Origin of the sequence: Branchiibius sp. NY16-3462-2 (genome assembly GCF_001594145.1) — a bacterium.
GTDB lineage: Bacteria > Actinomycetota > Actinomycetes > Actinomycetales > Dermatophilaceae > Branchiibius.
Window position 1 is genome coordinate 115,344 of record NZ_LVCF01000035.1, and the last position, 57,671, is coordinate 173,014.

At 67.6% G+C, this 57,671-nt stretch carries 50 protein-coding genes and 1 pseudogene (2 of these 51 cut by a window edge); 37 read left to right on the forward strand and 14 right to left on the reverse strand.

The genetic code is table 11. From position 1 onward, the window contains the following. The 5 genes from AZH51_RS09970 to AZH51_RS09990 all read left to right on the forward strand — a co-directional run. Positions 1-2,752, forward strand: partial view of an alpha-(1->3)-arabinofuranosyltransferase family protein gene (locus AZH51_RS09970; protein WP_291523786.1) — the 3' portion only. It extends 1,406 nt beyond the left edge of the window; the window shows 2,752 of its 4,158 coding nt (coding positions 1,407-4,158); its start codon lies beyond the left edge, outside the window; the stop codon is at positions 2,750-2,752. Then, positions 2,745-3,563: a glycosyltransferase gene (locus AZH51_RS09975; protein ID WP_291523788.1), complete on the forward strand. Its 819-nt coding sequence runs from the start codon at positions 2,745-2,747 to the stop codon at positions 3,561-3,563. Before AZH51_RS09970 ends, AZH51_RS09975 begins: the two co-directional genes overlap by 8 nt. Beyond that, positions 3,560-4,636: a glycosyltransferase family 4 protein gene (locus AZH51_RS09980; protein ID WP_291523790.1), complete on the forward strand. Its 1,077-nt coding sequence runs from the start codon at positions 3,560-3,562 to the stop codon at positions 4,634-4,636. Before AZH51_RS09975 ends, AZH51_RS09980 begins: the two co-directional genes overlap by 4 nt. 24 nt (positions 4,637-4,660) lie before the next feature. Beyond that, on the forward strand, positions 4,661-6,445 hold the full coding sequence (locus AZH51_RS09985; protein WP_291523792.1) for a hypothetical protein: 1,785 nt from the start codon (positions 4,661-4,663) through the stop codon (positions 6,443-6,445). Positions 6,446-6,515: 70 nt separating this feature from the next. Continuing rightward, the gene (locus AZH51_RS09990; RefSeq protein WP_291523793.1) at positions 6,516-6,668 is read left to right on the forward strand and encodes a hypothetical protein; all 153 of its coding nucleotides are present in this window, start codon (positions 6,516-6,518) and stop codon (positions 6,666-6,668) included. Positions 6,669-6,763: 95 nt separating this feature from the next. On the opposite strand, the gene AZH51_RS09995 is transcribed toward AZH51_RS09990, so the two are convergent. Together AZH51_RS09995 and AZH51_RS10000 are read right to left on the reverse strand one after the other, a co-directional pair. Continuing rightward, on the reverse strand, positions 6,764-8,500 hold the full coding sequence (locus AZH51_RS09995; RefSeq protein WP_291523796.1) for a DUF222 domain-containing protein: 1,737 nt from the start codon (positions 8,498-8,500) through the stop codon (positions 6,764-6,766). 182 nt (positions 8,501-8,682) lie between these two features. After that, positions 8,683-9,924, reverse strand: a complete 1,242-nt coding sequence (locus AZH51_RS10000; protein WP_291523798.1) for a glycosyltransferase family 4 protein — start codon at positions 9,922-9,924, stop codon at positions 8,683-8,685. Positions 9,925-10,044: 120 nt separating this feature from the next. On the opposite strand from AZH51_RS10000, the gene AZH51_RS10005 reads away from it, so the two are divergent. From AZH51_RS10005 to AZH51_RS10015, 3 genes are read left to right on the forward strand one after another with little or no spacing between them, the layout of a single operon-like run. Continuing rightward, positions 10,045-10,893 carry a methyltransferase domain-containing protein gene (locus AZH51_RS10005; protein ID WP_291523800.1) on the forward strand — a complete coding sequence of 283 codons (849 nt, stop codon included), beginning with the start codon at positions 10,045-10,047 and terminating at the stop codon, positions 10,891-10,893. After that, on the forward strand, positions 10,890-11,603 hold the full coding sequence (locus AZH51_RS10010; protein WP_291523802.1) for a class I SAM-dependent methyltransferase: 714 nt from the start codon (positions 10,890-10,892) through the stop codon (positions 11,601-11,603). The genes AZH51_RS10005 and AZH51_RS10010 overlap by 4 nt, the downstream gene beginning before the upstream one ends. Beyond that, positions 11,600-15,013: an alpha-(1->3)-arabinofuranosyltransferase family protein gene (locus tag AZH51_RS10015; RefSeq protein WP_291523804.1), complete on the forward strand. Its 3,414-nt coding sequence runs from the start codon at positions 11,600-11,602 to the stop codon at positions 15,011-15,013. Before AZH51_RS10010 ends, AZH51_RS10015 begins: the two co-directional genes overlap by 4 nt. Positions 15,014-15,053: 40 nt before the next feature. Here AZH51_RS10015 and AZH51_RS10020 read toward each other — a convergent pair. Further along, positions 15,054-16,064 (reverse strand): annotated as a pseudogene (locus AZH51_RS10020) (acyltransferase family protein); the annotation flags it as partial. Between the two features lie 27 nt (positions 16,065-16,091). Here AZH51_RS10020 and AZH51_RS10025 point away from each other — a divergent pair. The 5 genes from AZH51_RS10025 (at position 16,092) to AZH51_RS10045 (ending at position 20,588) form a co-directional block, all read left to right on the forward strand. Next, complete coding sequence (locus AZH51_RS10025) at positions 16,092-17,177, forward strand: GHMP kinase (RefSeq protein ID WP_291523806.1); 1,086 nt, start codon at positions 16,092-16,094, stop codon at positions 17,175-17,177. Beyond that, positions 17,174-17,806: an SIS domain-containing protein gene (locus AZH51_RS10030; protein WP_291523808.1), complete on the forward strand. Its 633-nt coding sequence runs from the start codon at positions 17,174-17,176 to the stop codon at positions 17,804-17,806. The genes AZH51_RS10025 and AZH51_RS10030 overlap by 4 nt, the downstream gene beginning before the upstream one ends. Positions 17,807-17,820: 14 nt before the next feature. Further along, entirely contained in the window at positions 17,821-18,381 is a 561-nt protein-coding gene (locus tag AZH51_RS10035) for an HAD-IIIA family hydrolase (protein ID WP_291523810.1), read from the forward strand. 66 nt (positions 18,382-18,447) lie between these two features. After that, the gene (locus tag AZH51_RS10040) at positions 18,448-19,581 is read left to right on the forward strand and encodes a DUF3068 domain-containing protein (protein WP_291523812.1); all 1,134 of its coding nucleotides are present in this window, start codon (positions 18,448-18,450) and stop codon (positions 19,579-19,581) included. Further along, complete coding sequence (locus AZH51_RS10045; RefSeq protein ID WP_291523814.1) at positions 19,578-20,588, forward strand: UDP-glucuronic acid decarboxylase family protein; 1,011 nt, start codon at positions 19,578-19,580, stop codon at positions 20,586-20,588. Before AZH51_RS10040 ends, AZH51_RS10045 begins: the two co-directional genes overlap by 4 nt. 5 nt (positions 20,589-20,593) lie before the next feature. Here AZH51_RS10045 and AZH51_RS10050 read toward each other — a convergent pair whose 3' ends face one another. Then, a complete protein-coding gene (locus tag AZH51_RS10050; RefSeq protein WP_291523816.1) occupies positions 20,594-21,394 on the reverse strand; it encodes a class I SAM-dependent methyltransferase in 801 nt (266 codons plus the stop codon). A 93-nt stretch (positions 21,395-21,487) separates the two neighbouring features. Between AZH51_RS10050 and rpsA the strand changes: the two genes are divergently transcribed. From rpsA to AZH51_RS10085, 7 genes are all read left to right on the forward strand, one after another. Further along, positions 21,488-22,948 carry a 30S ribosomal protein S1 gene (gene rpsA / locus AZH51_RS10055; RefSeq protein ID WP_291523818.1) on the forward strand — a complete coding sequence of 487 codons (1,461 nt, stop codon included), beginning with the start codon at positions 21,488-21,490 and terminating at the stop codon, positions 22,946-22,948. A gap of 206 nt (positions 22,949-23,154) precedes the next feature. Next, the gene (locus AZH51_RS10060) at positions 23,155-23,589 is read left to right on the forward strand and encodes a hypothetical protein (protein ID WP_291523819.1); all 435 of its coding nucleotides are present in this window, start codon (positions 23,155-23,157) and stop codon (positions 23,587-23,589) included. Positions 23,590-23,622: 33 nt separating this feature from the next. Beyond that, positions 23,623-24,819 carry a dephospho-CoA kinase gene (gene coaE / locus AZH51_RS10065; protein ID WP_291523820.1) on the forward strand — a complete coding sequence of 399 codons (1,197 nt, stop codon included), beginning with the start codon at positions 23,623-23,625 and terminating at the stop codon, positions 24,817-24,819. A gap of 134 nt (positions 24,820-24,953) precedes the next feature. Beyond that, the gene (locus tag AZH51_RS10070; protein WP_291523822.1) at positions 24,954-25,886 is read left to right on the forward strand and encodes a carbohydrate ABC transporter permease; all 933 of its coding nucleotides are present in this window, start codon (positions 24,954-24,956) and stop codon (positions 25,884-25,886) included. Beyond that, complete coding sequence (locus AZH51_RS10075) at positions 25,879-26,778, forward strand: carbohydrate ABC transporter permease (protein WP_367188042.1); 900 nt, start codon at positions 25,879-25,881, stop codon at positions 26,776-26,778. Before AZH51_RS10070 ends, AZH51_RS10075 begins: the two co-directional genes overlap by 8 nt. Positions 26,779-26,803: 25 nt before the next feature. After that, a complete protein-coding gene (locus tag AZH51_RS10080) occupies positions 26,804-28,123 on the forward strand; it encodes an ABC transporter substrate-binding protein (protein ID WP_291523824.1) in 1,320 nt (439 codons plus the stop codon). Positions 28,124-28,127: 4 nt separating this feature from the next. Next, a complete protein-coding gene (locus tag AZH51_RS10085) occupies positions 28,128-29,198 on the forward strand; it encodes an ABC transporter ATP-binding protein (protein ID WP_291523825.1) in 1,071 nt (356 codons plus the stop codon). A 3-nt stretch (positions 29,199-29,201) separates the two neighbouring features. Here AZH51_RS10085 and AZH51_RS10090 read toward each other — a convergent pair whose 3' ends face one another. Then, positions 29,202-29,726 (reverse strand): GNAT family N-acetyltransferase, encoded by a 525-nt coding sequence (locus AZH51_RS10090; protein WP_291523828.1) that lies wholly within the window; start codon positions 29,724-29,726, stop codon positions 29,202-29,204. Positions 29,727-29,795: 69 nt separating this feature from the next. Between AZH51_RS10090 and AZH51_RS10095 the strand changes: the two genes are divergently transcribed. The 4 genes from AZH51_RS10095 to AZH51_RS10110 all read left to right on the forward strand — a co-directional run bounded on the left by AZH51_RS10095 (position 29,796) and on the right by AZH51_RS10110 (position 34,862). Beyond that, a complete protein-coding gene (locus tag AZH51_RS10095; RefSeq protein WP_291523829.1) occupies positions 29,796-31,235 on the forward strand; it encodes an MFS transporter in 1,440 nt (479 codons plus the stop codon). Positions 31,236-31,258: 23 nt separating this feature from the next. Then, complete coding sequence (locus tag AZH51_RS10100; RefSeq protein ID WP_291523831.1) at positions 31,259-32,308, forward strand: biotin/lipoate A/B protein ligase family protein; 1,050 nt, start codon at positions 31,259-31,261, stop codon at positions 32,306-32,308. A 50-nt stretch (positions 32,309-32,358) separates the two neighbouring features. Continuing rightward, positions 32,359-33,318, forward strand: a complete 960-nt coding sequence (locus AZH51_RS10105) for a siderophore-interacting protein (RefSeq protein WP_291523833.1) — start codon at positions 32,359-32,361, stop codon at positions 33,316-33,318. Between the two features lie 104 nt (positions 33,319-33,422). Next, positions 33,423-34,862, forward strand: coding sequence for an HNH endonuclease signature motif containing protein (locus AZH51_RS10110; protein WP_291523835.1), 1,440 nt, complete (start codon positions 33,423-33,425; stop codon positions 34,860-34,862). Between the two features lie 21 nt (positions 34,863-34,883). On the opposite strand, the gene AZH51_RS10115 is transcribed toward AZH51_RS10110, so the two are convergent. Continuing rightward, positions 34,884-35,681, reverse strand: a complete 798-nt coding sequence (locus tag AZH51_RS10115) for a trans-aconitate 2-methyltransferase (protein WP_291523837.1) — start codon at positions 35,679-35,681, stop codon at positions 34,884-34,886. Between the two features lie 72 nt (positions 35,682-35,753). On the opposite strand from AZH51_RS10115, the gene AZH51_RS10120 reads away from it, so the two are divergent. Beyond that, positions 35,754-36,209 carry a hypothetical protein gene (locus tag AZH51_RS10120; RefSeq protein WP_291523839.1) on the forward strand — a complete coding sequence of 152 codons (456 nt, stop codon included), beginning with the start codon at positions 35,754-35,756 and terminating at the stop codon, positions 36,207-36,209. 50 nt (positions 36,210-36,259) lie between these two features. Here AZH51_RS10120 and AZH51_RS10125 read toward each other — a convergent pair whose 3' ends face one another. From AZH51_RS10125 to AZH51_RS10135, 3 genes are read right to left on the reverse strand one after another with little or no spacing between them, the layout of a single operon-like run. After that, complete coding sequence (locus AZH51_RS10125; RefSeq protein WP_291523841.1) at positions 36,260-36,775, reverse strand: hypothetical protein; 516 nt, start codon at positions 36,773-36,775, stop codon at positions 36,260-36,262. A 47-nt stretch (positions 36,776-36,822) separates the two neighbouring features. Beyond that, the gene (locus tag AZH51_RS10130) at positions 36,823-37,644 is read right to left on the reverse strand and encodes a TrmH family RNA methyltransferase (RefSeq protein ID WP_291523843.1); all 822 of its coding nucleotides are present in this window, start codon (positions 37,642-37,644) and stop codon (positions 36,823-36,825) included. Between the two features lie 15 nt (positions 37,645-37,659). After that, positions 37,660-38,208 carry a CHAP domain-containing protein gene (locus tag AZH51_RS10135; protein ID WP_291523845.1) on the reverse strand — a complete coding sequence of 183 codons (549 nt, stop codon included), beginning with the start codon at positions 38,206-38,208 and terminating at the stop codon, positions 37,660-37,662. A 73-nt stretch (positions 38,209-38,281) separates the two neighbouring features. On the opposite strand from AZH51_RS10135, the gene uvrB reads away from it, so the two are divergent. After that, entirely contained in the window at positions 38,282-40,399 is a 2,118-nt protein-coding gene (gene uvrB, locus AZH51_RS10140) for an excinuclease ABC subunit UvrB (protein WP_291523847.1), read from the forward strand. An 11-nt stretch (positions 40,400-40,410) separates the two neighbouring features. On the opposite strand, the gene AZH51_RS10145 is transcribed toward uvrB, so the two are convergent. From AZH51_RS10145 to AZH51_RS10160, 4 genes are read right to left on the reverse strand one after another with little or no spacing between them, the layout of a single operon-like run. Further along, positions 40,411-41,307: an EamA family transporter gene (locus AZH51_RS10145; RefSeq protein WP_291523849.1), complete on the reverse strand. Its 897-nt coding sequence runs from the start codon at positions 41,305-41,307 to the stop codon at positions 40,411-40,413. After that, positions 41,304-42,050 (reverse strand): C40 family peptidase, encoded by a 747-nt coding sequence (locus tag AZH51_RS10150; RefSeq protein ID WP_291523850.1) that lies wholly within the window; start codon positions 42,048-42,050, stop codon positions 41,304-41,306. The genes AZH51_RS10145 and AZH51_RS10150 overlap by 4 nt, the downstream gene beginning before the upstream one ends. A gap of 12 nt (positions 42,051-42,062) precedes the next feature. Beyond that, positions 42,063-42,722: an MBL fold metallo-hydrolase gene (locus AZH51_RS10155; protein WP_291524273.1), complete on the reverse strand. Its 660-nt coding sequence runs from the start codon at positions 42,720-42,722 to the stop codon at positions 42,063-42,065. Continuing rightward, complete coding sequence (locus tag AZH51_RS10160; RefSeq protein WP_291523851.1) at positions 42,722-44,608, reverse strand: glycoside hydrolase family 15 protein; 1,887 nt, start codon at positions 44,606-44,608, stop codon at positions 42,722-42,724. The genes AZH51_RS10155 and AZH51_RS10160 overlap by 1 nt, the downstream gene beginning before the upstream one ends. 87 nt (positions 44,609-44,695) lie before the next feature. Between AZH51_RS10160 and uvrA the strand changes: the two genes are divergently transcribed. The 11 genes from uvrA (at position 44,696) to AZH51_RS10215 (ending at position 57,064) form a co-directional block, all read left to right on the forward strand. Further along, complete coding sequence (gene uvrA, locus AZH51_RS10165; RefSeq protein WP_291523853.1) at positions 44,696-47,686, forward strand: excinuclease ABC subunit UvrA; 2,991 nt, start codon at positions 44,696-44,698, stop codon at positions 47,684-47,686. Between the two features lie 84 nt (positions 47,687-47,770). Further along, on the forward strand, positions 47,771-48,292 hold the full coding sequence (locus AZH51_RS10170) for a Rieske (2Fe-2S) protein (RefSeq protein WP_291523855.1): 522 nt from the start codon (positions 47,771-47,773) through the stop codon (positions 48,290-48,292). A 35-nt stretch (positions 48,293-48,327) separates the two neighbouring features. After that, positions 48,328-50,331, forward strand: coding sequence for an excinuclease ABC subunit UvrC (gene uvrC / locus AZH51_RS10175; RefSeq protein ID WP_291523857.1), 2,004 nt, complete (start codon positions 48,328-48,330; stop codon positions 50,329-50,331). A gap of 13 nt (positions 50,332-50,344) precedes the next feature. Continuing rightward, a complete protein-coding gene (gene rapZ, locus AZH51_RS10180) occupies positions 50,345-51,211 on the forward strand; it encodes an RNase adapter RapZ (protein ID WP_291523860.1) in 867 nt (288 codons plus the stop codon). Then, positions 51,208-52,152, forward strand: coding sequence for a uridine diphosphate-N-acetylglucosamine-binding protein YvcK (gene yvcK, locus AZH51_RS10185; RefSeq protein WP_291523862.1), 945 nt, complete (start codon positions 51,208-51,210; stop codon positions 52,150-52,152). The genes rapZ and yvcK overlap by 4 nt, the downstream gene beginning before the upstream one ends. A 61-nt stretch (positions 52,153-52,213) precedes the next feature. After that, positions 52,214-53,194: a DNA-binding protein WhiA gene (whiA, locus tag AZH51_RS10190; protein ID WP_291523864.1), complete on the forward strand. Its 981-nt coding sequence runs from the start codon at positions 52,214-52,216 to the stop codon at positions 53,192-53,194. A gap of 177 nt (positions 53,195-53,371) precedes the next feature. Beyond that, positions 53,372-54,379 carry a type I glyceraldehyde-3-phosphate dehydrogenase gene (gene gap / locus AZH51_RS10195; protein ID WP_291523867.1) on the forward strand — a complete coding sequence of 336 codons (1,008 nt, stop codon included), beginning with the start codon at positions 53,372-53,374 and terminating at the stop codon, positions 54,377-54,379. Then, entirely contained in the window at positions 54,379-55,578 is a 1,200-nt protein-coding gene (gene pgk / locus AZH51_RS10200; RefSeq protein WP_291523869.1) for a phosphoglycerate kinase, read from the forward strand. Before gap ends, pgk begins: the two co-directional genes overlap by 1 nt. A 3-nt stretch (positions 55,579-55,581) precedes the next feature. Further along, positions 55,582-56,370 (forward strand): triose-phosphate isomerase, encoded by a 789-nt coding sequence (gene tpiA, locus AZH51_RS10205; protein ID WP_291523871.1) that lies wholly within the window; start codon positions 55,582-55,584, stop codon positions 56,368-56,370. A 23-nt stretch (positions 56,371-56,393) separates the two neighbouring features. Then, the gene (gene secG, locus AZH51_RS10210) at positions 56,394-56,636 is read left to right on the forward strand and encodes a preprotein translocase subunit SecG (protein ID WP_291523873.1); all 243 of its coding nucleotides are present in this window, start codon (positions 56,394-56,396) and stop codon (positions 56,634-56,636) included. Between the two features lie 77 nt (positions 56,637-56,713). Next, a complete protein-coding gene (locus AZH51_RS10215) occupies positions 56,714-57,064 on the forward strand; it encodes an RNA polymerase-binding protein RbpA (RefSeq protein WP_291523874.1) in 351 nt (116 codons plus the stop codon). 61 nt (positions 57,065-57,125) lie between these two features. Here the strand turns inward: AZH51_RS10215 and pgl are convergent, their stop codons facing one another. After that, positions 57,126-57,671, reverse strand: the 3' portion of a protein-coding gene (pgl, locus tag AZH51_RS10220; RefSeq protein ID WP_291523876.1) for a 6-phosphogluconolactonase. Its footprint extends 195 nt past the window's final position; the window shows 546 of its 741 coding nt (coding positions 196-741); the start codon falls outside the window, past its right edge — the gene reads right to left on this strand; the stop codon is at positions 57,126-57,128.

Genomic DNA, 57,671 nt, shown 5'->3' on the forward strand with positions numbered 1-57,671 from the left:
GTCGACCAACCGGCCGGACGATCTGGCCAACGCATTGTTCACCCGGAACGTGATCCTGCCCTACACCACCCCCAATGCATCGGCCCCTGCGGCGAACTTCTCGGCAGCTCTGGACGAGACCTTCCAGAGCGGCACGTCATCGGCCGACTTCATCTCCACGGCAGCGCGCTACCTCGGCGCGGACAAGGTCCTGCTCCGGCACGACATCAACTGGCAGACCGACGGTGGCGCCTCGCCGCTACAGACCGCGGCCGCGGTCGGAAATGATCCGGGTCTGATCGGTCTGGCCAACTACGGCACGGGCGGCGAGTACATCTTCGGTCCGGCCGAGACCCCGACCGGGGAAGGGGTCTATCTGTCGCCGCTGCAGTTGTACGGCGTGAAGAGCGCTACCACGACCCTGCGGGCCGAGAGCGCCGACGGGTCGCTGCTGGTCGCCGGTGACGGGTGGTCGGTGCCCGCGATGACGCGCGCCGACCTACTGGGCAGCACCCCGAGCTTCCAGTACGCCTCGGGTCTGAGCACTGCGCAGTTGGACGCTGCACTGCGTACTAGCGGACGTCTGGTGTTGACCGACACCAACGCCCGCCGTGACACCTACACCAACCGGCTGACCAACAACCAGGGCCCGCTACTGGCTGCGGACCAGCCGCTCACCATCACCCGCACGCTGGGAACCAACAGCGACGACCAGACCGTGTTGGTGCGCTCCGGAGCGATCGTGACGGCATCCGGGTATGGCGGAACGTTCTTCGGGATGCCGTACGCCGTGCCGGAGAACGCCCTGGACGGCAACCCCGATACCGCCTGGCTGGTGGGTGATTTCGGGACAGCACGCAACCAGTGGCTGAAGATCGAGCAGCCGGTAGCGCAGCCGCTGCACACCATCCGGATCGCGCAGGCGGCCACCGGTGGCGGCGTGCACATCGACCGCGTCCTGGTGCAGGCTGGCGACGTGAGCAAGACCGTCCGGCTACCGGACACCGGGTACGCCGATGTCGACCTGGGCGGCGTGAACGCCGCCACGGTGAAGATCACCATCGAGAGCACCCGCGGCGACGGCTACAACGTCGTCGGAATCTCCGACATCCAGATGCCCGGTCAGCTCGCCGAGCGCACGGCACGCACCCCCCTGACCTTCACCTCGGCGTACGGCGACCTGGACTCCGCGGGTAAGGCCCGTTTCGATGCCACACCGCTGGACGTCCTCCTGACCCGGGTCGTCGGCACGGCGTCCACCAGCGACGACGCGGAGCCGTCGCTGCGCCGGATCGTCACCCTGCCCGACGCGCGCACGTTCACCGCAACGGCCGCTGTGCGGGTGGACGGCGGCCCACAGGTGTTGCAGCGGCTCTACGACGACGTCGCCGGATTCTCGACCGCGGTGCGGGCCACCTCCTCGGGCTTCTACTTCGACAACCCCGGCGCGCGCGCTTCCATGGCCGCCGATGGTTCCAACGGCACCAGCTGGATCCCGGCGAGCACCGGGGGCCAGGGCACCCGCCTCGTCGGAGCCTGGTGGCAGATCGACAGCGCCGCCCGTGACATCACCTCGGTCAAGGTGACCCAACGACCCGGGCTCGGGGACGCCACGGGGGTCAGCACCCGATGGGCAGACCGGGTCGCCGTCCTGGTGGACGGCAAGCAGGTCGCCACGGCCACCCTCACCAAGAACGGCACGACGACCATCCCCATCCCGGCGGTGGACGGCCGACCGGTGCGCGGTACGTCGGTGCGTCTCAGTGTGCTCAGCGACTCCGGGTCGAACGCCGGGCCACCGGCCCAGTTCACCCAGATCGACACCGGCGTCCAGATGCGCAAAGCGGCGGCCGGCGCCGCCGATGCGCCCGATCCCTGCCGGGACGTCGCCACTGTCGATGGCCGCGCGTTGCGGATGCGCCCGACCGCGGCCACCATTGCGTCATTCAGCCAGGCGGGCACCGCGTGGGAGGCCTGCAGCAAAGTCACCGCCAGTGCCGGTCAGCACCAGATCAACCAGGCCGACGGCTTCACCATCGACTCGTTGACCCTGCGCGACACCATCGCCCAGCACACGACGCAGTCACCGGCCGTGCAGCAGAAGATCATCCGGAACGACGCCACACGAAAGACCCTGCAACTGAACGGAACCGGTCCGGTCGCCGTACTCATCGGGCAGAGTTACGACCCCCGCTGGCACGCCACCATCGATGGTAGGGATCTGGGTGCACCGCAGGTCATCGACGGCTACTCCACCGGTTGGCGGATCGATCTGACCGGGCCGGCAACCGTGGATTTCCACTACCAACCGCAGACCACGGCCAACATCGCATTGGCGGTTTCGGGCGGCTTCCTGCTGGCCTCGTTGGTGCTCGCCGGGCGCTGGCGCCGCTTGCGCACAGCCGTGCAGGTGCCGATCGACACGGTGCGTGCGGCGCCGGTGGGCGTTGCCGGCCGCATCGGACTGGAGATCGCGCTCGCGGCTACCGCATGGTTCTTCGTGGGTCTGCCGGGACTGTTGGCTGCCATCGTGGCCATTGCCGCGGTTCGTTCCGGGCGGGTCCGGGCGTGGCATCTTCAGGTCGCGGGCGCTGCGCTGGTCGCAGTCTCCATCGTTGTGTTCATCGTGCTGCTGGGCGATGGCCGCGGCACACTGTCGGCAACGTCGGTGCGAGCCCATCTGTGGCCGCACTATCTTGCCGGTTTCGGGCTCGTCCTGGCGCTGACGGGCACATTGTGGACTCTCTGGCGCGGTGGTGGGGACCATGACTGACGTCGCCGAGCGGGTGAGCGTCGTTGTCCCGACCCGCAACAACGAGCGGACCATCGCGGCGTGTCTGGCGTCCGTGCGCGCCCAGGACTACCCGGACGTCGAACTCATCGTCGTCGACAACCACAGCACGGACGCGACGCCCAGGATCGCGCAGGAGTACGCCGATCGTTTCGAGGTGGCCGGGCCGGAGCGTTCCGCGCAACGCAACACCGGCATCGGGCTCGCAACAGGACCGTGGATCATCTGGCTGGACAGCGACATGATCCTGCCGCCGGACGCGGTTTCATCAGCGGTCGCCACGGCCGAGGAGACCGGTGCTGCCGGGGTCGCTTTGCCGGAACGTACTGTTGGACAAGGCTTTTGGACCGCCTGCCGCGCTCTGGAGAGAGAGTGTTACCTGGACCAGCCGGGTTTGCACAACCCCCGGCTGCTGCGGCGTGACTACCTGCTGAACGACGGCGGGTTCGACCTGGCGATGTCCGGTCCGGAGGATGCCGACCTGCGCCTGCGGATGCGCGAACGCGGCGACCGTATCGCGCTGGCACCGGTCATCATCGACCACGACGAGGGTCGCCTGACCCTGCGGGATATCTGGACCAAGCGCTTCTACTACGGCCTCAGCATCCCGGCCCTGGAGAACGAACACGACGGCGCGGTCACTGGTCAGGGCCGGGCGTTGCTCGCCGCGTACGTCGACAACCGCGGTCGGCTGCTACGCCGACCCGTGCACGCCGTCGGCATGGTGGCGATGCGCGGTATGGAAGCGGCCGGTTACCTCGCCGGGGCGCGCGCAGGTCGGCGCCGGCGATGAACCGCCGTCTGCTGTGGGTGTCGTTGCCGGACCAGCGCGCCCGCCGCGAGCTGTACTGGATGTCGAAGATGCCCGGGACGAAGGTCACGGCACTGGCCCGGCAGGAGCCGGTGGGTGACATCGATTGGGTGCCCACGACGTACCGGCGGCCGATCAAACGGTTCATCGAGGCGGGCGCCTTCGCCTGGGCGCGCGGACTGGACCGACAGGATCCAGGCGCCTACGACTGGGTCGCCTCGCTGGAGTTGTGCTCGCTGGTCACGGGTCAGGCCAGCCGCTGGCGCCGCGCCGGCAAGCCGCTGCAAGCGGTGATCACCTGGGAGAACCTGCCGGACCAGCCGCTCTACAAGATCCCGCCCTACCGTCAGGCGGTGCAGTCCTGCCGGGATGCTGACCTGCTGCTCTGCATGGTCGACGCGGCCCGGGATCACTTGCTGGCCAACGGTTTTGACGATGAGCGGATCCGCGTGGTCAAGCCGGGGGTCGATACGCAACTCTTCACTCCGGCCGCAGCGCCATCGGTTGATCCGCAGGTGGTGTTCATCTCTCCGCTGGAGCCGAACAAGGGCATCGACCGGGTACTTCAGGCGATGACCATCGTGCGCCGCACCATTCCCGAGGCCTCCTTGGTGGTAGCCGGAAGCGGCTCCCTGCAGCACCTGGTCGAGGCGGCTGCCGCTGACCCCGCGCAGAATGTTCGCCTCAGTGGCTATCTAGACGCCGCTGGCGTGGCCGATCTACTGCGATCTTCCGCCGTCTTCACCACCGCGCCGCGACCGACCTGGAAATGGACCGAGCAGCTGGGGCTGGCCTATCTGGAAGCCCAGGCGTGCGGACTGCCGGTCGTGACGACCCGGTGCGGTACCAACGACGAGGCCGTCCATGCACCCAACCTCCTGGTCGACGATGATGCCGAAGCGCTCGCCGAGGGGCTCCTGAGCTTCCTTTCGGATCGTGACCGTCGCGCTGAGGTGGGTGCCGCGAACCGGGCACGAATGGTCGCCGAGCATGACATGAGCACCCAATGTGCCCGGATGGGAGAGGCATTCGCGGATATCGAGGCGCGGCAGTGAAGCGCCGGTCCTGAGGGTGTCATCGTGAGACAGCGGCGCTGGATCGGTGCGCTCGTCGGACTGCTGACGGCGATAGTGACCCTCGGCCCGGCGCTGAAGCCGGGATACCTGTTGTTCTACGACATGGTGTTCGTGCCGAAACTCGGGCTGAGCGAACGGACGCTGGGCATCGACGGTTCGGTGCCACGCGCCGTACCCAATGACCTGGTCGTTGCCCTCGCCTCCCAGATCGTCCCCGGCTGGGTGGTCCAGCATGTGCTGCTCCTGTTGGTGTTCGTCGGCGCGGGCGCAGGGACTGCGGCTCTGGCCCGTACGCCGTGGGGTGCGGCCGCGGCCGCCCTTGCGGCGACGTGGAATCCCTGGGTCGCGCAGCGTCTGGCGATCGGCCACTGGGGGTTTCTGCTCGGTTATGCGTGCCTGCCCTTCGTCGCGTACGCCGCCCGGCATCTTCGTGTCGCGCCGGACCGGACCGCTCGGATCCGGTTGGGGACCTGGATCGTGCTTGCCGCACTCACCGGGTCGACCGGGGCGATCATGGCTGCGCTGGTGTTGGTGGCGGTGCTCCTGGTGCCGGCGGCCGCGCGGCCCGCGTGGCGGGAGCTGCGCTGGATCGTTCCGGCGGTCGTGGTGGCGAACGCCGCGTGGTGGTGGCCGTTCCTGACCCTGGCACCGACGGGAGATGCGGACCCGGCGGGTGCGCAGGCGTTCATGGCGCGGCCGGACACGCCGCTGGGCGTATGGGGTTCGCTGCTGAGCGGGGGCGGCATCTGGGGCCAGGCGTGGTGGTTCGGGACCCGGCAGGTGCTGGTCGTCGCGGTACTGACCCTGGTGGTGATTGCTGCGTGCATATTCGCGTTGCTGCGTCGCCCCGACAATCGGTCTGATGTGCTGGTGCGGGGGCTGCTCGTTGCGGCGGTCATCGGTTTGGTGATCGCCGGCGCCAGCGCTGTCCCGGGCGGGGAGCAGGCGGTCAGCTGGGTGATCACCCATGTGCCCGGCGGTGGCTTGATCCGTGACGCGCAGAAGTTCGCGGCCATGTGGGTGATCGTGGTCGCGCTCGGTGCCGGCGCATTGGTCGAATGGCTTGTCGCCAGCGGCCGTCGGGCAGGTGTGCCGACGGCCGCGGTGGCCCTGGTGGCGACGGCCGTGGCCCTGTGGCCCGTCGCAACACTGCCGGGAATGGCGTGGGGCGGCGGTCGGATCTGCACCGTGTGGTCATCCACTTCGCCGCCAGGATGCGCCGAGACCGCGCGGCGTTGGGCGGCCGTCGAGTATCCGCAGTCGTTCCTCACCATGGCCGACCGGCTCAACACAGCCGACCCTGGCGCGGTAGCGGTGTTCCCGTGGACGTTGTACCGCAAGTACGGCTGGAACGCGGATCGCACCGTCCTCGATCCGTGGCAGCGTTTGGTGTCGCGACAGGTGATCGTCAACGACGATCTGCCGTTGTCCGATCGGGTGGTGCGGGGCGAGAGTGCTGCGGCCGCAGCGATCGGTGCCGCGCTGCGCGACGGCGACCTCGTGCCGGTGTTGCGGGCTCAGGGGGTGCGTTGGGTGTTGGTGCAGACCGACCAACCGACCGTCGGCTCGCTGCCCGATCTGGGTACGCCGGTCCTCACCGAAGGCGACCTACGTCTTTACGATCTCGGGGCGGCCGCCCACGTCGCCAGTGCGACCGGATGGTGGCGTTGGACGGGGCTCGTCGGCCTGGGCTTGGCGGTCGCCATGGCCCTCGTCGCGTCGGGTATGCGCGTGACGTTGGGTTATCGCCGCGGTGGCAAACAACCGGTCAATGACGCGAAAATGTGATGTGTATGACTATGATGACGGTTAAGTAACTTCTGCGGCGGTGTCGCGGATCGAGAGATGGAGACCAGTAGTGGGTAGTGGGGGCAGCCGTGCGTTGTGGACCATTGGCGGCACACTCGGCGGAATCGTCATCGCCGCTGGTTCCGTTTTCGGCATCGTGGCGCAGCAGAGTTCGATCCAGCAGCCGCAGAAGTACAGCAAGGTCATCAGCTACGACCAGTAGGTCGCCATCTGCATAGGATCCGGGCGGCTTCCCCAATGGCGGGGGAGCCGCCCTTTTCCGTGTTTGTCCGTGTTTGCGGGACAGTCGCTGGTTGATCAGTCTCCGGGACTCGTGATGTAGGTGCGGCCGGTGGGGCTGGTCCAGGTGCACACGCCGGTGGGGGACATGACCACTTTCCAGCCGCCTTCGTGTTTGGCGCGGTGGTGGTGTCGGCACAGGCATTGCAGGTTGTGTGCTGCGGTCTCTCCGTCGGGGTAGCGGATGACGTGGTCGATGTCGGACAGTTTGGCGGGCCTGGTGCAGCCGGGGAAGCGGCAGTGTCGATCCCGGGCTTGGACGAATCGGGCCAGGCGGGCACCGGGCCGGTAGGACCGGTCACCGGTTTCCACCACGACACCTGTTGCTGCGTCGGTGAGGGCTCGGGACAGTTTCACCCCGAGGAGGTGGGTCATTTCGGTGATGGTCCGTGCGGGGATCACCCCCACCTTGGGTAGCAGCAGGTCACTGATCGCACGGGATTCGGCGGTGATGGTGTCGGTGACGGTCGCTGTGGCGCGGTACCTCGTGAGGTGACCGCAACTGGTGTTGTCCGGCTCGGGCACATGCCCACACCCCGGTGGTCTAGCGCTTGGCGGATCCGGTGGACCGGTTCGTGCCTGGTGTTTGGTGGATCTACTGGCGATGGCGTTGAGTTCGGCGAGTTCGGCATCGAACAACGCCCGGAGTTCTTCATCCATCAGGTCCCGGCCGTTGATCGGGACCAGGCCTTCGGCGCGCAGGTCCTGTTCGATCAGCGCTTCGTGGGCTAACAGGGATGCCTCGATGAAATCCAGGCCATCGAACAGGTCCTCGCCGGGGTCACCGGCGAACGGGTCATCCCCGCCAGATCCGGCCGGGTCGTGGGGTGCGGCCGCCGCTGCCGGGTCGGCGCCTGCTGGGGCAGCGGTATCGATCGGGATCAGGAACGTCAGCTGGGTGTCGATCTCGACCCCTGTGAGGGTAAGGTCGGTGAGGGCGTCCACCCGGCACTCGGCCAGGGTCTTGTCGGTTGTGGTCACCGAATGCAGGTCCCGAGCTAATTGGTCGATCGCGGCCATCAGTTTCGCCGCCTCCAACGTCGGTAGCACCGCGGTCAGCTCAGACAGGCCCGGTTCGTGATGCTCACGGACGAACACCCCCACCGCCGAACGGCGCCGTGCTTGGGCTGCGGCATCTGCCCCGATGGGGTCCAGGCGCACCCGCAACCGGCGAGCCTTCGCCCGCAGTTTCGCGGCCGTGGTGGTTTCGGGGTCACCCGCCAGGACCCGGTCCTCCACCGCGGCGGTGACGTGCTCGGGGGCTCCGTGGGTGACCTCCGCGACGACGGTGGCTTTGAACGGGTCCAACCCGCCGGCACCAACCCGGTCCAACAACCGAGGACAGCGATCGAGGGTGTCGATGGCGGCGCTGATCCGGTTGCCGGCTTGCCGGTCCGACCAGCCCAATCGGGTGGCCACTTCCAGCTGGAACCATTCATCGACGTACGACCCCGGCTCATGCCGCACCTCCCGCGACACCAACCGCGGCAACGCGTCCTCGACCGGGTTGGGGTCCTCGCGGTGTTCGATCGCCGCCGCCTGCGCGATCCGATGGGTCTGTAACGCCCAGGCACTGTTCTGCACCCGTTGGGCGAGCTGGACGTCGGCGAGCAACGCATCCTCAGACAAGTCCGAAAAGTCTCTATCGACGCGGTGATACGCGACCCGCAACAACTGCTCCGCAGCCGCCAACAAGTCCGCAACCGAGGCCTCTGACAGCGCCTTCTGGCGGATCACAGAGCGGGTGGAGGACATACCCATAGTGTACTGGTGTTCGACACCTCAAAGCCGTTATGCACAGCCCGAATTCCGCGGAAATCAGGCCCTCAGCGAGGTCAACCACCGGTCGTCAGACAGATGCGCGACTTATCGACAAACGCGCGGTCTACAAACCGCGCAGCTGTCGACAAACCGCGCAGATGGGAGCGTCCGAGCGCTCAGGCGACGGACGATTGCCGATCCGCTGTGACGTGGTCGGGCGTCGCAGTCGGCGCGTCTTTGCGCGCCACGCGGAACGACGTCGCTGCGCTGACCGGTCGAGGCGCGTGGCCAAGCACCGACAACAGGGTCTGCTCCAAAGCGGTCCCCGTGTCGAGCCAGTCGAAACTCATCGCAAACTCCCGCGCGTTGGCACCGAGGGTCTCGCGCAGGGTCGGGTCAGCGAGCAGCTGCTGCACGCGATCGGTCATCTCATCGACGTCATCGACCAGGTAGCCGGTCACGCCGTCGACGATGGACTCGCGCGGTCCACCCGCGTAGTGGAAGGCGATGGTCGGCGTGGCGTGCAGCCCGGCCTCGACGATGGTCAGGCCCCAGCCTTCCTTGCCCGAGGGCATCAGGACCAGCCAGGCGGAGGCCAGCAGAGAGTGCTTCACGTCTTCGTCGACGAAGCCATGCATGGTCACCAGGTCGGTGACGCCCCGCACGGCCGCGTGCTGCTCCAATGCGTCCTGCCAATAGCCGCCGCCGACGATGTGCAGGTCGACGTCCTGCTCCGCAGCCCGCAATGCCGCGATGACGTCGATCGCGACCTCGACCTGCTTGTGCGGCACCAGCCGGCCAAGGACCACGATGCTCGGTCGCGGGCTGCGCGGGAGCACGGCGTACCGCTCCAGCTCCTCGGGCTGGTCGTTGCCGGAGTAGATCAGATCGACGCGGTCAGAAGTGATGCCCAGCTCGGCCAGTTCCTCACGGGTGGCCTCAGAGACGGTGACGTAGCGGCTTTTGCGGTAGACGCGGGGAGCGACCCGCGACTCCAGCCACCAGCCCAGCCCCGCGATCGGCCCGGGGAAGAAGGTGTGCCACTGATCCCGGTGCACGTGATGCACCACGTTGACCACGGGAACCTTCGCTGCCAACGGCGACCAGAACGGCACTCCGTTCTGCACGTCGATCACGATGTCGTAGTCGTGACGGTGCCGCGCAGCGTGCAGGAGCCCGGACAGATAGGTGGTGAAACGATTGCCGCGGCGCAGCACCCGCACCCGGTCGTGCCGGGTCTCCCGGTCCGCACCGGGGAAGCGGCTGGTGAACAGCGTGACGTCGTGACCCTGGTTGGTCAGGACTTCAGCCGTACGTTCGACGAACGTCTCCGACCCACCGGCCTCGGGATTCTCCCGATCCCGCCACGACAGGTAGAGCACCCGCAGGTGCGGCGCTCGCGCCACCGGTTCCCCCACCGTTCACTCCATATGCTCACGCACTTGCTCACGCATGTGATTCACGACACTACTGGCCAGTAGAGTACGCCAGATGAGCCCGGCATCCCGCATCCGACGCGGCGGGCCAAGATGGTGACCATGTGTGAGATCTGCGGTGGCCCGACCGCCCCGTGGATTCTGGACCCGGACAACCGCCTGATCCGGTGTACGGCGTGTGGCCACCTCACGCGCAACCTCACCGACGCCCCGGCCCACCACCGCGCTGCGGCGTACGGCGGTGAACCCCACCTGGACCGGTTGCGGCTCCTGCTGACCCACCGACTGCTGCAGCAGGCCTGCCCGGACGCGCCGACCTCCGTCTTCGAGATCGGCTATGGCAGTGGCCAGTTGCTGCGGTCCTTTGCCGACGTGGGTGCGAAGGTCGGCGGCGCGGATCCCGATCAACTCGACGTGGCCGTGGATCCCGTGGTCGCGGCAGGCGGTGGTCTGCACCCGGTCGCCGTCGAAGACCTCGGCCAGCAGGTCGTCGAGCAGACCGCTGCCGACCTGGTCTTCGGGATTCACGTCGTCGAACACGTCCGCGATCCTGCACGCACCATGCAGGTCGCGGCGCAGCTGGCCCGGCCCGGTGGCACCCTCGCCTTCCTCACCCCGGCCGGTGACAGCGACGGTCTGACCCGATGGGGGAGCAACTGGTGGATGCTCGAAGACCCGACGCACGTGCGGTTCTTCACCGCCAACAGCCTCACCCACCTCGCGCAGGACGCCGGGTTGGAGCAGGTCCAGGTGCATCGCCCGAGGTTGGACTCCCTGGTCACCGACGCCGCCAGTGCGGCGCGGCGCCGGGGGACCGGACCGGACGGTGCCCTCGCATCGCGCGCTGTCCTCGCCCGGGCAGCGCTGTCCGCGCCGTGGGTCCTCGCGCGGCGTACCGTGCAACCGCTCTCCCGCCCGTCCCTCCTGCTCGTGGCCCGGCGACCGGTATGACCCGCCCCCGTGACGTACGCCGATCGGTGCACCTGTTCCGCTCCTTCCTGGTCGAACAAACCCAGCCGGAGGTCTTCTACGGTGCGTTGGCGCAGGACTCCGTGGCCGACGTACGCGAATGGATCGACCCGAAGGGGCAGACGGTCCTGGACGTCGGCGCAGGCCCGGCGGAGTTCGCGCAGGCGTTCCGCGCGGCCGGGGCGCACTACATCCCGCTGGACCACGACCCCGGGGTTGCCTCGGTCCAGGGCGGCGGGATCGTGGCGGAGGCCGGGCAGTTGCCGTTGGCGGACAACAGCGTCGACATCGTCTTCAGCAGCAACCTGTGGGAGCACGTCGCCGACCCGCGCGCCGTGGCCGATGAGTTCCTGCGCGTCGTGCGCCCCGGCGGCCTGCTATTGCTGTCCTACACCAACTGGCTCTCGCCCTGGGGCGGGCACGAGACCTCACCCTGGCACTGGCTGGGTGGGGAGTTCGCCGTACGTCGATACGAACGGCGCGAGGGTCACGCACCCAAGAACCGGGTCGGGTCGACGCTCTTCAAAGTCAGTGTCGCGACCGGACTCGATTGGGCCCGCACCCAGCAGGCAGCGGATCTGCTCGCGGCCCGGCCGCGGTATCTGCCCGACACCCTCCGCTGGGTCCTGACCGTGCCCGGCCTGCGCGAGATCGTGACGTGGAACCTGCTGCTGGTGCTGCGGAAAAGATGACTGCGCGACTGGACCGAGTGGGGGAGGGGGCGCGCCGCGGCTGGGTGCTGGTGGCGGTGGCGGTGCTGCCCTGGCTGGTGGCGCCGCGGCTGATCCAACCCGACACCAAGACCGACCTGACCATCTCGCCGGTCCGCTACCTCGCCCGGGCGCTCACCGCCTGGAACGACCATGCCGGCCTCGGCGAACTGCAGAACCAGGCCTACGGCTATCTCTTCCCGATGGGCCCGGTCTTCGCGCTCGGCCAGTGGCTGCACGTGCCCGCGTGGATGACCCAGCGGGTGTGGTGGTCGTTGCTGCTGGTGGTCGCCTGCGCCGGGGTGATGCGGCTGACCGCGCGGCTCGGGCTCGGCACGCCACAAGCGGGTGCTGTCGCCGGCCTCGCCTACGCACTCAGTGCCCGGATCCTCACCGTGCTGGCCAACAACTCCGTCGAGGCGTGGCCGATGGCTGTCGCGCCGTGGCTGGTCGTGGCTGCCGTCGGGCTCACCGATCCCGGGTCCACCCGGCGACAAAAGCTGCATGCCGCGGCAGCCACCGGGCTGCTGACAACCGCCCTCGGTGGGGTCAACGCAGTCGCGTCAGCAACGGTCCTGGTGCTGCCCGCCCTCTTCCTGCTGACCCACCCGACCGGCCGCCGTCGCCTGGGTTGGTGGGCCGGTGGCGCACTGCTCGGCGGCCTGTGGTGGCTGATCCCGCTGCTGGTGCTCGGCCGCTACGGCTATCCGTTCCTGGACTTCATCGAGACCTCCTCGCTGACGACCGCCGTGACCTCCGTGCCGAATACGCTGCGCGGCGCGAACGACTGGGTCGCGTTCATCCTCGACGCCGAGAACCACCCGGTGTGGCAGAGCAGCTGGGTCCTGGCGCAGACCGTGGTCGCGATCCTGGCCACCTGTGCCGTCGCCGCGGTGGGCATCGTCGGCACCTTCCGGTTGCGCGGCCACCTGGCGCGGTGGGCGTTGCTCAGCGTGCTCGTGGGTGCGCTCGCGATGGTGATCGGCCACGACGGCGTGGTCGGCTCGCCGATCGCGGATCCCGTGCGTGCTCTCCTGGACGGCGCACTCGCCCCGTTGCGCAACGTGCACAAGGCCGACCCGCTGATCCGGCTGCCGCTCTGCCTCGGGGTCGCCGTCGTGTGGACCGCGTGGCAGCGATCCGGGCAACGGCGAATTGCGCTGCGCCGCTTCGCAATCGGCGTACTGGTCCTCGTGGCGGCAACTCCCGTCTGGGTCGGTCGCCTCGGTGACGCGGCCGCCTACGAGGCGATCCCGAAGTCGTGGGAGCAGGTCGCCGGGTCAGTCGATGCCGCTGCGGATGAGGGCGGTGGTTCGACACTGGTGCTGCCTGCCGCACGCACCGCGCAGTTCGTGTGGGGCAAGACCACTGACGAACCGCTGAGCGCGCTCGCGGAGTCGCCGATCGTGACGCGGGCGGCCGCGCCTCTGGGCGACCCGGGCGCGACCCGGCTGCTGGACCGCATCGACCAACTGGCGGCCAGCGGCATCAGCCAACCGGAGCTGGCCCAGACCCTCGCCCGGATGGGGATCAGCCGGGTCGTGGTCCGCCACGACGTCGCCACCGCGGCGCGGGCGTTGTCCGCGAGCCGGGTCGAGACCACGCTCGGTCGGTCCGCCGGCTTCCGGCAGATCGGCACCTACGGCTCGGGGGACGAGCGGATCGACCTGTGGACCGTGACGGTCCCGACTCCGACGAGCTACACCGGCGCAGTCCGGGTCGCCGGTAGCCCGGAATCGGTCACCGACCTGCTGGGCACCGAGCTGTTGAGCGCCGACCAGGCGCTGCTGCTCACCGATGCCAACGCCCAGGTCGTCACCGATACCTCGCGCTGGCGGGCCTACAACAACGGCGTACCGGCACAGCTGGCGTTCACGCCCACGTTGCCCGGCAGCGATACCAGCCCCACCCGGGTCGGCGCGCTCGACCTGGCCTCTTCGAATAACCCCGCCGACCACACGACCCGCATCTTCGAGGGCTTCACCGACCCCACCGCGACCTCGGACGCCTCCGACCCGTTCGCCGACGGCTACGCCGGCCCGACGTACGCCCCCTGGGCGGCCCTGGACGGCGACCCCGCCACCTCGTGGCGCACGACCGGGCAGTCGGGTACGGCGACCCTTGCCTTCCGCGTGGATCCTTCCGTGAGCGTGCGGCAGGTGACGATCCTGTTGGCCCGGGGCAGCGGCCTCGCCCTCCCCAAGGACGTGACGCTGCACGTCGGCAATTGGTCGCAGTCCGTCGCGGTCGACGACCGGGACACCGTGATGTTCCAGGTGCCGACCGTCGCTGCGGGCCCGGTCTCGATCACGCTGGACAGCGGCCGTGCAGATGGCGACCAGGCCCCGATGGGGATCCGAGAGGTCAGCATTCCGGGCGCGCACTTCGGCACCGCCCTCCGGCTACCGGGGAAGGTCGACATCGGTCGGCAGTCGGTGTTGCTCACGAGGAGCGCCGAGGACCCGGGCACCCTCCAACGGCAGATGGAGGTCGACGCTGGCGGACCGGCGAAGGTGCGTGCCTGGGTAACCCCCACCGCTGCGGAGCCAGGCGAACTAGCCTGCGGCGCAGCCGGATCCGTCACTGTCGGCAGCACCCGGATCCCGCTCGCGGCGACGTTCATCGCGCAGCAGATCGCCGACGGTACGACCGTCGAAGCGACGCCGTGTGGCGACAGCGACACCGAAATCCCCACGGGCACAGTCAATGTCGAGGCGGCGCCCGGCACCGGAGCCACGGTGCAAGCCGTCGTCCTCGGTGGCACGCCTACGGCGAGCGCGGGGCACTATCTGGCCACCCACCAGGGCGCGAACGCCGGCTGGCAGGCACAGGCCGGTGGGCGTTCGCTCACCCCGGTGACGTTGGACGGCTGGCAACAGGGTTTCGTCCTCCCGTCGGATGTTGCGCCGAAGGACGTCACCGTGACGTTCGCCCCGAACACGCCACACCGGATCGGCCTGGTGATCGGTGCCCTCGCAGTACTTGCCCTATTGGTGGTGTGGGGTGCCACCCGCGGACCCGGACCGGTCTACGTGCCTGGTCCCATCCGGGCGCTCCCCACCGACCGGCGACGCAAGGCGGGCATCGCAGCGGCCGCGCTGGCGGTCGCGGTCCTGGCCAGTGGGCTCTGGGGAGTGGCGGCCGCGGCAGTCGCCCTCGCCGTACCCGCTCGGTATCGCGGTCAGGCGGCCGCCGCAGCACTGGTTCTGTCCGGGGGGCTGCTCTCGGCGTTCGGGGTGGTGGACCGTTACTCGTTCGGCGCGATCAGCGGGCAACTGGTGTCGACGGTGACGTTGGCGCTGTTGGCCGCCCGGTGGGCCAGCGGCGATGCGCCCAGCGCAGCAACGGTTGCTCCACGAGATACACCGACGCCGACGCAACCAACAGCGTGACCGCGCTGACCGCGATCAGGACCAGCCAGAACGACCCGGTCAGCAACGGCTGCCCGGTCACGATGTAGAGCACCTGCAGCGCAAGGACCTGCCACAAGAAGACGGCGTAGGACATGTCTCCTGCCCACCGGGCCACGCCGGTGTCCACGACGGCGGTGGTCACATCGCCTCTGGGTCGCCCCATCGCGGCCAGCACCAGCAGTCCCGCGAAGACGGCGTACGCGGCCTCCTTGAACGCCGCCTGCGCCGGGGTCGGCAGGTGCAGGTCCACCGGTCCGGCGAGGGGCGTCGCGGCGAGCAGGAAGATGCACGCCGCCACCGCCGCGCAGGCCGCGGGTCGCGCCGACACGCGCTCCCACCGGTCCCGGGGACCGGTGACGAGCAGGGCGATCGCGGCCCCCGCTGCGTACCACGCCAGGTGGCCAAGGATACTGCGGCCGAGAACGCCTGCGGCCCAGGTGTTTCCGGACCGGGACCACACTGTGGAGAGGGTCTGGAGCACTACCCCGAGTACGCCGATGCCGGCCAGAGTGCCGAAGACCACCCGGTCGCTGTGCTGGGCCAGCCAGCCGAGCGCCGTACCGATCACCGGTACCAGTAGGTAGAAGGTGATCTCCGTGGTGAGGCTCCAGGTCTGGGTGAAGGCCTGGTACTGGTCGTCGGTGTAGCCCTGCAGGAAGAACAGGTGGCCGAGCACTTTGCCCCACCCGCCCACGCCACCGGTCTGCGTCGGGAGCAGCGCCGCGACGATGAGCACCCCGGCCAGGCCGAGCAGATACGCGGGGTAGATCCGGATCAGGCGGTGCGCCCAGTAGGTGCGGGCGGCGGTCCGACCGGTGATCCACGGACGCAGCAGCAACATCGCGGACAGGACGAAGAAGATGGCGACTCCGCTGTCACCGCGAGCCAGGATGGCGCCCGGCACGTCCAGCCCGCTCGTACCCGTCCAGAACGATACGTGCGCCACCAGGACGAAGACCGCCGCCAGACCACGGACCGCGTCCACCAACGGGAAACGCCCGCCGCCTCCGGTACCGTCGTGCCCAGCCATCAACTGGAAGGTACCGGAAGCCGCGTGATGACCGATGTCGAAGTGACGGCCGCGACGCCTGCCGGAGCCCAGCACCCGACCCGGCCGGTGCTGCGGGCACGGGCGCCCCTACGGTTGTCGTTCGCCGGTGGCGGGACGGACGTCGCCCCGTTCCCGCAGCGCGAGGGCGGCGCCGTGCTGTCGGGCACGATCTCGGCGTTCGCGTTCTGCACGCTGCGGCCGCGGATCGACGGCCGGATCTCGGTGCATTCGGTGGACTTCGGCACGGCGGTCGGTTTCGGTGTCGATGAGGACGTCGAGTTCGACGGCAACCTGGACCTCCCGAAGGCCGCCATCGCCCGGCTGCGCGACTTCGAGGGTGCGATCCCGACCTCCGGTTTCGACCTGTTCATCCACACCCAGGCTCCGCCCGGCTCCGGTCTCGGATCCTCCAGTGCGGTCATGGTCTCGGTGATCGGGGTCGTGGCGGCGCACTGCGGAGTCGACCTCACGCCGTACGAGATCGCCGACCTGGCCTACCGGCTCGAACGGGAGGACCTCGGGGTCCCCGGCGGATCCCAGGACCAGTACGCCGCCGCGTTCGGCGGTTTCAACTTCATCGAGTTCACCGGCGACCAGGTGCTGGTCAACCCGCTGCGGGTGCGCCCCGGCACCGTCCACGAACTCGAGCACAACATGCTGCTGGCCTTCACCGGCGCTACCCGGGTCAGCGATCACATCATCGACGACCAGGTGCACCGGTATGAGACCGGGAACGCCGAGGCACTGGAGGGGCTACGCGCCCAGAAGCAGCTCGCGGTGGCGATGAAGGAAGAACTGGTCCGGGGCAATGTCGATGAGCTCGGCCGGCTGCTGGGCCAGGCGTGGTCGGAGAAGCGCAAGATGTCCGCGCGGATCGCCACCCCGCTGATCGACGAGGCGATCGGCCGTGCGCTCGCCCACGGGGCATTGGGTGGCAAGGTCACCGGCGCCGGCGGTGGCGGTTATCTGCTCTTCATCTGCGAATTCGAGCGCCGGCACATCGTTGCCGCACAATTGCTGGAGCTCGGCCTGCGCCTGGAGGAAGTCACCTTCAGCGGCGACGGCGTCACCACCTGGCGAGGACAACGATGACCCACCCCTCAACCCACCCGTTGACCCGGCGGACCAGTGACGATGTCGACGCTGCTGTGGCTACCGCATCGGCCGACAGCGTCCGGTCCTGGCAGGAACTGGCAACAGCACTGAGCGCACCCGACCTGACCGAACTGGTGGACGCGGCCGGCTCGGCGCTGGTCGCGGCACTTGTCGGTGGGGGAGCACTCCTGGTCGCCGGCAACGGGGGCAGTGCCGCGATCGCCAGCCATGTCGCCGCGGAGTTCATCGGCAAGTGCGTCCAGGACCGGGCGCCTCTGCCGGCGATCAACCTCGCGGAGTCGTTGTCGTCGATCACCGCAGTGGCCAACGACTACGGCTACGACCAGGTGTTCGCGCGCGGCATCCTCGCGCACGGTCGCCCGGGAGACGTGTTCCTGGCCATGACGACCAGTGGGACCAGTCCCAATGTGCTGGCCGCCCTCGACGTCGCCGCGCAGCGCGGACTGGTCACGATCGTCCTGACCGGGGCCAAGGGCGAAGGGCTGCACGGCCGGGCCGACCACGTCCTGATCGTGCCGAGTGACCAGACCCCCAGGATCCAAGAGGTCCACATGCTGTGGGCGCACGCCTGGTGCGAGGCAGTGGACGCCCTCAGCCAGCCGTGACGAGCGGCGGCCCGGTGCCCCTGGGCGACGACGAGCTCCTGGGTCGCAGCACCGCCCCGATTGCTCCCGCCGGCACTCACGCGCCGTACGACCTGGTCTTCCTCGATCGCGACGGCACCCTGAACGAGCACCGCCCGGGGTACGTCGATCGGCCGGCCGACCTGATCCTGTTGCCGGACGCCGTGGCCGCCGTCCGGGCCCTGAACGACAGCGGCGCCCGGGTCGTGCTGGTGACCAACCAGCGCGGAATCGCGACCGGTGCCTTGCGCGAGGCCGACCTGCTGGGCGTGCAGCGCGATCTAGTGCGGCAACTGGCGGTCGGTGGCGCGCACCTGGACGCGGTGCAGCTGTGCCCGCACGAGGCAGGTACCTGCCGATGCCGCAAGCCAGAACCCGGCCTCATCACTGCGGCTCTGGCCCGCGCCGGGTGGGCCGACCCCGCGCGGTGCGTGCTCTTCGGCGACCAGGATTCGGATCTCGTGGCCGCCCGGTCCGCCGGCGTGCGTGGCGTGCGGGTCGGTGCGGCCGGACTGACCCGGGCCGACCTGGGTTGTCCACGTTCGCGCGCCGTGTGACATGGATCGCATTGTTACTGCTACTGTCCGGTAGGTAATTCCGTTCGGCGTTGGAGGTTCCGCAGCATGCTGCGCAAGTTGGCGCTCCCCTTCCTCATCGGCCTGGGAGCCTTTCTGGTTGTGATGGCTCTCGGCCTGAAGTTCTGGGCCCCCGACAAGTTGGCGATCATCCCGCTGGACCAGAACACCCGGCAGGAACTGACCGACCCCAACGCCAAGTTCTTCGACGCGGACACGCTGTCCTACAAGGAGGGGCCGGTCAACACCACGTTGGTCGTGGCCGCCGACAAGTCCGGCAGCGAGAAACTCGGCGACAACAAGGTGATCCTGAACAAGTGGCAGGTCACCGACAACAACAACACCCCGCCGCCGATGGCCGCCAACTCCGCCACCTACGCCGTTGATCGCAACTCCGGCCTTCCCGTGAAGTGGTCGGGCACCACCCTTAACGACGGCGTGAACGGCGACCAGCCGGCGACCGTCGAGGGTTACACGATCAAGTTCCCGTTCGGCACGCAGAAGACGACGTACAAGTACTGGGACGACACTCTCAAGAAGACGATGGACATGAAGTACGTGTCCACCGAGAGCATCAACGGCTTGCAGGTCTACAAGTTCGAGGGCACGGTTCCCGAGACCACGTTCCGCATGCAGGAGGTGCCCGGTGCGATCTTCGGTCTCGGCGCATCCAGCGCCGGTCAGAACGCGGAGCGCACCTACGCCAACACCCGCATCCTGTGGGTCGAGCCGCAGACGGGCGTGTTCATCAAGGCCTCCGAGCACCAGCTGCAGCGCTTCAAGATCCCCGGACACGACCCTGCCCTGGCCGTCGACACCACCCAGGTGATGACCCCGGCCACCGTCAAGGAGAACACCGACTACTGGGGCCAGAAGGCGTTCCTCCTGAAGGTCCTGCACATCATGCCGTGGATCCTCGGTCCGCTGGGTGTCCTGACCCTGCTCGGTGCGCCGTTCCTGGCGCGACTGCTCGAGCGCCGCAACGAGGAGGATTACTCCGAGTGGCAGGACCACGACGACGATGACGATCGATCCGGCCGTCACGTCGCAGCCACTGAGCCGGAGGCTCGCGAGAACCACGAGTACGTGCACGCTGATCAGATCTGGGACGACGAGTACTCCAGCCGCGCCGAGCGCCGCAGTGGAACCGGCGACGACACCATCGAGTTGCGTAAGAAATGACGTCTCGCGTCGTCGTCACGGGTGGGGCTGGTTTCCTCGGCTCGCACCTGTGTGAATCGCTGCTCGCCAGGGGGGACACCGTTGTCGCCGTCGACAACCTGTGCACCGGCAGGGCGGCCAATGTCGCTGCGCTGCAGAGCAATCCGCGCTTCACGCTGGTCCACGCCGACGTAGTGGATGGTCTGGCGATCGAGGGCCCGGTCGACCTGGTGCTGCATTTCGCGAGCCCAGCCTCGCCGGTCGACTACCTGCGGTTGCCGATCGAGACGTTGCGGGTGGGATCCCAGGGCACGATGCACGCCCTGGATCTCGCACGCGACAAGGACGCCCGGTTCCTGCTCGCCTCCACGTCGGAGGTGTACGGCGACCCGGAGGTGCACCCGCAGCGCGAGGACTACTGGGGCAACGTCAATCCGGTCGGACCGCGCGGCGTCTACGACGAGGCCAAACGGTTCGGTGAGGCCATGACGATGGCCTACCGCTCGACGTACGGCGTGAATACCGCCATCGTCCGTATCTTCAACACCTTCGGTCCGCGGATGCGACCCAACGACGGGCGGGCGATCCCGAACTTCATCCGGCAGGCCTTGGCCGGTGACCCGGTCACGGTCAGCGGTGATGGTCTGCAGACCCGGTCGATCTGCTACGTCGATGACCTGGTCGCCGGCATCCTGGCCCTGGCCGACAGCACCGAGCCCGGCCCGATGAACATCGGTAACCCGCACGAGATCTCCATGCTCGACCTGGCCGGCTGGGTCGTGAAACTCACCAACTCGACGTCCCCGGTCGTCCACATCGAGCGGCCGGTCGACGATCCGACCGTCCGTCAACCAGACACGACGCAGGCCCAGGAGGCGCTCGGCTGGGCGCCGCAGGTGGATATCGAGGACGGGCTGGAGCGCACCATCGCGTGGTTCCGTGCGCATGAGGTGGAGGACCAGGTCCTCAGCCCGGAGCAGACCGCTGCGATCCTCACCCGCGGCGAGCCCGGTCAGCCCGCCGAGTAGAACCGCTAGCCCGCACGGTGCGCGACGAAGATCGCCGTACCCGGAATCACGGTGCCCCGTAACGGGCTCCAGCCGCCCCAGATCTGATCGTTGCGGGCCGGCCATTCCGGCTCGACGACGTCGTCGATCACGAAGCCGGCCGCCGCGAGTTCCCGGATCCGATCGCCCATGGTGCGGTGATGTTCGACGTACGTCGCCCGGCCGCTACCGTCCTGTTCGACGTAGGGGGTCCGGTCGAAATAGCTCGTGCGGACGGTGAGTCCCTCCGGGCCCGGCGCATCCGGGAACGCCCACCGGATCGGGTGGGTCGTGGAAAAGACCCACCGGCCGCCGGCGTCGAGTACGCGGTACACCTCCCGCATGACCGCGGCGGTGTCGGCGATGAACGGGATCGCGCCGTACGCCGTGAACACGACGTCGAAACTGCGGTCGGCGAAGGGCAGGACGGTGGCGTCGCACTGCAGCAGCGGTAGGTGGATGTCGTGGGAATCGTCGATCAGCCGGGCCTGCGCCAGCATGCCCGCCGACAGATCGGTGGCGACCACGCGGCGTACGCCGATGTCGTGTAGGTAGCGGCTGCCCTGCGCGGCGCCGGCACCCACCTCGAGGATCCGGTCATCCGGACGGGCGCCCAGCAGATCCAGCTCCCGCTCGCTCCAGCCCTCCGGCCCCCAGACCAGCTCGGCGTCGCCGAGGAAGTCACCGTGTTCGGCGACGTACTCGGCGGCCTCACGATCCCACCACCCGCGATTGGCATACGCGGTTTCCGCGGGCCCGGCCGAGCGGCGGGATACCGTATCACTCATTTTGACCCGGTACTCCCAACATCAGTAGGCTGAGTAAGCGCGCCGTGTGTGCACACCCAACTCCATTCCATATATCTAAAGGTTTCCTACTACATGACTGCCACTACTACCTCTCCGATCGCGATCAACGACATCGGGTCGGAGGAAGAGCTGCTCGCCGCGATTGACGCGACGATCAAGCACTTCAACGACGGCGACATCGTCGAAGGTGTCATCGTCAAGGTCGACCGGGACGAGGTCCTGCTCGACATCGGTTACAAGACCGAGGGTGTCATTCCCTCCCGCGAACTCTCCATCAAGCACGACGTCGACCCCGGTGAGGTCGTTTCCGTGGGCGATGAGGTCGAGGCCCTGGTCCTCCAGAAGGAGGACAAGGAAGGTCGACTGATCCTGTCCAAGAAGCGCGCTCAGTACGAGCGGGCCTGGGGCGCGATCGAGAAGGTCAAGGAAGAGGACGGTGTCGTCACCGGTACCGTCATCGAGGTCGTCAAGGGCGGCCTGATCCTGGACATCGGCCTGCGTGGCTTCCTGCCGGCCTCCCTGGTCGAGATGCGTCGGGTCCGCGATCTGCAGCCGTACGTCGGCAAGGAGATCGAGGCCAAGATCATCGAGCTGGACAAGAACCGCAACAACGTGGTCCTGTCCCGCCGCGCCTGGCTCGAGCAGACCCAGTCCGAGGTCCGCACGACCTTCCTCAAGGAACTGCAGAAGGGCCAAATCCGCGACGGTGTCGTGTCCTCGATCGTCAACTTCGGTGCGTTCGTGGACCTCGGCGGTGTCGACGGTCTGGTGCACGTGTCCGAGTTGTCCTGGAAGCACATCGACCACCCGAGCGAGGTCGTCGAGGTCGGTCAGCCGGTCACCGTCGAGGTGCTCGACGTGGACATGGACCGCGAGCGGGTTTCGTTGTCGCTCAAGGCGACCCAGGAAGACCCCTGGCAGCACTTCGCCCGCACCCACGCCATCGGCCAGGTCGTGCCGGGCAAGGTCACCAAGCTGGTGCCGTTCGGTGCGTTCGTGCGCGTCGAGGACGGTATCGAGGGCCTGGTGCACATCTCCGAGCTGGCCGAGCGTCACGTGGAGCTGCCGGAGCAGGTCGTCACCGTCGGCCAGGACATCTTCGTCAAGGTCATCGACATCGACCTGGAGCGTCGCCGCATCTCGCTGTCCCTGAAGCAGGCCAACGAGGCCGCTGACGGTGCCACCGAGTTCGACCCGACGCTCTACGGCATGGCCGCCGAGTACGACGAGCAGGGCAACTACAAGTACCCCGAGGGCTTCGACCCGGAGACCAACGAGTGGCTCGAAGGCTTCGATGCCCAGCGCGAGAAGTGGGAGAAGGAGTACGCCGAGGCGCACGCCCGCTACGAATCGCACCAGGCGCAGATCGAGGCGGCCCGCAAGGCCGACGCCGAGGCCGCGGACGCCCCGGCAGCCGCGAGCTCGTTCTCCTCGGAGTCCGGTTCCGACGCTGGCGCTGCGGCGCCGGTCGAGGGCACCCTGGCCTCCGACGAGGCGCTGGCCGCCCTGCGCGAGAAGCTCACCGGCAACTGACGATTCCTCGTCAGACGTCACGCGACGCCCGTTCCTGCTTCGGCAGGGACGGGCGTTGTCGTCTGTCGGCCGTGCCCGACTTCGCTGGTTCGTGGCCCGACCGCGCGTCGCAGGTGTTCACCTACCGCCCAGTAAGGCTAGGTTTGTCCCAACGTTAACTGGGTCACACCGCCGTTCCTGGGCGGTGTTCTTGCGAAGGGTGCGACATGAGTGATGTAACACGGGCCAACCGACCAGCGTCGGTGGGGATAGTGGCGATCTTCCTCGCCGTCGCCGGCATCTTGGAGATCATCGCCGGCATCCTGTTGATCGTGCACCACAACGACGCGGACGCTCAGGCGCATCTGGGAACCGCGAGCCCGGACGTTCCGCACGCCACGACCCTGTTGCTGCTCGGCATCGCCGCGATCATCATCGGTCTGATGTACCTGGCCGCGTCCCGGGGATTGTGGCTCGGGGGAGACACCTGGCGGGTCATCGTGATCTTCGTGTCGGTCCTGAACATCATCGGGCTGATCATGGCCACGATCTTCGTCATCGACACCACCAGCCGGATCGTCACGATCATCACGGCCATCGTGGCGGCCCTGGTCATCGCAGCGCTCGTCTCGCCCAAGTCCAAGGAGTTCTTCGGCGCGTAAAGCCTGACGAGTCCCCTGCACTACGGTCGGTCCATGCTTCGGATCGGACTGACCGGCGGGATCGGCTCAGGCAAGTCAACGGTCGCCGCACGCCTCGTGGCGCGCGGCGCCGTCGTCGTCGACGCGGATCGTCTGGCGCGTGAGGTGGTGGAGCCCGGCACACCCGGACTAGCCCGCATCGCCGAGGAATTCGGTCCCTCGGTCATCGCATCGGACGGGTCGCTCGAGCGGGCCGCGCTGGGGGCGGTGGTCTTCGGCGACCCGGCCGCGCGCCGTACGTTGGAGGCGATCACCCACCCGCTCATCCAGTCCCGGACCCGGGAGCTGTTCGCGGCGGCACCGGCGGAGGCGATCGTCGTGCACGACGTACCGCTCCTGGTGGAGTTGGGGATGGCACCGGGCTACCACCTGGTGCTGATGGTGCACGCCGACGAGCAGGTCCGGCAGGGCCGCCTGGTCACCGACCGGGGGATGGACCCGCAGGCGGCGCGCAGCCGCATCGCCGCCCAGGCGGCCGTGGCACAACGGCGCGCAGTCGCCGACGTGTGGCTGGAGAACCACGGCTCGCGTGAGCAGCTGGCCACCAAGGTCGACGAGGTGTGGGACCGCCGTCTCGCCCCGTACAACGAGAACCTGCTGACGGGTACTCGCGCTGCCCAGTCGGGTCCGGCCCGTCTGGTGCCACCGGACCCGACCTGGCCCGCCCAGGCGGCGCGATTGATCGCCCGGCTGCAGCACGTACTCGGCGATCGTGCCGCGCGGATCGAGCACATCGGCTCGACCGCGGTGCCGGGCCTGGCCGCCAAGGACGTCATCGATCTGCAGATCGGGGTCGAGCGCCTCGCTGATGCCGATGATCCGGCGTTCATCGCCGACCTGGCGACTGCAGGCTTCCCCCGGATGGCCGGCAACACCTGGGACTCACCGAAATCGTGGGATCCGGATATTGCCCACTGGCAGAAGCGCTTTCACGGCGGAAGCGATCCGGGCAGGATCGTGCACGTCCACGTGCGCCAGATCGGGTCAGCTGGCTGGACGGCGGCGCTGCTCTTCCGGGACTGGCTGCGCGCCGTGCCCGCCGAGCGGGACAGCTACCAGGACACCAAACGGTCGCTGGCTGGTCAGTCGTCGTCGACGAGCGGGTACGCCGAGGCGAAGGAGCCATGGTTCGACGACGCCTTCCAGCTGGCCCGGGTCTGGGCGGCTGCGACGGGTTGGCAGTCACTTTGACCATCTATTGACCGTTCGTTCACCGACTGCTTGCCTCGGCGAACTCCACCGGCTACGTCGGCACACCAGGCTCGGCGAACGTGCCGGACGCTAACCCCCCAATCGTGCGGAGGGGGCAGCTACAGTCGGCGACTGTGAGCCAGATCACGACGGTGCCGGAACCGGTCGGACCCCCGCCGCGCCGACGGGGACGGCCGATAGGGGAGTGGCTGCTCGCGATCGGTCTGCTGCTGCCGAACCTGGTGCTGCTGATCGTCTTCACCTACCGGCCGCTGATCGACAACATCCGGTTGTCCTTCACCGACTGGAACATCGCCGCACCACTGGCCAACTACATCGGCCTGGAGAACTACCGCACCTGGCTGTCGGACCCGAATTCCCACCTGGTGCTGCGCAATACGCTGATCTTCACGGTCGCGACGGTCGGCCTGTCGCTGATCATCGGCCTCGCGCTGGCCATGCTGCTCGACCAGAAGTTGCGCGGTCGCAACCTGGTGCGCTCTGCCATCTTCGCGCCGTTCGTCATCTCCGGTGCAGCGATCGGTATTGCCTTCCAGTTCGTCTTCGACCCCAACTTCGGCATGGTGCACGACCTGCTGTCGCGGGTCGGTATCGGTACGCCGGACTTCTACCAGCAGCCGGGCTGGGCGCTGGTGATGGTGACTGCGACCTACGTGTGGAAGAACATCGGCTACACCTTCGTGATCTACCTGGCGGCCCTGCAGGGCCGGCGCACGGATCTGGACGAGGCCGCAGAGATCGACGGGGCGTCGGCCTGGCAGCACTTCCGGCGGGTGCTGTTACCCCAGCTGCGCCCCACGACGTACTTCCTGTCGATCACCGTGCTGCTGAGTTCGGTGCAGGTCTTCGACATCATCAACGTGATGACCAAGGGCGGTCCGCAGGGCTACGGCACCACCACGATGGTCTACCAGGTGTATCGGGAGACGTTCGTCAACAACAAGGCCGGGTACGGCGCGACGGTGGCCACCATCATGTTCCTGATCCTGCTGGTCATCACCGTGGTGCAGGTCCGCGTCATGGATCGGGGGCAGCGCCGTGACTGACTCCACCTTCGCCACCACCGAACTGCGCGATATCGAGGAGAGCCTCGTTGACGACGGCCCGGAGCTGAACGTCTCCCGAGCGCGCAAGATCGTGGGGTACGTCGGAATGCTGGTGGCTTTCCTGATCGTGGCGGTGCCGCTGTACTGGATCGTGGTCACCTCGTTCAAGGAACGGCCGGACATCTACACGCAACCGGCGCAGTGGTGGCCCGCGCACTTCACGACCAAGAACTATCCGGCGGCGACGACCGAGATCGACTTCTGGTCCTACCTGCGCAACTCGGTCTTCATCACCGCGGTGCTGTCGGTGGCCAAGATAATTCTGGGCGTGCTCTCGGCGTACGCGTTGTCGTTGTTGAGGTTTCCCGGGCGGTCGTTGGTCTTCATCGTGGTGATCGCGGCGCTGATGGTGCCCAATCAGATCACGGTGATCTCCAACTACGCACTGGTCAGTCAACTCGGCTGGCGGGACACCTATCAGGGCATCATCATCCCGCTGGCCGGCGTGGCCTTCGGTACCTTCCTGATGCGTAACGCCTTCCTCGCCGTGCCCCACGAGATCGTCGAGGCCGCGCGGATGGACGGGGCCGGCCCGCTCAAGCTGTTGTGGCGCGTGGTGTTGCCGATGACCTGGCCCACGCTGATCGCCTTCGGTCTGATCACCGTGGTCAACGAATGGAACGAATACCTCTGGCCCTACCTGATGGCCAGTGACAGCCGGGTCGGCACGTTGCCGATCGGTCTGACGCAGTTGCAGAACACCGACGGCATCAGTAACTGGGGACCGGTCATGGCAGCGACCGTCCTGGCGATGCTGCCGGTGCTCGCCCTCTTCCTTGTCCTCCAACGTCACATGATCAAAGGCCTGACCGCGGGTGCGGTCAAAGGCTGACAACCTCGAAAGGACTGTCTCCGTGATGGATTCAACTGTTTCCCGACGAAACCTCCTGGGTCTGGGCGGAGGTGCCCTGGTCGCCGCCGGCCTCTCAGCGTGCGCCGGCACCGGCTCGTCGACTTCCGGGAACGGCGGTGGCGGTACGGCGGGGTCGGGCACGATCGACTTCTGGAGCAACCACCCCGGCAAGTCCAAGGCCACCGAACAGAAGATCATCGCCGCCTTCGAGAAGGCCAACCCCGGCTTGAAGGTGAAGCTCACCGACGCCGGCAAGAACTACGAGGAGGTCGCCCAGAAGTTCAACGCGGCCCTGTCGGGTGGTTCGCTGCCCGACGTCGTGGTCGTCTCCGACGTGACGTGGTTCAACTTCGCGATCAACGACCGGCTGGCCGACATCGCGACCCTGGCATCCGCCAACGGCGTGGACACCGCCGACTACGTCGAGGGTCTCTATAACGACTACCAGTACGACGGCAAGCATTACGCCGCGCCGTACGCCCGGTCGACGGTTGTCTTCTACTGGAACAAGGACATGTTCAAGAAGGCCGGCCTACCCGACCGCGCCCCGACCTCGTGGGACGAATTCACCCAGTGGGCGCCGAAGCTGCAGTCGGCGATCGGCAGCGGCAAGTCACCGATCATCCTGGATGACGGTTCGGATTACCTCGATTGGACCTTCCAGAACATCGTGTGGAACTACGGCGGCGCGTACTCCAAGGAGTGGACTCCTACCTTCACAGACCCCGGCACTGTGAAAGCGGCGACGCTGCTGCAGTCGTGGGCGAAGAACAAGTACCTCAAGACGTCGGCGGACTCAGCCGCGGACTTCAGCGCCGGTCTCGGCGCGACGCTGATGGAATCGACCGGTGACCTGGGCGGCTTCAAGGACCTGCCGTTCGAGTTGGGCGTGGGCTTCGTGCCGGCTCCTGAAGGGGTCAAGACCTGCCCCACCGGCGGGGCGGGAGTCGCTGTGCCGCAGGGAATTTCAGATGCGCGCAAGGTGAATGCGATCAAGTTCATCGACTTTCTGACCAACACCGCCAACACCGCCACCTTCACCCAGGCCACGGGCTACATGCCGGTGCGTAAGTCGGCCACGTCCGACCCGTCCGAGGCGGCGTACCTCAAGGCCAACCCGAATTATGAGGTCGCGGTCAAGCAGTTGCCCAAGACCCGGCCGCAGGACTGGGCGCGCGTTTTCGTCCCCGGTGGCGGCACGATGATCGGTGAGGCGCTGGACAAGATCGTCGCCGGCTCGGACGTCAACAGCACCTTCAGCGCGCTCAACCAGCAGATCCAGTCGGCCTACGACAGCCAGCTGAAGTCGAAGGTTCAGAAGTAGCGGAATGGCATCAGTCTTCTTCGACAAGACCACACGGCGGTACCGCGGCAACGACCGATCGGCGGTCGACGCGCTCACCCTGGACATACCGGACGGCGAATTCCTTGTCCTGGTGGGGCCGTCCGGTTGTGGCAAGTCGACAACGTTGCGCATGCTGGCGGGTCTCGAACCGGTCAACGGCGGTCGGGTGCTCATCGACGGTCACGACCAGGACGGCGTACGGGCCAGGGATCGGGACGTGGCGATGGTCTTCCAGAGCTACGCCCTCTATCCCAATATGACGGCGCAGGAGAACATGGCCTTCGCCCTGCGCAACGCGGGGGTGCCCAAGGCGGACGCGCGCGCCCGGGTCGCGGACGCCGCCAAGATCCTCGAACTCGAGCCACTGCTGGATCGCAAGCCGGGTCAACTGTCCGGTGGTCAGCGGCAGCGGGTCGCGATGGGCCGGGCGATCGTGCGCCAGCCCAAGGTGTTCTGCATGGACGAACCGCTGTCCAACCTGGACGCCAAACTGCGGGTGTCCACCCGGGCCCAGATCGCGCAGTTGCAGCGTCGGCTGGGTGTCACCACGGTCTACGTCACCCACGACCAGGTCGAGGCCATGACGATGGGTGATCGGGTCGCGGTGCTGAACGAGGGTGTCCTGCAACAGGTTGCGCCACCGCAGGAGCTGTACGACAACCCGGCGAACACGTTCGTCGCGTCGTTCATCGGCTCGCCGGCGATCACGTTGTTCGACTCCGCGGTGACCGACGGGCAGGTGGACATCTTCGGGTTGACGGTGCCGCTGCCCCGGTCCCGGACGGACGCCGACGCAGTGACGCTCGGCGTGCGCACCGAAGGGTGGCATCTGGTCGGTGAGGCTGACGACGGCATTGCGATCACTGTCGAGCTGGTCGAGGCGCTCGGGGCGGAGTCCTTCGTCTACGGACGGCCAGGTGGCGATCCCGCTGCGCCGCGGATCGCCGTACGGGTGGACAAACGCCTTGCGCCCGAGGTCGGTTCGCAGGTCCGGGTCGCCATCGACCCGCAGGAGATCCACGTCTTCGACGCAGAAACGGGGGCCCGGATCTGACGGTCAGGGCACGTACGCCGGGTACTCGACCCGACCGGCCGGAACCGTCGCGCCTGGATCCAGTACGGCGATCTGCGCCGCCTCGGGCGGCGCCCAGTCCGGGATGGGCAGGACGATCCCGACGGCCGCGGCCGGGGTGAACCCGAACCGCCTGTAGTAGGCCGGCGAACCCTCCAACACCACGAAGGGCACTGCGTTGTCGGCGGCGGTCTGCAGCACCTGGCGGACCAGCGCGGAGCCGATGCCGCCGCCCTGCCGACCGGGCTCGACTGACAACGGGGAGAGCATCGTGATGATCTGCGTGGATCCATCCGCGCCGTGCAATGTAGTTCCGGTCAGGCACACATGGCCGATGACCTGGCCGTCTTCCTCGGCGACGAATTCGTAGGCGGGTAGGGCGAATTCGCCGTGGCGGATCTCCCGCACCATCGTTGCGACGGCCGCTCCTTCGTCGCCGAACGCGCGGCGGACGGTCGCGTCGATGGCCTCGTGGTCGGTAGGCCTGGCGGGGCGGATCACAGTCGTCACGGGATGTGATGTTCGTCAACGGGATGGTGAGCAGTCAAGCCGATTCCGGGCACGTCGTACTGTCGGGGCGTGACGCAGTCGACGAGCAGTGAGCAGGTGGACCAGGCGATCGGGCACGACCGGCGCTATCTGATCCTGGCCATCTGTGCGCTCAGTCTCTTCATCGTCGGCATCGACGCGACAGGGGTGAACCTCGCCCTGCCCGACATCTCCCGCGAGTTGGGCGCCACTGACTCCCAACTGCAGTGGGTGGTCGACGCCTACACGCTCGTACTGGCCAGCGGACTCATGCTCGGCGGTTCGATGGGGGACCGGTTCGGTCGGCGGAAGGTCTTCCAGATCGGTCTGCTGATGTTCGGACTGGGGTCTTTGTTGTGCTCCCTGGCACCCAATCCAGAGTTGCTCATCGCGTCCCGTGCCGCGCAGGCCGTCGGCGGCTGCATGCTGAACCCGGTGGCCATGGCGATCATCACCAACACCTTCCGCGAGCCGGGGGAGCGGGCCAAGGCGATCGGTATCTGGGGTGCGGTCTACGGTCTGAGTATGGCGTCGGGGCCGGTGGTCGGTGGTGCGCTGATCGCCGCGATCGACTGGCGAGCCATCTTCTGGCTGAACCTCCCGATCGTGCTGATCGCGATCCTGCTGACCATGAAGTTCGTGCCGGAGTCGCGGGCCGACCGGGTGCGCCGGTTCGACCCGGTTGGGCAACTGCTCGTCATCGTGTTCCTCGCCACCCTGGTCTTCGGGATCATCGAGGGTCGCCGGTTGGGGTGGTCGTCGGCAGCGATTGTCAGCTGTTTCGCGGTGGCTGTGCTGTCGCTGGTGAGCCTGGTCATCGTCGAGTCGCGCGTGCGGGAGCCGCTGATCGACCCGCGCTTCTTCCGCAGCGTGACGTTCAGCGGTGCCGTCGTGAGCGCGGTGCTGGCGTTCTGCGCGATGGGCGGTTTCCTCTTCCTGACCAGCGTCTACCTGCAGAACAGTCGGGGGTTGTCCGCGCTGCACGCGGGACTGATGACCCTGCCGATGGCACTGGTCATGGCCGCGTGCGCGCCGATCTCGGGGCGGCTGGTCGCCGCTCGGGGCGCCCGGTTGCCGACGCTGATCGGTGGCCTGGCGACGATGGTCGCCGGGCTGCTGCTGACGCGGATCGCTGCGGACAGCGCCTGGTCCTATCTGATCGCGGCGTACATGGTCTTCGGATTGGGCGCGGGGGTGCTCAACGCACCGATCACCAACTCGGCGGTCGCGGGGATGCCGCGCTCCCAGGCCGGGGTTGCGGCCGCCATCGCTTCCACCAGTCGACAGGTAGGTACGTCGCTCGGCGTCGCCATTCTGCCGGCGGTGACGTACGCCGGGTTGGACGCTGCGCATGGTGACTTCGCTGTCGCGTCGAGGCCGGCGTGGGCGATCACCGCGGGCCTGGGGGCCGCGCTCGTGATCGTGGCTGTGGTGATCGGTTCTTCCTGGGCTATCCGGAGCCAGCGCCACGTGGCGGTGCTGTTCGAGTAATCGCCCCGGCTTACGGTGGTCGTATGCGCGGTGAGTACAAGGTCGTCGGTGGCAAACTCGTAGCGGTCGAGCTGGAGGTCGAAAACGACCGGCTGGCAAACGTTTCCGTGTCCGGAGACTTCTTTCTCGAACCCGATGACGCGTTGGAGGACATCGACGCAGCGCTGGACGGCATGCCCGCGGACGCATCCGTCGAGCAGTTGGCCCACGCCATCGAAGGAGCGCTCGACCCAGCCGTGCGGCTGATCGGGTTCAGCCCCGAGGCGGTGGGGATCGCCGTACGCCGAGCATTGGGCAAAGCGACCGGGTGGGACGACCACACGTTCGACGTGATCCCGCCGGCGGTGCTCCCGCCGGTCATGCACGTCGCGCTCGACGAGGTCATCGCCCGCGAGGTCGCGGACGGGACGAGGAACCCGACGTTCCGCTTCTGGGACTGGGACTCTCCGCTGGTCGTCATCGGCTCGTTCCAGTCGTACAAGAACGAGATCGACCCCTCGGGGGCGGCGAAATACGACATCGGCGTGGTCCGGCGGATCTCCGGCGGCGGCGCGATGTTCATGGAGCCGGGCAACTGCATCACCTACTCGCTGGTGGTGCCGACCTCGCTGGTCGAGGGACTGTCCTTCGAACGGTCCTACTCCTTCCTCGATGAGTGGGTCATCGCCGCGCTGGCGGAGGTGGGCGTCAACGCGCACTTCGTGCCGCTCAACGACATTGCGTCCGATCAGGGCAAGATCGGCGGGGCCGCGCAGAAGCGATTCGCCGCCGGAGCCGTGCTGCACCACGTGACGATGTCCTACGACATCGACGCGGACAAGATGCTGCAGGTGCTGCGGATCGGCCGGGAGAAGATGTCCGACAAGGGCACCAAGAGCGCCAACAAGCGGGTCGATCCGATGCGGTCGCAGACCGGTCTGCCGCGGTCGGAGATCCTGGACTCCTTCCAGCGGTCGTTCATGGCGCGCTACGCCAGCCAGCTGTCGGCGTACACGCCCGCGGAACTGTCCGAAGCGGAACGGTTAGTCCAGGAGAAGTTCGGCACGGAGGAGTGGACGCACCGGGTTCCGTGACTCTGGCGCCGTGACTTAGGTAAGCCTAACCAATCTGCTACGGTCGGGTCATGACCACGACGGACCCATCAGTCCTCTCCGAAGTCCGCCCGTTCGAGTTGTACGACGTGCGCGTGCTGCGCCGCGAACGGCTCTCGCCGCACCTGGTGCGGGTGACGTTCGGCGAGGGCGGCCTGGCAGAGGGGCAACCATGGATCGCGGATGCCGGCTTCGACCAGCGGATCAAGCTGATCTTCCCGGCGCCCGGGCGCAGTTTGGACGATTTCCCCCGCGGGGACGACTGGTTCACGCTGTGGCGGGCGCTGCCCGACGACGAACGCCCGGCGATCCGGACCTACACGTTGCGACAGGTCCGCCGCTCGCTGGCCGAATTCGATGTGGACATGGTCGACCACGGTGACAGCGGTCCGGGGTCCCGATTCGCCGGGACGGCCGCAGTGGGGGATCAGGTGTTGGTGCTGGGGCCGAACGATGCGTTCGACGGCGACGCCGGCGGGGTGGAGTTCCACCGGGAGGCGGCGACCGGCACGCATCTGTTGGTGGGTGACGAGACGGCGATCCCGGCGATCTGGGGGATCTGCGAGCGGTTGCCGCAGGCGGCCCGCGGTCTGGTGTGTGTAGAGACCGCCGACGCGGCTGACGTGGTGGATCTGCCGTGTCCGCCCGGTGTCGAGCTCAGTTGGGTGCGTTCTGCCCCTGATCGCGGCGGGCTGCAGACCGAGGTCGTACGCCGATGGCTCACCGCGCACCCGGAGCTCACCCATGGCGGTGGCTCGGGTCCGGACTCGACGTCGTCCTCGTCCTCGGGGGAGACGACGATCTTCTTCGACGGCTCTGACGACGCGTACTGGGAGACGGCGGTGGAGCAGGACCCACGCTTCTCCGTGTGGATCGCGGGGGAGTCCTCGGTGGTGAAGTCGCTGCGGCGGGTGCTGGTGAACGAGTTCGAGGTGCCGAAGTCGGCGGTGGCGTTCATGGGGTACTGGCGTGAGGGACGTGCCGAGAACTAGCCGCTTGAGGTCCCAGCCTGTGGATTGCGGGACGGGACCCGGAGTTGTCCACACCGGCCGACTTTGCCCTGGATGGCGCGGTCGGTGGCACGTACGTTTGAGGGGTGACCAGCCTCGTTGCCCGACCGCCGGAGGATTCGTCGTCCGACGAAAACCTCTGTGCTGCCTCAGGTTTGGGTCTGCCCTCGACCGACGCGGACGCGGTGATGGCGCCCTTCGTCGGTATGGGCGCTGCGGCGTTCGATGCAGTGCGCGGCGGTGCAGCTGTCATGGCGGCCTGGCAGCCAGGGCAGGAGCTGGATCCGGTGCTGGGTGCCGCGGCCCGGTGGAGCGAGACGGCGCTGATCGGGGCATTGGATGCCGTGGGGCTGTCACGCGCGGCGTTGGACCGTCTTGAAGTGGAGCTGGTCCGGGAGGGCCTGGCGCGCGGTTTGCATACGGCGCGGGGTCATTCGGCTGCGGACTGGATGCGTGTCGTTGAGGGTGTGCACGCGTCGCCGCCGGATCGCACGCACGCGGGCCGAGTGGTCGCCATGGCCACCGCGGCGAATACCGCTGCAGCATCGGACGATTCGTCGCTGGCGCGCACAGTCGTGTCCGCGGTGAGCGAGGGCCGGCTGTCCGTGGTCAAGGGAGCGCAGATCGTGCGATTCGTCGACGACGTCGCGCCGGTGGCTGATGGGCAGGAGCTGTCGGAGGTCGTCAGCACGATGGTTGCCGCCGCGGTCGACGCCCCGGAAGCACCGTCGCGGGTCACCGCGCCAGGGGAGTCGTGGTTGGGGTCGTGGGGGCTCACCTCGCGGGAGTTGGCCACGGTGATCAACAAGACCCGGCAGGTGCTCAAGCCCAACGACCTCCTAGCGGAAGAGGAGGCAGCGGCTCGGCGGGGCCGGACGTTGCACACGTTGCCCGGGCCGGGAGGTCTGACCGAGTACCGACTGACGGTCGAAGCAGAAGCGGCTGCGGTCATCGACGCGGCCGTCGCGGCGTTGTCGGCGCCGGTGCCGGGTCCCAACGGCGAACCGGATCCGCGACGCGCCACGCATCGTCGCGCGGATGCGTTGATGGACGTGATCACCCGGGGTGTCGAGGCCGGCGGCAAGGTGCCGCGCTGGTCGCGGGCCCAGCTGTTGGTGACGATCGATCTTGAGTCATTACGCGGCGTGACAGACACCGCAGGGGTCACGGGCACGGGTCAGGTGCTGTCCGCGGCCACCGTTCGCCGGAAAGCGTGTGACGCCGGGATCATCCCCATGGTGCTTGGCGCCGCCGGTCAGGCGTTGGACGTCGGCCGGGAGAAGCGGTTGTTCACCGAGGCACAGCGCTTAGCGACCTGGCGGCGCGATGCCCATTGCACGTTCCCGGGCTGCACGGTCCGCGCGCCGTGGTGCGACCTGCACCATCTGGTCGCGTGGGCGAGGGGCGGGAAGACGGATCTGCTGAACTGCGCGTTGTTGTGCCAGCGGCATCACACATTGGTCCACGAGCAGGAGCTCACCGCGACGGTGACCGCAATGGGCGTTCGGTGGCAGCTGCGGCCGTGAGGACCGCGCACCGTTTGGGTCTCAGTCTCGGCGGCGTGCGACGTGGAGCACGGCTCCCCAACCACGGCGAAGGGTGCCTTCAGGACGTGCGGCCAGTCTGCGTCGGATCTCCGAGTACAACCGATCGCGCTGCCCGGGCAGCATTGCGATGTGACCAGAGAAGGTGTTGAGCAAGCGGATGTATTCGTCGGCGTCGTAGGTGACTTCCCAGTCGAACTCCCGAGTCAGGACTGGATCGAACAAGCCGCTGGCTGAAATGTCCGCGCGTTCATCAGGCAGTTCACCGGGGCGCGGATAGGTCATGCCAGGGGGCCTGCTCTCGCCGATCTCGGTGTACACCTCCTGCAACTCCGAGAAGATCGGGTCGCCGCCGGCGGGGAACACGTGCGTGGCGCGCCAGAAGGCGAGGTGACCATTCGGTCGCAGCATCTCCCAGGCGCGGCGGTAGCGAACGGTGGGGTCGATCCAGTGCCAGGCGGTGGCGGCGAAGATCAGGTCGAAGGGTCTGGTCGCGGAGGGGTCGAGATCCTCATAGCTGCTTTCGACGATCTCAACCGAAGGAAAATCGGCCAGGTTTCGGCGAGCGGCTGCCGCCAGCGCGGGGCCGCGTTCCACAGCAGTAATCCGGAATCCGCGGCGTGCCAGCGGTATCGTCGCTTTGCCTGTAGCGCAGCCGATCTCCAAGAGGCGATCAGGGGTGGTGAGTTCTGCCGCGGCAATTAGCGCTTCGTACAGCCTCTCCGGATACTCCGGGCGGGCACTCTGGTAGAGGTCGGCTGCCGCATTGAAGCTGAGCCCCAGTCCGTCGCTGTCGGCCATCACGCGATCATCCCACTCGGGAACCTGCGGCCAAGAGGGCCCGTTTCCTGCAACGCGACGTACCGTGCACCTATGAGCGCGCAGGTCGTCGCTGAGGAACTCCGACAGCAACTGCCGGACCTGGTCGTCGGGAGTCTGTGCATGTACGGCGAGTGGTTCGGTCGCCCATTCGACAATCAGCATCGGATCGTCGATGTGACCGTCGAGGACGACGACATCCTGGTGATGTCGTTCAGCGAGGGCGAAGCGCTGCGGGTCTGGTCGCCAGAGTGGGTGACGGCGGATCGCTTCGAGCTGCGGATTGATCACGCACGTGGGGTCCGCTGGGATTGGTACTCCTACGGATCGCCCCACACCGAGGAGCATCACAAGTTCATCGATTGCCGCATTCAATCCGACGAGAGCGAACAGCTGTGGCTGGTGAGTGTGAAGGGCAGTCGTAGGTTGCGTCGCCGATTGGGTGCCAACGTGCCCGCCGTGAGCATCGCGAACGGACTGCGGCGTGAGTTGGCGGACTCGCCTGACTAGTCCGGACAGGAGAGTCGAACCGCGCTGGGCGTGGCGAGCGATCGCTGGGTCTAGCGGAGTTGCTTCGCCGCCACCACGCGGTAATGAGACAGCAACTGCGCCATCGGCCAGAGCGCGGTGCCCCCTGCGAGCGCCGAGGCGTGCAGGATCAACGGCTCCCCGATGCGAACCTCGATGTCGGGTTGGTGGACTGAGCCGAGGCAGTCGTCTATTTCGCGCAGAAGGATGGCTGTGTGGAGGCGCATGCGGTAGCTCTCAGGGTCGGGAAAGGTCCTGGGCGACCGGTCCACCGGCGTGCCGTATGCGTCAGCGACTTGCTCGCATATCAGGATCGTCTCGTGGGGAAGGGTGGCTACTTGTGCAGGAAGTCCATCCTGAAGATCTACGAATTCACCGGTCCGATTCCACAGGCCGGGCATTTCGACGGCGTCGCGCGGCATGAAGATGCCGTATCGGAATTCGAAGTACTCCTGGATCAGGCTGCGGCAGTTGGTGCTTGAGGGCGATTCGTCGGGACGACGCATTCGGGGTCGGGCTTCGAATCCGTATGGCTTGGCCTGCAACATTGGTTTGACGGTGCCAGAGCCGTCGGACAATGACGCGTGTTCGGCGGTCACCCGCGTTGCCGGGCTGCTTCGTACAGCACGATCGACGTCGCGTTAGCCGCGTTGAGCGACGAGGCGTGGCCGCCGATGGGGATCTTGGCGATCACGTCGCACGCCTCGCGCCAGCCGGCTGCCATCCCGGTCTTCTCGGTGCCGGTGACGATCAGGGTGGGCCGGGTGAGATCGATGCGATCGATGGAGTCGGTGCCGGTCTCGTCGGTGCCGACGACCTGGACGGGTACGCCGCTGTCCCGCACCGAGGTGACCCAGGCCATGGCGTCGGCTGGTCCGGCCAGACGCACCGACGGGACGGTGAAGACTGAGCCCGTCGAAGCACGCACCGCGCGCGGGTCGTACGGATCGGCACCGTGTCCGGTGATCAGCACACCGTGCGCGTCGAACGCGTCCGCCGAGCGGATGATCGAGCCCACATTGCCCGGGGAAGCCGGGCGGTCGAGCGCCACTGCAAGCAGGTCCGGTGCGATGGGGATCCGACGGGAATCATCCGGCGGGATCTCCACCGTGATCAGCAGTTCAGGAGTGCGGTCCTCCTGCTCGCCGAGTTCCGCCAACAGCGCTGGCTCGAGCAGATATTCCGCTGCCCCAGCGGCGCATGCACGATCCGCCACCTCTTGCGCCCAACGGGAGCGAGTCCCGCCGTCAGCGACCAGCAGCGACCGGATCGGTGTGCCTGCCGCGAGCGCGAGATCGGTCGGACGCACGCCCTGCACGACCAGTTCGCGAGCTCGCCCACGTTTGGTCCGGTTGGTCAGCAACGTTTGCCAGTACTGGAAGGTCGCGTTCCGCGACCGGACTCTGGTGACAGCCATCATCACACCGGACAATCAGGACCGGGGCAGGGAGCCATAGCCCAGAATCCCTGCGTCCGTAACGTTTTGGGTGGTCACGGTGATCCCGCCTGGCTGGTTGCCCCCGACCGTGGTGAACGAATCACCCGAGGTACTCACGACCAGATTGGTGTGATTGCCCCAGCGGTTCGGGGCGTCGTACATCACGACGTCGCCGATCGCCGGACGGTACGCGGACCCGCCGCGATGGAACCGGCCGGCCTTGGTGAAGTAGTCCTGCAACGTGTAGACGCCCGGGATCCGCCACCCGCCGGAGTTCGGATTGCGCAGCGGGGTGCCGGCGGTCTTCATCACCCAGCTGACGAAGTCGGCGCACCAGGCCTCGTCCACGCCCTGGGAGTAGGTGGTCGCGCTCTGCGGGTGCTCGAACTGCTCGCGGGCGACCGTCACGACGCGAAGCTGGGTGGCGCTCGTGGACGCGGTCGGCAGGGCGGGGAAGGTCTGGGAAGCGGTGGGGGTGTCCGAGCAACCAGCCAGCAGCGCTGTGGCGGCGAGGCCGACCGCAAGGAGGCTCCGACGGGACATGAACCAGAGCGTACGGCGCGTGGCAGCCCTCCGCCGGAATGTGACTGTCGGTGGCGGCGTTTACCGTTGCGATATGCGACCGACAACTGATCTGAAGCGCCGGGTGGCGCCCTTCGAGGTCGTCTCGGAGTACTCGCCGAGCGGTGACCAGCCGACGGCCATCGCCGACCTGACCCGCCGGGTGAAGGCGGGGGAGCAGGACGTGGTGCTGCTGGGCGCCACCGGCACCGGTAAGTCCGCCACCACGGCCTGGCTGATCGAGCAGGTTCAGCGACCCACCCTGGTGATGGCGCCGAACAAGACGCTGGCTGCCCAGTTGGCCAACGAGTTCCGCGAGTTGCTGCCGAACAACGCGGTCGAATACTTCGTCTCGTACTACGACTACTACCAACCCGAGGCGTACATCCCGCAGACCGACACCTACATCGAGAAGGATTCCTCGATCAACGAGGAGGTCGAGCGGCTTCGGCACTCCGCGACCAACTCGCTGCTCACCCGGCGCGACGTGATCGTCGTGGCGTCGGTGTCGTGCATCTACGGTCTGGGGACGCCGCAGGAGTACGTCGACCGCATGGCCCGGCTGCGCGTAGGCGACCGGATCGACCGGGACGATCTGTTGCGGCGGTTCGTGCAGATGCAGTACACCCGCAACGACCTCGCGTTCACCCGGGGCACGTTCCGGGTGCGCGGCGACACCGTGGAGATCATTCCGGTGTACGAGGAGCTGGCGATCCGGATCGAGTTCTTCGGCGACGAGATCGAGCGCATCTACACACTGCACCCGTTGACCGGTGAGATCGTCCGCGAGGAAGACGAGATGTACGTCTTTCCTGCCTCGCACTACGTCGCTGGTCCCGAGCGCATGGAGCGCGCGATCAGCGGGATCGAGTCTGAGTTGGAGCAGCGGCTGGGCGAACTCGAACGGCAGGGCAAACTGCTGGAGGCGCAGCGCCTAAGGATGCGCACGACATACGACATCGAGATGATGCGACAGGTCGGGTCGTGTTCCGGCATCGAGAACTACTCGCGGCACATCGACGGCCGCTCGCCCGGATCGGCACCGAACTGTCTTCTGGACTACTTCCCGGAGGACTTCCTGCTAGTGATCGACGAGTCCCACCAGACGGTGCCGCAGATCGGGGCGATGTACGAAGGTGACATGTCCCGCAAGCGGATGCTGGTCGACCACGGCTTCCGGCTGCCGAGTGCGATGGACAACCGGCCGTTGAAGTGGGAGGAGTTCCTGGAGCGGATCGGCCAGACGGTCTACCTGTCGGCGACTCCCGGTGACTATGAGGTCGCGAAGGCCGACGGTGTTGTGGAGCAGGTCATCCGGCCGACCGGTCTGGTCGACCCGGAGATCGTGTTGAAGCCGACCAAGGGCCAGATCGACGATCTGCTCGGTGAGATCCGGGATCGGGTGAGCCGTGACGAGCGCGTCCTGGTCACGACTCTGACCAAGAAGATGGCCGAAGACCTCACCGACTACCTGTTGGAGAAGGGTGTTCGCGTCCGGTACCTGCACTCCGAGGTGGACACGCTGCGCCGGGTGGAGTTGCTCCGCGAATTGCGGTTGGGCGAGTTCGACGTTCTGGTCGGCATCAACCTGCTGCGCGAGGGCCTCGACCTGCCCGAGGTCTCCCTGGTGAGCATCCTGGACGCCGACAAGGAAGGGTTCCTGCGCTCGGCCCGGTCGCTGATCCAGACCATCGGCCGTGCCGCGCGCAACGTCTCGGGTCAGGTGCACATGTACGCCGACACGGTGACGCCGTCGATGCAGCAAGCGATCGACGAGACCCATCGTCGCCGCGAGAAGCAGCTGGCCTACAACAAGGAGAACGGCATCGATCCGGAGCCGCTGCGCAAGAAGATCGCCGACATCACCGATCTCCTGCAGCGTGAGGACGCGGACACCGACGCACTCATCGGCAGCGGTCGGACGCAGTCGCGGGGTAAGTCCACCGGGCGTGGTCGGGGCGGCCGCGGTGCTGCTGCCGCTGACGCGGCCGAGGTCTCCGGGTCCAGGGTGGCCAGCCTGCCGGCGGGTGAGCTGTCTGATCTGATCCAGGAGCTGACCGCTCAGATGCACCAGGCGGCAACGGATCTGCACTTCGAACTGGCCGCGCGCCTGCGGGACGAGATCGGCGACCTGAAGAAGGAACTTCGGCAGATGGCCGAAGCGACCCGCTGAGGCAGCACGGCTCAAACCTCGGCGATCGGCTCGTTGTCGGCCACCTTCCGGCCGGTGAGCACGGCGACGCTCGCGGACACCACCAGCGCCATCCCAACTAACTGGATGGGCGTGAGCCGTTGGTGCAGCACGAGCAGCCCCGCGAGTGCTGCAGCCGCCGGCTCGAGGCTTAGCAGGATCCCGAACACCTGGGGTGACAGCCGTCGCAACGCGAGCAGTTCGAACGAGTACGGCAACACCGAGGACAGGATGGCGATACCGAGTCCCTTGAGCAACGCCTCCGGGTGGAAGAGGGCCGAGCCGGCGGTCATCAGGCCCAAGGGCACGATGACCACCGACGCCAGACACATCGCGATGGTCAATCCGTCCAGTCGCTCGAACCGTGCGCCGGTCCAGCCGCTGGTGAGGATGTAGAGCGCCCAGAAGCCACCGGCCGCCAGCGCCAGGCCGATCCCCACCAGATCCAGTTCGGACCACGGCGTCGTCAGCGCGCCCGAGATCAGCAGAACGCCAGCTGCGGCGGCCAGCACCGCGATCGCGTCACGCGGACGACGGGACAGAACGGCGGACAGCGTGAGGGGACCGACGAATTCGATGGTGACGGCCACCCCGATCGGTAGCCGCTCGAGCGAGCCGTAGAACGACAGGTTCATGCAGCCCAGCGCTGCAGCGTAGGCCGACACGGCCAGCCAATCGCGCCGGCTGCGCCCGGTCCAGCGCGGTCGCGCAACGACCAGCATGATGAGCGCTCCGATAAAAAGACGCAGAGCCACCGAGCCAGGTGCACCGACCAACGGCAACAACGTCGCAGCCAGCGCTCCGCCGAACTGGACCGAGACGATCCCGGCCAGGACCAGCAGCGGCGCCGGCACGCGATCGCCGCGCGACGGTCCGACCTCTGAGGTCACCGCATGAGGCCGGGAATCCGTGCCGCCGCCACCAGAGTCGTCGTTCGCTCCGGTGGCAGCGACTCCTCGACGACCACCGCACCGGTCTCGGGAGCGTGCAACATGCGCTGGGGCGCCGTCACGATGCCGACGTGATGGATCCGCTTGCCCGGATGGGCGAAGAAGTACAGATCGCCGGGCTCGACGTCGTTGATCGGCACGGACGGAAGCGCATCGGCCTGGTCGTCGGCATCCCGCGGCACGACGATTCCCAACCACCGAGCTGCGTTGTGTACCAACGAAGAACAGTCAACGGCGTCCGGTGCGCTGCCGCCCCAGAGGTACTTCGTCCCCGCAAACTCCTGTGCGCGCTGGATGAAGACTTCCGGTCGCGGAACGATCCGTGGCGACGCCGGCGGGGGGACTTCCTGCCGCTCGGCCACCTGCAGGTGAGCGGTCCGCACCCAGCCCGGGTAGCCCCGCTCGTCCTTCGCGCTGGGCTGCCACGCGGCGTACCCGTGGCTCCACCCGTCATCGGTCTGCTCGTCCACCCAGAACGGTTCGCCCTCGACCAACTCGGTGTCCAGGCGACCGTGCAAGGACAGTCGGTCCGCGTCCGGGCCCGAGGCGTCGAGCGCTGCCAGCCAGGCGGAGTGGTCAGGTACGTCGAGCGTCACCGGGCCGTCCACCGCACCCGGCGAGCGGGGCGACACCCAGACGGGCGACACGGGAACGCGGACGAGGAACAGCTGGCTCGAGGTCACCGAGCCATCCAATCACCAGCCCCGGTCGCGCCACTCCTGCAGGTGCGGCCGTTCCGCGGCGAGGGTCGTGTCGTCCCCGTGGCCGGGGTAGACCCACGCGTCGTCGTAGACATCGAAGACCCGGTCTGACACATCGGCGATCAGCGACGGAAACGACTGGTAGTCATAGTGATTCGTGGCACCGACACCGCCCGGGAAGAGTGAGTCACCGGTGAAGAGCTGCGTCCCGTCCGCGCTCGCGAGGGCGACCGCAACCGAACCCGGCGTGTGACCGCGCAGCGCGATGACGTCCAACGTCAGACCACCAACGGTCAGCTGATCGCCGTGCGCGAGAAGCAGATCGGTGCGGACCGGCATCGCCGCGGCGTCGTCGGCGCCGGCAGCCGTGTGTGCGCCGGTCGCCTCGACGGCCTCCTGCAGGGCGCGCACGTGGTCCCAGTGCCGGTGGGTGGTCAGGATGGTGCGCACCCGGGCCCGGCTGTCCTCGATCATGGCCTCGATCGCGGGCCAGTCGTCGGCCGCATCGATGAGCAACGCGTCGTGGGTGACCCGGTCTTCGACCAGGTACACGTTGTTGCTCATCTCCGAGACTGCCAGCTTGTAGATCGTCGCCTCCAGAAGTTCGCGCACTGCCCACGATCCACCGGGAGTCACGCGCCCGTCGTACGTCATCACGCCTTCGCCTCCATCCGAGCCCCCAGCTGAGCCTCTACGCGGGCGATCGTCACCGCGGCCTGCACCAGCGTGAGGTGGCTGAACGCCTGTGGGTAGTTACCAACCATATGGCCGGACTTGGGGTCGTACTCCTCGGCCAGCAGTCCGAGGTCGTTGGTGAGGGCGACGAGTCGCTGCATCAGGGCGTGCGCGTCGTCGAGGCGTCCGGTCAGGGCGTAGGCGCCGACCAGCCAGAACGAGCAAGCCAGGAACGGATGCTCCTCGCCGGGAAGGCCATCCACCCCGGAAGTAGTCCGGTACCGCAACAGCAACCCGTCGTGCATGAGGTCCCTCTCGATCCGCTCGATGGTGCCGGTCACCCGTGGATCATCACCCGGCAAGAAACCCACCGCGGGGATGAGCAGCAGACTCGCATCGACCTCGGTGGTGTCGTAGTGCTGGGTGAACGAGTTGATCTCGGTGTTGAACCCCTTGGTCAACACCTCTTCATGGACCTCGTCACGCACCCGGCGCCATTCCTCCACCGAGCCGTGGCGGCCATGGTCCTCGACCGCGCGGATAGCCCGGTCGAAGGCAGCCCACACCATGACCCGGGAGTGGGTGAAGTGCCGAAGTGGACCCCGGATCTCCCACAGCCCGTTATCCGGTTCGTCCCAATGCTTGACCAGTTCGTCGACCAGCGCCCGCTGGACCGACCAGGCGTGTGCACTCTCCTGCAGGCCCATCTCGCGCGCATCGTGCAACGCGATCATCACCTCGCCCAGCACGTCGGTCTGCTTCTGATCGACCGCACCGTTGCCGATCCTCACCGGCCGCGACCCGGCGTAGCCCGGCAGATGGCTCAGTTCGCTTTCCGGCAGATCCCGTTTGCCGTCGACGGCGTACATGATCTGCATGTCCTCGGGATCACCGGCCAGAGCCCGGACCAGCCAGTCGCGCCACAGACCGGTGGCGCCGGTGAATCCGGCGCCGAGCAGTGCCTCCAGGGTCAGCGACGCATCCCGTAGCCAGCAGTAGCGGTAGTCCCAGTTGCGCACGCCGCCCAATTCCTCCGGGAGGCTGGTGGTGGGCGCGGCGACGATGCCGCCGCGGCGGGTGTCGGTGAGCAGCCGCAGCACCAGCAGGGACCGCACGACCTGTTCCCGGTAGGGCCCTTCGTAGGAGCTCGACGAAGCCCACGCCTCGGAGGTCTCGATGGTGCGCTGGATCCGCGATTCGATCTCCAACGGCGGCGGGATCGGCTTCCACGAGGCGAACCAGTTGAGCGAATACTCATACCGCTCACCGGCTTTCACCGTGAAGCGGTCGTAGTGGTGGCCGTCCACCGCATGCGGCAGACGCGTGCCGCGCAGCACCAGCATGTCCGGACCGGCGATCGCGGTCAGCACGTCGCTCTGCTCACTGTGGCCGCTGTGCCGCGCGACCCACGGCCGGACCCGGCCGTAGCCGAACCGGACCACCCATTCGTGCTCGATCTCCACCTCGCCCTCAAGGCCTTCCACCACCCGGACGATGTCGGCGCGGTCCATTCCCAGTGGCATCAGATCCGTGACACGGACCTGTCCCGTCGAGGTGGTGTGGACGGTGTCGAGGACCGAACTGTTGCCGCGGTACTTGCGGGTCGAGGTCGCATCCCCGACCGGGCCGATCAGCCAGCGACCGTGGTCGGGCGTACCCAGCAGCGCCGCGAAACAGGCCGCGCTGTCGAAGCGCGGCAGACACATCCAGTCCAACGAGCCGCGGCGGCTGACCAGGGCGGCGGTCTCGGTGTCGCCGATAATGGCGTATTCCGCGATCGGCACCCGGGGTGGGGTGTCCGGGGATGAGTTGTACGCACCGGGCACCTCCCGGTGGGAACGTGCGTGATCGCGGGCATCAACCATGCTCCGAGCGTAGGGCGTGCGGATGCGAATACCCCGCAGCCGGTCAGCGGGTGGGAGGCTGTCGGTGGCGCCACCTAGCATTGACGGGTGCCTGTCTCCTCCCGGTCCGTGCCCGCTCGGGGTTCTGTGAATCACGACCAGTTGCGTGTTCGCGGCGCCCGCGAACACAACCTGCGCTCGATCAACGTCGACATTCCCCGCGACGCCCTCGTGGTGTTCACCGGGCTGTCCGGATCCGGCAAGTCGTCGCTGGCGTTCGACACGATCTTCGCCGAGGGGCAGCGCCGTTACGTGGAGTCCCTGTCGGCGTACGCCCGGCAGTTCCTCGGTCAGATGGACAAACCGGATGTCGACTTCATCGAGGGTCTGTCCCCGGCGGTCTCGATCGACCAGAAGTCGACCAACCGCAACCCGCGGTCGACGGTCGGCACGATCACCGAGGTCTACGACTACCTGCGGCTGTTGTTCGCGCGCGCGGGTCGGCCGCACTGCCCGGTCTGTGGTGAGCCGGTGGGCCGGCAGACGCCGCAGCAGATCGTCGACGCCCTGCTGGACCTGCCCGACCGCACCCGGTTCCAGGTGCTGGCACCCGTGGTGCGTCAACGCAAGGGCGAGTACGCCGAGTTGTTCGCCGAGTTGCAGACCAAGGGCTACTCGCGCGCCCGGGTCGACGGCGAGGTGGTGTCGCTGGCCGAGCCGCCGACGCTGGCCAAGCAGAAGAAGCACTCCATCGACGTGGTCGTGGACCGCCTCGTGGCCCATGGCGGGGACGCCTCCGGTAAGCAGCGACTGACCGACTCGGTGGAGACGGCGCTGCGCCTGGCCGATGGGATGTTGCTCATCGAGTACGTCGATCTGCCGGCTGACGATCCGGCCCGCGAGCGCCGCTTCTCGGAGAAGATGGCCTGCCCCAACAACCACCCGCTGGCGCTGGACGAGATCGAACCGCGCACGTTCTCCTTCAACAGCCCGTTCGGTGCCTGCCCGGAGTGCTCGGGTCTGGGTACCGAGTTGCAGGTCGACCCCGACCTGTTGGTGCCCGACCAGGACAAGTCGATCCGCGAGGGCGCGATCCTGCCGTGGGCACAGGGCTCCGGTGCGGCGGACTACTTCGTGCGGGTCATCGGTGCGCTGGCCGATGAGATGGGTTTCTCGATCGACGACCCGTGGCGGGACCTGCCGGCGAAGGCGCGGGATGCGTTGCTGCTCGGGCGCAACCACCAGGTGCACGTGAAGTACCGCAACCGGTACGGCCGCGAACGCAGCTACTCGACCGGTTTCGAAGGGGTCATCCCGTTCGTCAAGCGACGGCACGCGGAGACCGACTCGGACTGGAGCCGGGACCGGTACGAGGGGTACATGCGTGAGGTGCCCTGCCCGACGTGTCACGGGGCCCGGCTGCGCCCGGAGGTGCTGGCGGTCACGATCGGCGGCCAGTCGATCGCGCAGGTGTGCGCGATGCCGCTGTCGGAATCCGCCGGTTTCCTGGACTCGGTGCAGTTCACGCCGCGGGAGAAGCAGATCGCCGAGCGGGTGATCAAAGAGATCGACGCCCGGTTGGGCTTCCTGCTCGACGTCGGGCTGGACTACCTGTCGCTGGACCGGCCGGCGGGCACCTTGTCTGGCGGCGAGGCGCAGCGGATCCGGTTGGCGACCCAGATCGGGTCGGGGCTGGTCGGCGTCCTCTACGTATTGGACGAGCCGTCGATCGGCCTGCACCAGCGCGACAACCACCGGCTCATCGAGACGCTGACCCGGCTACGCGATCTGGGCAACACCCTGATCGTCGTCGAGCACGACGAGGACACCATCTCTACTGCGGACTGGATCGTCGACATCGGCCCGGGCGCCGGTGAGCACGGCGGCAAGGTCGTCTACTCCGGTCCGGTGCCGGGATTGCTGAAGGCCAAGGACTCGATCACCGGCGCCTACCTGTCGGGGGCGAAGGAGATCGAGACGCCGGACGTACGCCGTCCGCAGGACGGGCGGGTGCTGACCGTGCGGGGTGCCCGGGAGCACAACCTGCACGACGTCGACGTCGAGTTCCCGTTGGGCAACCTGATCGCGGTCACCGGGGTCTCGGGGTCGGGCAAGTCGACGCTGGTCAACGAGATCCTCTACAACGTGCTGGCCAACCAGCTCAACGGCGCCCGGCACGTGCCCGGCCGGCACCGAACCGTGGAGGGTCTGCACCACCTGGACAAGGTCGTGCACGTCGACCAGGGGCCGATCGGACGTACGCCGCGAAGCAACCCCGCGACGTACACCGGGGTTTTCGATCACGTCCGTAGGCTCTTCGCCGAGACCACGGAGGCCAAGGTCCGCGGCTACCAACCGGGCCGGTTCTCCTTCAACGTCAAGGGTGGTCGCTGCGAGGCGTGCACCGGTGACGGCACGATCAAGATCGAGATGAACTTCCTGCCCGATGTGTACGTGCCCTGCGAGGTGTGTCACGGGGCGCGGTACAACCGGGAGACGCTCGAGGTGCACTTCAAGGGCAAGAACATCGCCGAGGTGCTCGACATGCCGATCGAGGAAGCGGCGGAGTTCTTCGCCGCGGTGCCCGCGATCGCCCGGCACATGAACACCCTGGTCGACGTCGGACTCGGGTATGTGCGCCTCGGTCAGCCCGCGCCGACGCTGTCCGGCGGTGAGGCACAACGGGTCAAACTCGCCTCCGAACTGCAGAAGCGGTCGACCGGGCGGACGATCTACGTGCTCGACGAGCCCACCACGGGTCTGCACTTCGAGGACATCCGCAAATTGCTGTTGGTGCTGCAGGGTCTGGTCGACAAGGGCAACACCGTGCTGGTGATCGAGCACAATCTCGACGTCATCAAATCGGCGGACTGGATCGTCGACATGGGACCGGAGGGCGGCAATCGCGGCGGCACGGTCGTCGCAACCGGCACTCCGGAGGAGGTCGCCGCGGTGCACGATTCGTACACCGGGCAGTTCCTCGCGCCGTTGCTGGCCGCTCCGGCGAAGGCGCGGCCGTCGACCAAGCGTGCCGCACCCCGCAAGACGGCCAAGAGGGCGCCGTCCAGGGCCCGGGCGCAGACGGCAAAAGGGGCGTGACCCATCTCTTTGCAGCCATCTCTCACAGCCACCTCTTAGGGAGGGTGCGTTGTGATTGATGGTTCAAACACCCACCATGAGGTCATGAGCCCCGACAAGAACACACAGGACACACCGCAGCAGAAGATGCAGCACCTGGTGGCCGACCGCCGTGCGGTCCTACGGTCCGCCGGGCTGGGCGGCTCAGCCGTCGCCGCCACGGTTGCGTTGGCCGCGTGCGGGCAGTCCTCGGACAGCGGCACCGGTGCGACGACGGGGACGACCCCGTCCACCACCTCCTCCGCCGCAGGGACCAGTTCGGCGCAGTCCGGCGGCGCGGCCGCGAAGGCGACAGTGGCGGCGTCGGAGGTGCCGGTCGGCGGTGGGGTGATCGTGCAGGAGAAGTACGTCGTCACCCAACCCACCTCGGGGGAGTACAAAGCGTTCACCGCGATCTGCACCCATCAGGGCTGCCCGGTGACCTCGGTCGCGGACGGCGTCATCAAATGTCCCTGCCACGGCAGCGAATTCAGCATCTCCGACGGTTCCGTCAAACAACCGCCGGCCACCGAGCCACTCGCGTCCTACACCGCGACGCTCGAAGGGAGCGAAGTCCGGGTCAGCTGACCGGGACTGTCGGCGTCGCTTCGTAGAGTAGGGGCGTGGCCGACCCATCGACGTACCGTCCGAAGCCGGGGGAGATCCCGGTCGATCCCGGTGTGTACCGGTTCCGGGACAAAGACGGTCGGGTCATCTACGTCGGCAAGGCGAAATCGCTGCGCAGCCGGCTGTCGTCGTACTTCCAGGACATCTCCGCCCTGCACCCGCGCACGCGCACGATGGTCACTACGGGGGCCAGCGTCGAGTGGACCGTGGTGCGCAACGAGGTCGAGGCGCTGCAACTGGAGTACTCCTGGATCAAGGAGTTCGACCCGCGGTTCAACGTCAAATACCGCGACGACAAGTCGTACCCCTACCTCGCGGTGACGATGGGCGAACTCTTTCCGAGGGCGCAGGTGATGCGCGGGCGCAAACGCCCCGGCACCCGCTACTTCGGTCCGTACGCGCACGCGTGGGCGATCCGGGAGACGCTTGATCAGTTGCTCCGCGTGTTCCCGATCCGCACCTGCAGCAGCGGGGTTTTCAAACGCGCCGGTCAGGTCGGTCGGCCGTGTTTGCTGGGCTACATCGAGAAGTGTTCGGCGCCGTGCGTCGGCCGGGTCAGTGAGGAGGCGCATCGGGCGATTGCCGAAGACTTCTGCGATTTCATGGCCGGCCACACCGACCGGTTCGTGAAACGTCTTGAGCGCGAAATGCTCGACGCCAGTAGCGAACTCGACTTCGAGACCGCCGCCCGACGCCGCGACGACCTGGGCGCGCTGACCAAGGCACTGGAACGCAGTGCGGTCGTGCTCGGTGACGCCACGGACGCTGATGTCTTCGGGATCGCCGACGACGAGTTGGAGGCCGCGGTCCAGGTGTTCCACGTCCGTGGCGGGCGCGTCCGCGGTCAGCGCGGCTGGGTAGTGGACAAGCAGGAGGAGGGTGACCTTGGCCTGGCCGAAGTGGTCGAGCGTCTGCTGATCCAGGTGTACGGCGGGGAGTCACCGGAGGGGGTCCCTCGCGAGGTCCTCGTGCCCGTCCTGCCGCCGGATGCCGACTCGGTCGCCGAGTGGTTGAGCGGTCTTCGCGGCGCCCGCGTGGACCTGCGGGTGCCGCAGCGTGGCGACAAGCGCACGCTGATGCAGACCGTCGAGCGCAACGCCAGCCAGTCGCTCGCCCGGCACAAGGTCGCCCGCGCAGGTGATCTGACCGCGCGGAGCCAGGCGCTGCAGGATCTGCAGGATGCGCTCGGCCTGACCCAGGCACCGTTGCGGATCGAGTGTTTCGACGTCAGCCACGTGCAGGGCACCAACGTCGTCGCGTCGATGGTCGTCTTCGAGGACGGTCTGGCCCGCAAGGGGGAGTACCGCCGGTTCATTGTGCGCGGCACCCCACAGGCCGATGGTTCGGTGCGGGTTGATGACACGGCGGCCATGGACGAGGTGCTCACCCGGCGGTTCCGCCGCTATCTCGAGGAGCAGGGTGACACCGGCGGTCTGGAGATCGACGACCGGGAGGGCGAGGACGCTCTGCCGCACGGTCCGATCGATGAAACCACCGGCAAGCCCAGGAGATTCGCCTATCCGCCGCAGTTGATCGTGGTGGACGGTGGCAAGCCCCAGGTGAACGCCGCTGCGGCCGCACTGGACAAACTGGGCATCGACGACGTCGCGGTGGTGGGCCTGGCCAAGCGGCTGGAGGAGGTCTGGTTGCCCGACGATGACTTCCCCGTCATCCTGCCGCGCACCAGTGAGGGTCTCTATCTGCTGCAGCGGGTCCGTGACGAGGCGCACCGCTTCGCCATCACCTTCCACCGTCAGCGGCGGTCCAAGGCCATGGTGCGTTCGGCGCTGGACGACATCCCCGGCCTCGGTCAGGTCCGGGCCAAGGCTCTCCTGGCCCACTTCGGCTCGGTGAAGAAGGTGCGGGCTGCCGATGTCAGCCAGATCACGGCCGTCAAAGGGATAGGACCTGCGCTGGCAGAGTCGATCCACCGGGCGCTGCGCGAGGATGGTGCAGACGTGCCTGCCGTCAACCTGACGACGGGCGAGGTGCTGGAGTGATTGGATCACTGGTGTGAGCCCGCAAGCCGAGCTGATCATCGTGACCGGGATGAGCGGTGCCGGTCGGACGACCGCTGCCAAAGTCCTGGAAGACCGGGGTTGGTACGTCATCGACAACCTCCCGCCCCAGCTGCTGACCTCGATGGCGGAGTTGCTGGCCGATGCCGGCGATGAGAAACGATCGCTGGCGGCCGTGGTGGATATCCGTTCCCGGGTGTTCTTCACCGAGTTCCGCGATGGCCTGGACCGTCTGCGCGACGCCGGCTGGAAGCCGATCGTGGTCTTCATGGACGCGACCGATGAGGCTCTCGTCCGCCGTTTCGAGTCCGTACGCCGACCACATCCGCTGCAGGGTGAGGGTCGGATGCTCGACGGCATCCTCGCCGAACGTGAAGCACTCTCAGACCTGCGTGACACGGCCGATGTGATCATCGACTCCAGCGGTCTCAACGTGCATCAACTCACCGCGAAGATCCGCGGCATGTTCGGCGGCGACGACGGACCCAGCCTGCGCATCGCGGTCATGTCGTTCGGCTTCAAATACGGCATTCCCCTGGACGCGGACATCGTGTTCGATATGCGTTTCCTGCCCAACCCGTTCTGGAATCCGCAGCTGCGCCCGCACAGCGGTCGTGAGCCGATCGTGGCCGATTTCGTGCTCGCCCAACCCGGTGCCAAGGAGTTCCTGCGCGGTGCGGTCGAGCTGCTGCGCCCGATGACCGAGGGCTACGTGAGGGAGGGCCGCAGCTACATCACGTTGGCGATCGGCTGCACCGGCGGCAAGCACCGCTCGGTGGCGATGTCGGAAGCCCTCGCCAAGGAACTGGACTCCGACGAGATCCGGGCGATCGTCGTACACCGGGACCTGGGGCGCGAGTGAGTCGTCGCCCGGCGGTCGCCGCACTCGGCGGCGGGCACGGCCTGTTCGCCTCGTTGCAGGCCCTGCAATACGTCACCGACCAGATCACCGCGATCGTCACCGTGGCCGACGACGGCGGCTCCAGCGGCCGGTTGCGGGAGGAGTTCGACATCCTGCCGCCCGGGGACCTGCGGATGGCCCTGGCCGCCCTGTGCGACCCCTCGGAGTGGGGTCTGCAATGGCGCGACGCGCTCCAGCACCGGTTCGCCGGCGACGGGCCGCTTGGCGGTCACCCGTTGGGCAACCTGATGATCGCCTCACTGTGGGACCTGCTTGGCGACCCGGTCGCCGGTCTGGACCTGGTCGGCCGGCTCGTCGAGGCCCGTGGCCGGGTCCTGCCGATGGCGATCGAACCCGTGCGGATCGAGGCGCAGGTCCGCGGCGCCGATCCCGCCCAACCCGAGCAGATCAGCACGGTGACGGGCCAGGTGAGCGTCGCAACGACCTCGGGCGACGTCCTGAGCGTCGGCCTGCACCCGGACCCACCGCGACCCTGCATCGAGGCGTTGGACGCGGTCGGCGACGCCGATTGGATCGTGCTGGGCCCCGGTTCCTGGTTCACATCGGTCATCCCGCACCTGCTGGTCCCCGATCTGAGGGACGCCCTGGTGCACACCAAGGCCCGGCGGCTGCTCACCCTGAACGTCACCATGCACACCGGGGAGACGGCGGGGTACACCGCGGCAGACCACCTCGAAGTGCTGGCGGCGCATGCCCCCGAGCTGCATCTGGACGTGGTGCTGGCCGATCCCAGCGTCGTGACCGATTCGGGCGACCAGCTACGGGATGCTGCGCAATCACTAGGTGCCACAGTCGTTTTCACCCAGGTCGCGGACAGTGACGCTCCCGGGACCCATGATCCGCTGCGCCTGGCGGCCGCCTACCGCGACATTTTCGAGTAGTGGAACCGGGCCGTATCGATGGCGGTGCACAGGTACTGGACGGGAGTGGGAGGATGAAGCCATGGCGATGACTGCCGACGTCAAAGACGAGTTGAGCCGGCTGCCGGTCGTCAAAGCGTGTTGCCGCAAGGCGGAGGTGTCTGCGACCCTGCGTTTCGCCGGCGGGCTGCACATCGTTGGCGGCCGGATCGTGATCGAAGCCGAATTGGACACCGCCTCGGCCGCCCGGCGGCTGCGGCAGGCGATCTCCTCGGTCTACGGGCACGAGTCCGAACTCATCGTGGTCAATCCCAACGGGATCCGCCGCGCCACGCACTACGTGGTCCGGGTCATCCAGGGTGGTGAGGCGTTGGCGCGCCAGGCCGGGCTCATCGACCTCAAGGGCCGGCCCGTGCGAGGGCTGCCCCCACGCGTGGTCAACGGTTCGGTCTGTGATGCCGAATCGGCCTGGCGCGGCGCGTTCCTCGCGCACGGATCGCTGACCGAACCAGGCCGTTCCGGTGCCCTCGAGGTGTCGTGTCCGGGTTCTGAAGCGGCGCTGGCTCTCGTCGGCGCTGCCCGCCGGTTGGGCATCTCGGCCAAGGCCAGGGAGGCTCGCGGCGTCGATCGCGTGGTGATCCGTGACGGCGATGCCATCGGCGCGCTGCTCACGTTGCTCGGGGCCCACGACGCGTTCATGCAGTGGGAGGAGCGGCGGATGCGCCGCGAGGTGCGGGCCACCGCTAACCGGTTGGCGAACTTCGACGACGCCAACCTGCGCCGGTCGGTACGCGCGGCGGTCGCAGCGGGCGCGCGGGTCGAACGGGCGATGGAGATCCTCGGCGAGGACATCCCCGACCACCTCCAACAGGCAGGCCGGCTACGCGTCGAGCACAAGCAGGCGTCGCTCGAGGAACTGGGCCAGTTGGCCGATCCTCCGATGACCAAGGACGCGGTCGCGGGCCGGATTCGGCGACTGCTGGCCATGGCCGACAAACGGGCTGAAGAGCTCAACATTCCCAACACTGAGGCGGTGCTCACACCGGACATGCTTGAAGAGTGAGACGTACTGTCCGGTATCGCTCGAAGGCTGGGCGCCCGGGCACCAGGGTCGGCAATTTCCCCTAGGGTCGTAGTAGGTACCTCGGACCCGATAGCACGCACAGATTCCCGCAAATTGACGGCTGGAGAACCCAGCTACCGATCACGGCGAGAGCCGGCGATAGAGAGGCGAGTCATCATGACGGTCAAAGTAGGCATCAACGGTTTCGGACGTATCGGACGCAACTACCTGCGCGCGGCGCTGGCGTCCGGTTCGGACATCGAGGTGGTGGCGGTGAACGACCTCACCGACAACCACACCCTGGCAACCCTGCTGAAGTACGACTCGATCCTGGGCCGGCTGCCCGGTGAGGTCACCTACGACGAGAAGTCGATCTCGATCGACGGCAAGCCGATCGCCGCGTTCGAAGAGCGTGACCCCGCCAAGCTGGACTGGAAGAGCGTGGGCGCCGACGTCGTGATCGAGTCCACCGGTTTCTTCACCGACGCGACCAAGGCCAAGGCGCACCTCGACGGCGGCGCCAAGAAGGTCATCATCTCCGCGCCGGCCAAGAACGAGGACATCACCATCGTGATGGGCGTCAACGACGACCTGTACGACCCCGCCAAGGACACGATCATCTCCAACGCGTCCTGCACCACCAACTGCCTCGCCCCGATGGCCAAGGCACTCAACGACGGTCTGGGCATCGTGCGCGGTCTGATGACCACGGTGCACGCCTACACCGGTGACCAGAACCTGCACGACGGTCCGCACCGCGACCTGCGCCGGGCCCGGGCTGCTGCGCTCAACATCGTTCCGACCTCCACCGGTGCCGCCAAGGCGGTGGCCCTGGTGCTCCCGGAGTTGAAGGGCAAGCTGGACGGGTACGCGCTGCGGGTTCCGGTCCCCACCGGCTCGGCGACCGACCTCACCTTCCAGGCTCCCAAGGAGACCTCGGTCGAGGAGGTCAACGAGATCGTCAAGGCGGCCGCCACTTCCGGACCGCTGTCGGCGTACCTCAAGTACAACGAGGACCCGCTGGTGTCCTCCGACATCGTGACCGACCCGGCGTCCTGCATCTTCGATGCGCCGCTGACCAAGGTCACCGGCGATCTGGTGAAGGTCGTGGGCTGGTACGACAACGAGTGGGGCTACTCGAACCGCCTGATCGACCTGACCGATCTGGTCGGCAAGTCGCTCTGATGCGCACCATCGCAGATCTCGGCGATCTGCGGGGCAAGAAGGTTCTGCTGCGCAGCGACCTCAATGTCCCGCTCGACAAGTCCGGGAACATCACCGATGACGGTCGGGTGCGCGCTTCCGTCCCGACCATCAAGAAGCTGACCGGCCAGGGCGCACGCGTGATTGTCATCGCGCACCTCGGCCGGCCCAAGGGTGAGCCGGATCCGCAGTACTCGCTGCGGCCGGTTGCCCAGCGGTTGTCGGAGCTGCTCGGCCAGCCGGTGGCGTTCGCCACCGACACGGTCGGCGACTCGGCCCACGAGGTCGTTGCCGGTCTGAAGGACGGCGACGTCGCGGTCCTGGAGAACCTGCGGTTCAACAAAGGCGAAACCAGCAAGGACGACGCCGAGCGAGGTGCGTTCGCGGACGAACTTGCCTCTCTGGCAGACGTATTCGTCTCTGACGGTTTCGGAGTGGTGCACCGTGCGCAGGCCAGCGTGGTCGATGTCGCGGAGCGCCTGCCGCAGGCCGCCGGTGGTCTGGTGGAGACCGAGGTCGGTGTGCTGTCACGCCTGACCCGCCCCCGCCGTCCGTACGCCGTGGTCCTCGGTGGCGCCAAGGTGAGCGACAAGCTCGGTGTCATCGAGAACCTCTTGAAGGAGGCCGACACGCTGCTAATCGGTGGCGGCATGGCGTTCACCTTCCTGGCTGCCCAGGGCTACGAGGTGGGCAAGAGCCTGCTCGAAGCCGACCAGATCGACACCGTCAAGGGCTACCTCGCCGAAGCAGAGAACCGCGGCGTCGACATCGTGCTGCCGACGGACATCGTGGCGGCCGACGCCTTCTCGGCGGACGCCAACCACGAGGTGGTGGCGGCCGACGCCATCCCCGCCGACCAGATGGGTCTGGACATCGGCCCGGATTCCGCCGAGGCGTTCGGCGCCAAGATCCGCGAGTCGAAGACAGTGTTCTGGAACGGTCCGATGGGTGCGTTCGAGATGGCGCCCTATGCCGCGGGCACCAAGGCGGTCGCGGAGGCACTCGTCGACGCGACAGCAGCCGGTGCGCTGACCGTGGTTGGTGGTGGTGACTCGGCGGCTGCGGTGCGGCAACTGGGCTTCCACGACGACCAGTTCACGCACATCTCGACCGGGGGTGGCGCCAGCCTCGAGTACCTCGAGGGCAAGACGCTGCCCGGCCTGGCCGTTCTGGAGGACTGAACCATGGCTCGTACGCCGCTGATCGCCGGCAACTGGAAGATGAACATCGACCATCAGCAGGCGACCGTTCTGGTGCAGAAGTTGGACTGGACCCTGCGGGACAAGAAACACGACTTCGATGCTGTCGAGGTCTGTGTCGTGCCGCCGTTCACCGACCTGCGCTCGGTGCAGACCCTGATCGAGGGCGACAAGTTGTCCCTGGTGCTCGGCGCGCAGGACCTCTCGCCGTACGACGAGGGCGCCTACACCGGGGACATCTCGGGGGTCTTCCTGGCCAAGCTCGGCGTCAGGTACGTGCTCGTCGGGCACAGCGAGCGTCGCGAGGGGCACGGTGAGACCGACGAGATCGTCGCCGCCAAGGTCAAGGCCGCCTTCCGCAACGACCTCGTGCCGCTGTTGTGCGTGGGGGAGTCGCTGGAGGTACGCCAGGCCGGTGAACAGGTCACGCACGTGGACGCGCAGGTCGTCGCGGCGTTCGATGGGCTGAGCGCCGCGCAGGCCGCCACCGTCGTGGTGGCCTACGAGCCGATCTGGGCGATCGGCACCGGTGAGGTGGCCACTCCGGACGATGCGCAAGAGGTGTGCAGTGCGATCCGGGCCAAGCTGGCCGAGCTGTACGACGAGGCGACAGCGGGCGCCGTACGCGTCCTCTACGGGGGTTCGGTGAAGTCCGGCAACGTCGCCTCGATCATGGCCAAGCCCGACGTCGATGGTGCGCTGGTCGGGGGTGCATCGCTGGATCCGGTCGAGTTTGCTGCGATCTGCCGCTACCAGGCGCACGTCACTGGCTGATTCACCGTTTACACTCGACGTCTGTGGAAGCCGTAAAGATTGCGCTCGAGATCGTTGTTGCCATCACGAGTCTGTTCCTCACCCTGCTGATCCTGTTGCACAAGGGCAAAGGTGGTGGGTTGTCGGACATGTTCGGTGGCGGCGTCTCCAGCAACCTCGGCGGTTCCTCGGTCGCGGAACGTAACCTCGACCGGCTGACCCTGGCTGCGAGCCTCTTGTGGGTGCTGGCCATCATCGGGTTAGGTCTGCTCGTCCGTTTCAGTTAGGTCCGGTTCAGTAAAGAATCCGGCTGGCGGGCATCGGGGGTTGCCTACTGGTCCGGTCAGGCATCAGGAGGAAATACGTGGCCGGTGGCAATGCGATCCGGGGTAGCCGGGTCGGTGCGGGTCCGATGGGTGAGGCCGAACGCGGGGAGGCGGCGCCGCGCGTCGTCGTCGCGTACTACTGCGCGAACGATCACGTGACGACCCCCAGCTTCGCGCAGGAGCCTGGAATGGTCATCCCTGAGTTCTGGGACTGCCCGCGCTGTGGGTTCCCGGCCGGTCAGGAGCAGGACAACCCGCCGTCCGCACCCAAGGCGGAGCCGTACAAGACCCACCTGGCGTACGTCAAAGAACGCCGCAGCGACAAAGAGGGCGCCGTCATTCTCGACGAGGCGCTCAAGTCACTGCGCGATCGCGGCCTGATCAAGTAGCACCGCCAGCACGTAGCACGGCCAGCACGTAGCAACGCCAGCAGGGCGGTCATCGGCCCGTCTACCGGTGCAACGACGCAGCTGCGGCCCGATCCACCAACCACACCGAATCCTCGGAGCCGTGCACGCCTGCCGCGGGGACGTCCCACGGGAGGGCATCAGGTGCGGTCGCTGCGGCGACCGCATCCGCCTTCTCAGCGCCCGACACCAGGAACCACACCGCACGCGTCCGGTTCAGCGCTTCGAAGGTCAGGGACACCCGGGTCGGTGGCGGTTTGGGGGAGTCCTCAACGGGTACGGCGATCGCGCCGGTGATCTGTTGCGCCGGGTGGTGCGGGAACAACGAGGCGACGTGCGCGTCCGGACCCACGCCCAGCATCACGACGTCGAACGCGCCCTGACCGTATTGCCGCAGGTCCTCGGCGTAGGCGGCGGCACTGTCCTGCACCGAGCTGCTGCTGTCCGGGCCGGCCACCCGATGGATCTTGGCCGGGTCCAGGCCCAGCAACGTGAGCCCGGCGTCGTCGTTCTGCGTGTCATTGCGGTCCGGGTGTCCCGCCGGCAGATACCGCTCATCACCCCACCAGATACGCACCCGGTGCCAATC

Bases quoted from the DNA above. Each gene is read 5' to 3' on its own strand.
- AZH51_RS09975 (WP_291523788.1), top strand. From the start codon at position 2,745: ATGACTGACGTCGCCGAGCGGGTGAGCGTCGTTGTCCCGACCCGCAAC.
- whiA (WP_291523864.1), top strand. From the start codon at position 52,214: ATGGCGATGACTGCCGACGTCAAAGACGAGTTGAGCCGGCTGCCGGTC.
- pgk (WP_291523869.1), top strand. From the start codon at position 54,379: ATGCGCACCATCGCAGATCTCGGCGATCTGCGGGGCAAGAAGGTTCTG.
- tpiA (WP_291523871.1), top strand. From the start codon at position 55,582: ATGGCTCGTACGCCGCTGATCGCCGGCAACTGGAAGATGAACATCGAC.
- AZH51_RS09995 (WP_291523796.1), bottom strand. From the start codon at position 8,500: ATGTCCTCCACCCGCTCTGTGATCCGCCAGAAGGCGCTGTCAGAGGCC.
- AZH51_RS10040 (WP_291523812.1), top strand. From the start codon at position 18,448: ATGCTGCGCAAGTTGGCGCTCCCCTTCCTCATCGGCCTGGGAGCCTTT.
- AZH51_RS10060 (WP_291523819.1), top strand. From the start codon at position 23,155: ATGAGTGATGTAACACGGGCCAACCGACCAGCGTCGGTGGGGATAGTG.
- AZH51_RS10155 (WP_291524273.1), bottom strand. From the start codon at position 42,722: ATGACGTACGACGGGCGCGTGACTCCCGGTGGATCGTGGGCAGTGCGC.
- AZH51_RS10015 (WP_291523804.1), top strand. From the start codon at position 11,600: ATGACTGCGCGACTGGACCGAGTGGGGGAGGGGGCGCGCCGCGGCTGG.
- AZH51_RS10105 (WP_291523833.1), top strand. From the start codon at position 32,359: ATGACCACGACGGACCCATCAGTCCTCTCCGAAGTCCGCCCGTTCGAG.
- AZH51_RS10050 (WP_291523816.1), bottom strand. From the start codon at position 21,394: ATGAGTGATACGGTATCCCGCCGCTCGGCCGGGCCCGCGGAAACCGCG.
- AZH51_RS10130 (WP_291523843.1), bottom strand. From the start codon at position 37,644: ATGGCTGTCACCAGAGTCCGGTCGCGGAACGCGACCTTCCAGTACTGG.
- rpsA (WP_291523818.1), top strand. From the start codon at position 21,488: ATGACTGCCACTACTACCTCTCCGATCGCGATCAACGACATCGGGTCG.
- AZH51_RS10005 (WP_291523800.1), top strand. From the start codon at position 10,045: ATGTGTGAGATCTGCGGTGGCCCGACCGCCCCGTGGATTCTGGACCCG.
- AZH51_RS10085 (WP_291523825.1), top strand. From the start codon at position 28,128: ATGGCATCAGTCTTCTTCGACAAGACCACACGGCGGTACCGCGGCAAC.
- AZH51_RS10120 (WP_291523839.1), top strand. From the start codon at position 35,754: ATGAGCGCGCAGGTCGTCGCTGAGGAACTCCGACAGCAACTGCCGGAC.
- AZH51_RS10025 (WP_291523806.1), top strand. From the start codon at position 16,092: ATGACCGATGTCGAAGTGACGGCCGCGACGCCTGCCGGAGCCCAGCAC.
- AZH51_RS10100 (WP_291523831.1), top strand. From the start codon at position 31,259: ATGCGCGGTGAGTACAAGGTCGTCGGTGGCAAACTCGTAGCGGTCGAG.
- AZH51_RS10170 (WP_291523855.1), top strand. From the start codon at position 47,771: ATGAGCCCCGACAAGAACACACAGGACACACCGCAGCAGAAGATGCAG.
- uvrB (WP_291523847.1), top strand. From the start codon at position 38,282: ATGCGACCGACAACTGATCTGAAGCGCCGGGTGGCGCCCTTCGAGGTC.
- AZH51_RS09980 (WP_291523790.1), top strand. From the start codon at position 3,560: ATGAACCGCCGTCTGCTGTGGGTGTCGTTGCCGGACCAGCGCGCCCGC.
- AZH51_RS10125 (WP_291523841.1), bottom strand. From the start codon at position 36,775: ATGTTGCAGGCCAAGCCATACGGATTCGAAGCCCGACCCCGAATGCGT.
- AZH51_RS10080 (WP_291523824.1), top strand. From the start codon at position 26,804: ATGGATTCAACTGTTTCCCGACGAAACCTCCTGGGTCTGGGCGGAGGT.
- coaE (WP_291523820.1), top strand. From the start codon at position 23,623: ATGCTTCGGATCGGACTGACCGGCGGGATCGGCTCAGGCAAGTCAACG.
- AZH51_RS10010 (WP_291523802.1), top strand. From the start codon at position 10,890: ATGACCCGCCCCCGTGACGTACGCCGATCGGTGCACCTGTTCCGCTCC.
- AZH51_RS10160 (WP_291523851.1), bottom strand. From the start codon at position 44,608: ATGGTTGATGCCCGCGATCACGCACGTTCCCACCGGGAGGTGCCCGGT.
- AZH51_RS10115 (WP_291523837.1), bottom strand. From the start codon at position 35,681: ATGGCCGACAGCGACGGACTGGGGCTCAGCTTCAATGCGGCAGCCGAC.
- AZH51_RS10135 (WP_291523845.1), bottom strand. From the start codon at position 38,208: ATGTCCCGTCGGAGCCTCCTTGCGGTCGGCCTCGCCGCCACAGCGCTG.
- AZH51_RS10030 (WP_291523808.1), top strand. From the start codon at position 17,174: ATGACCCACCCCTCAACCCACCCGTTGACCCGGCGGACCAGTGACGAT.
- gap (WP_291523867.1), top strand. From the start codon at position 53,372: ATGACGGTCAAAGTAGGCATCAACGGTTTCGGACGTATCGGACGCAAC.
- AZH51_RS10045 (WP_291523814.1), top strand. From the start codon at position 19,578: ATGACGTCTCGCGTCGTCGTCACGGGTGGGGCTGGTTTCCTCGGCTCG.